The sequence below is a fragment of the Fodinicola feengrottensis genome (genome assembly GCF_039530045.1).
Classification (GTDB): Bacteria; Actinomycetota; Actinomycetes; order Mycobacteriales; family HKI-0501; genus Fodinicola; species Fodinicola feengrottensis.
The window spans coordinates 1-57,671 of sequence record NZ_BAAANY010000047.1 but is presented as its reverse complement, the minus strand read 5'-3'; the positions used below and the strand labels follow the sequence as shown (position 1 = coordinate 57,671).

Here is a 57,671-nt window from a genome sequence, read left to right as displayed (position 1 = left end):
GGTGATCAGCGGTGCCACCAGCGGCAGCAGAGCGGCGAGATCGGTGGACAGGTCCACGTCCATGTACGCCAGCACGGCCGCGTCCGACTGGGTCCAGGCCGCCTTCAGTGCCCGGCCGCGGCCCTTCTCCACCAGCCGCAGGAAGGCCACCTCGGCGTACTGGTCGTCCAGCGCCGCCGCGACCGTCGGGGTCCGGTCGGTGCTCGCGTTATCCACGATGGTGATCCGGTACGGGTAGGGGAAGTTCGCCGCCAGGTAGCCATGCAGCCGGTGCACCGACGGCCCCAGGTCGACCTGCTCGTTATAGACCGGGATGACCACGTCCAGGACGGGTCCCGCCGGGTCCAGCGCCAGTATTCTGGCGCCGGCCGGCTGGGATGAGGATGTCGTCGTCATGCCTTTGACGATCTGGTTCGCGGCTATGGCCCCCATATGGTGCGGCTGTGAATCACCTATGAGTGCCTTCATCCGTTTCATCCCGGTTACCAAAACGCTACCTTTGGCGCTCCTGGCGAGGCTTTCCTTGCCATTACTTGGTAAATTCATGACAGGTCGTAGAGCGTCACGCCGCCAACGGTCTGCGCCTTGTAGTGCGCCGCCACCCAAGTGGCGATCTGCTGCGCCGCGTCGCTGCCGCCGCCGGACGCGGCCCTGCCACCAAAACCACCGCTACCAAAACCACCGCCCGAACCAATGAAGTAGTGGATCTTGTGCGCGGCCACCTCGGCCTGGAACTGGGCGAGCGTCGGCGCCGGATCGGTGCCGTTGAAACCGCCCACCGCCATCACCGGCAGGCCGCTGGCCAGCTGATAGCCGGCCGCGCTGTTCGACATGACCACCGCGGCCGCCCACGTGTACGAGCCGCTGTTCTGCTTCAGCAGCGCCGTGACGGCCGCCGGCGGGGTACCAGCGTCGAGCAGCCCGCCACCCGCACCGCCGCCACCGAGACCACCCCGTCTACCGCCAGCGCCGCCACCGAACCCACCCGGGCCGCCAGCGACGGCCCCGGACGGCCGATTGCCCAAGGTGGGCGCCCCCGGCTGGCCAGCGCTCCCAGCAGGCGGGTTATTGCTCGTACCTCCCGGAGCACCCCGGAACCTGCCGCCGCCGGCACTGGCCGGGCCGGCGGACGGGATCGCTCCACTGTGGACAGTCGCGGCGGTTTGTACGGCATAGCCGGCGGAGCCGCCGACCATCGCGACCACCGCCACCGCGGCCCCGGCGGCGACCAGCCAGCGCACCGCGCGATTGCTGGTCGCCAGCGCGATCATCGCCACCACCCCAGCCACCACCACCGCATACCGCAACCACGGCTGCCAGTCGCTGGCCTCGGACAGCAACGAAAACGACCAGATCGCGGTCACCCCGACCACCGCGGCCAACACCAGCCGCGCGTCGAGTTGTTCGCGCTGACGCCAGAAAATCACCGCGCCGATGCCGATCAGCGCGGCGATCGCGGGCGCCAGGGCCACCGTGTAATACGGGTGGATGATGCCCTGGGAGAAGCTGAAAACCAGGCCGGTGACCAACAACCAGCCACCCCACAACAAAACGGCCGCACGAGTACGGTCGGTCCGCGGCGCTTTTCCGCTCACCCACAGCAAAGCAACCAGCAGCAACAACGCGGCCGGCAGCAGCCACGAGATCTGGCCACCCATTTCCGAGCCGAACAGCCGAAACAGCCCGGCGTCCTGGTTCAGGTTGCCCAACCCGCCGGTTTCGTCACCGGTCAGCCGACCGAAACCGTTGTAGCCCAAGGCAAGTTCCAGGATGCTGTTGGTCTGCGAGCCACCGATGTACGGCCGGTCCGCGGCCGGCCACAGCTGGACGATCGCGAGCCACCAACCGGCGGACCCGACCATCGCCAGGCCGGCCAGCAACAACTGCCAGATCCGTTTACGCAACGGTGTCGGCGCCGCCACGAGATAGACCAGACCAAAGGCGGGTACCACCAGCAGCGCCTGCAACATCTTTGCCAGGAAGCCAAAACCAACGCACGATCCGGCCAGCAGCAGCCATTTGGTGTGCCCGCTCTCGACCGCCCGGGTGCACGCGTACGCGCCAGCCACCAGCAAAAGCACCAGCAGCGCGTCTGGATTGTTGAAGCGGAACATCAAAACCGCGACCGGGGTCACCGCCAGCGCCGCTCCGGCGAGCAGCCCGGCCGCTGGGCCGAACCACCGGCGTACGGTCGCATAAAGCAAACCAACGCAGGCAATCCCTTCCAGCGCCTGCGGAACCAAAATGCTCCAGGAACTGACCCCGAAGATCCGGGCCGCGATCACCATCGGCCACAGTGCCAGCGGCGACTTGTCCACCGTGATCGCGTTGGCCGCGTCCGACGAGCCGAAGAAGAACGCCTCCCAGCTCTGCGTACCGGCCTGCACGGCGGCCGAATAGAAGGAGTTCGCCCAGCCGGATGCACCGAGGCCCCACAGATAGAGGAAAGCCGTGCCTACCAACAAGACCAGCAGCGATGGTCGTACCCACCACGCGTCACTGCGGGCCTGGGTGGTCGGCGCGGGCTGGACGATATCGGCCGGGAACACATCGGTCGTCATGCCTACCTAGCGTCCAGACGGCGGCTGTGCCGGCTATGTGGACGCCCTGTGTCCGACCTGTGCGGATTTAACGCTTGTCTCCAAGCACGCCCTAACGCAGGCCGCCGTCGACTCGCAGGTTGGTGCCGTTGACATAGCCGGCCAGCGGACTGGCCAGGAACGCGACCGCGGCGGCGATGTCGTCGCCGGTGCCGAGCCGGCCAGCCGGATTCGGCGCGTACGCGGCGGCCAGCTTCTCCCAGTCGTCGCCGCCGGCCCGCTCCTGGAACATTCGCCGAAGGCCCGGCGTGAGAATGACCCCGGGGCTGACCGTGTTGGCGGTGATGCCGGTGCCGCTCAGGTGCCGCGCGAGGCTCCCGGTCGCGTTCACCAGCGCGGCTTTGGCCGCCGAGTAGTCGACCATGTTCTCCAACGGGCTCACCGCGGCCCGGCTGCCGATGGTGATCACCCGGCCCCAGCCGCGCTGGCGCATGCTTGGCAGCACAGCCTGGACCACCCGCACGGTCGAGACCAGGTTGCCCTCGAAGCTGCTCGCCCAGTCGGCCGGCGTCGTGCTTTCCCAGTCCCGTTCAACAAAAGGTCCGGCATTGGCGACCAGAATGTCCGGGCGCCAAGCCGTCGCATACGTGCAGACATCCGTCGCCGAAACCGGGTTGCTCAGATCCCCGAGAATGGCCTGCGCACCACCGCCCAGCTCGCGCGCCAGCTTCCCCGCGCGGGCCGCGTCACGGCCGTGCAGCAGCACCGCGCAGCCTTCCGCGGCCAGCCGGCCGGCGATCGCCGCGCCGATGCCACCCGTGCTCGCGGTGACGAAAGCCCGTTTCCCAGCCAATCCAAGGTCCACCCGGGAAAACCTAGTGGGTGACCCCGACAGTCAGCACGTCGTCAAGCACCAGCGCGATGCTGCCGTCCGGGACCGCGAAGCTGGCCAGGTAGACGGCCTGCTGGGAAGCCACCTCCGGATCCGGGTCCAGCGCCCACCAAGCGGCGCCATAAGCGCAGGCCAGGCGGTAGAGCGTCTCGTCGTGACGGGCGTTCGCTCGTACGTCCCGGCGGGCTTGGTCGATCGCCGAGCGCAGCGGACCGTCGCCGTACTGCCCGGCTTCGAGCGCGGCGAGCAGGTCCAGCCGGTGGTGGGCGGAAGTCGCTTCGCCGGCCCGGACAACCACCGCGTGGGCCGCCTTTCGCTGCATCCGAGCACCACTGGCGCTCAGTCGGCGGGAACGACTGGCGTCGAGCGCGTGCAACCGGCTGGTCATCGGACTTCCTCCACATCAATACCCAGATTTTCCAGCGTTGGAAGGCAATGTGGGCAGAGCCCGGAACCAGCCGCCATCGCCTCGACCCGCAGTCCCAGCTCCGGTCGGACCGCGGCTTCGCGCTCGACGTGCGCCACGATCCGCAGCGCCGCGTGCATCACGCCGGGTGCGACCGCGTGAATGTCGGCCGCGGTCAACGACCCGTCGATGCCCTCCGGCAGCTCGCCGCGGCCGTCCGCGCCGAGCACCTGGTATCGCCGGTCCTGGCCGTCGACCACCACCGCGAACACGATCCCCCAGGCGGCCAGGTGGCGGGCTCGGTCGGTGATGCCGGCCTTCCACTCGTCCCGTAGGGCCAGCTCCTCGCGGATGTTGACCGGCAGCGAGTCGGCGGACCTCACGTCGTACGCGCTCAAATAGTCCTCGTCCATCGGCCGCCGCCGATCTGGCCGTTGGACCAGCCAGACACCGCTCGGTGGCAGGTGCATCAGGACCATCGCCGCGATGGCGAACAGGCTGCCGCAGCCGCTGACCAGGAACGGTGCGCCGACGAAGGTCAGGGCGACTCGGGTCCAGGGGATTCCCCGCAGCAACCCCCATCCCAGACACCCAACGGTGAGGGACAGCAGGAAAAGACCGATGAAAAACGGCAGCCAGTCCGGGTCTCCACCCGTACGCAACCACTGCCCAACAAACCACAGGGCCAGCACCACGCCCACCGCGCCGAGCGCCATCCACAGCCCGGCCGCCACCGTCAGGATGACCGGCCGAGCCAGTACCGAAGGCACGTACGCGAGCCCGTGCGAATTCCAAGGCGGCGCGGTCGCTTCATCGGTCGGCGGGCTCACCGGGAAAGGATTTCACAGCTTCGCCGGGAGGGGTCCCGTTTCGGTGTTAGGTCAGTCCTCGCTGGGTATGTGGACCGCGAACTCGGTGTGGCCCGGCCGGCTGGTCACCGTGACGTTGCCGCGGTGGGCGGTCACCACGGCGGCCACGATCGACAGGCCCAGCCCGGTGCTGCCGGCGGCTCGCGAGCGGGAGCTGTCGCCGCGGGCGAACCGCTCGAACACCTCCGGCAACAGGCTCGGCGGGATGCCGGGGCCGTCGTCGGTGACCGAGATCCGCACTTCGCCGGTGTCCAGCTGGGCGATCGCGACTTCCACCGTCGTCCCGGTCGGCGTGTGCGTACGCGCGTTCGCCAGCAGGTTCGCGAGCACCTGCCGCAACCGCGGCTCGTCGCCGGGGACGATCACCGGTATGTCCGGAACGGTGATCCGCCACTTGTGGTCCGGCCCGGCCACATGCGCGTCGCTGACCGAGTCGACGGCCAGCTGGGTCAGGTCGACCGGCTGCCGGCGCAGCGGCCGGCCGGCGTCCAATCTGGCCAGCAGCAACAAATCCTCGACCAGCGCGGTCATCCGGATCGACTCGGACTCGACTCGGTCCATCGCCCGGGCGATGTCCGGCGGCACCTTGTCGCCGGACCGGCGGGTCAGCTCGGCGTAACCGCGAATGGCGGCCAACGGCGTACGCAACTCGTGGCTCGCGTCCGCCACGAACTTGCGGACCCGCATCTCACTGGCATGTCGTACGGCCAGCGCATTGGCTATATGGCCCAACATCCGGTTGAGCGCGGAGCCGACCTGGCCTACTTCGGTACGGGGATTGGTGTCCCGGTCCGCCACTCGTACGGACAACGCGACTTCGCCGCGTTCCAACGGCAACTCGGCCACCCGGCTCGCGGTCGCCGCTACTCTTCGCAGCGGGGTCAACGTATAGCGAATGATCAGCTCACCGGCCAAAGCAGTCAGCAGCACCGCGATCAACGCCACCCCGAGCATGATCAACCCGGTGGACAGCAAAGTGCTGTTGATGTCGACGACCGAGAGTCCGACAATCAGGACTCTGCCGGGTGTCCTGTCGGAAGCAACGGCAATGACTTGGTGAGCGCCGAGCGACCCGCCGAGATCCACCGTACTCGGACGCTTGCCGACCTGCACGGTCTCCATCGCGGCCAGCGCATCAGGCGGCAGCTTGACCGGTTTTCCATAGTTCTGCTGGTTGATCGTGTACGCGTCCGTCACAGTCCCGTTGTCGATCACGACGATCGCGGTTCCCGCCCCACCACCCAAAAACCGAAGCCGTCCCGAAGTCGGCGGCCCGAGCGGCAGCTGCCCTTGGTCCCCTCCAATCGGCGAGTCCACGCGTTGGATCGAGCCAGCGAGCTGACCGTTGAGCTTGTCGAGCAGGAACGTCCGCAGGCCGACCTCGGTGACGACCCCCATCACGACGCACGCCACCGCCACCAATGCGACCAACTGGCCCAACAACCGGCCGCGCAGCGACCAACCACCCGGGTGCAACGCGCGCCGAAGCTGACCGGACACCGTCTGGTCGGCTTCGGGTTTGGCCGCGCTGGTCACGATCCTTGGTCCGCTCCCGGCTTGAGCACGTAGCCCGCGCCGCGCATGGTGTGGATCATCGGCGGCCGCCCAGCGTCGATTTTCTTGCGCAGGTAAGAGATATAGAGTTCCACGATATTCGCCTGGCCGCCGAAGTCGTAATTCCACACCCGGTCCAGGATCTGCATCTTGCTCAGCACCCGCTTCGGGTTGCGCATCAGGAACCGCAGCAGCTCGAACTCGGTCGCGGTCAGGCTGACCAGTTGGCCGGCCCGGCGTACTTCCCGGCTGTCCTCGTTCAGGGTCAGGTCGCCGACGACGATCTGGGCGCTGTCAGTTTCCTCGGTGATGTGTGCCCGGCGCAGCAGCCCGCGCAACCGGAGCACGACTTCCTCCAGACTGAACGGCTTGGTCACGTAATCGTCGCCACCGGCGGTCAGGCCGGCGATCCGGTCCTCGACGGCATCTTTCGCGGTCAGGAACAGCACCGGAATCCGGGGAGTGTCGGCGCGCATCCGGCGCAGCACCTCCAGGCCGTCGATGTCCGGCAGCATCACGTCGAGTACGACGACGTCCGGCCGGAACTCGCGGGCCACCCGGATGGCCGCGCCACCGTCGCCGGCACTGCGTACTTCCCAGTCCTCGTACCTCAACGCCATCGAGATCAGCTCAGCCAGCGTCTGCTCGTCGTCGACCACGAGAACCCGGATCGGTTCCCCGTCGGACCGCCGCAGTCGCGAGGGTTGCGTCACGGCGACCGGCTCGCCGTTGGTGACAGGTTGGCCTGGCGCGGCATTAACCATCGACATGCCCCCATTTTGGCCGCGCCCGATGTGTCGGGCCTGTGGGCTTCCTGTGCCCGAGCTGTGCGTACGCCCAGCCTCCCAGATCTGGCCGGCCCCGCCCAATTGGGTGGTTATGGTGTGTCGAGGTCTGCCCGTACGGTGACGACATGACTGGCAGTGCGGCCAGGACCGCGAGCTTTGACCAGGTCAGCCAGCTGGCTGGCGTCCTGCTGCGGCGGGTGGACGAACTCGCGGACCAGCTGCTTTCCGATCTTCCCCATGACAGTCACACGGCCAACAACTCCGCCGGGCTCCCCCGGCAGGAGGTGCGCCGGTGCTGTGAGGACAACCTCGCGTCGCTGCTGCGCATCCTCGGCAGTGGCGAGCCGGTGGGCGGCCACCTCTTCGACACCGCCCGGCAGACCGGCCGGCTGCGCGCCGAGCAGCAGGTGCCGCTGGACACCGTCCTTTCCACGTACCGTCTCGGCGGTCGGGTGCTTTGGGAAGCGCTGGTCGACCTGGCCAAACGCGACGACGGCATCGACCGCGACTCGTTGTTGGACCTAGCCAGCACGGTCTGGGCGATGATTGACTCGGTTTCCGCCGAGGTGGCCGGCGCGTATCGGCGGGCCGAGCTGGAGCTGCTGCGGACGGACGAGCAGCGGCGGTACGCGCTGCTCGACGACCTGCTGGCGAACCGCGGCGAGGACACTGTCGTGGCCCGGGCCGCCGCGGACGCGCTGGATCTGCCGGTCGACGCCACCTACGTGGTGGTGACCGCGGCGGCCAGCGAGGACGGGCGGCCGAGCCTGCGTACGCCCGGGGACATGCTGGCGATCCGCGGCATCCGGTCGCTGTGGCAGCAGCGGTCGGAAACCCTGACCGGCTTGGTGGTGGTGCCGCAGCCGGCGCTGACCGGCCTGATCATGCTGTTGGAGCGGATCGCCCGCGGCCCGGTCGGACTGTCGCCGCGGGTGCACGGCCTGGTCGAGGTGGCGACCGGCTATCGGCTCGCGCTGCTGGCGCTGCGGACCGTACGCCGTGGCACCACCCAGGTCGCGAGCCTGGACGACCGCCTACAGGAGGCCCTGCTGGTCGAGTCGCCAGAGCTGGCCGCTCGGCTGGTCACCTGCGCGCTCGGCCCACTGTTCGCGCTGCCGCAGCGGGAGAGCGACATGCTCATCGACACCCTGCGGGCCTGGCTGGACGCGAACTGCTCGGCCAGCAACACCGCCGAACGCCTCTACTGCCACCGCAACACCGTGCTGAACCGGCTGCACCGGCTCGAAGATCTGCTGGTGGTGCCGATGTACGACCCACGCGGACAGGTTCAGCTCCGACTCGCATTAGCGGCACTTGAGCTGCGATAACACCGCATCTGCGGAGCTGCTCCCGCGTCCGCTTGGGCGATCTGCCCAACAAACCGACACCAAGACTGGGCGTCCGGTTTAGGGGATTAGCCGATTTTGAGTGATATGCATCTCAGGTCCGACGCAAGCCCCGCGCCGGTCCGCCGGACCCGCCTGCCCCGGCGGCCCGGTTTGCCCGCGTACGCGTGGCTCGTACGCACCGGAAGAGAGGGTTCAATGACGACCCACAGAAAGCAGCTGACGCGCCGGGCCTTCCTGGCTCGCGCCGGCGTGCTCGGAGCCGCGGTGGCCGCCGGGGCCATCGTGCCCACGGTGACCGGCCTGCCGTTCGCCTCCGGCGAGACCAAGCAGGCCGGCATCGACCCGGTCATCGCGTTGCTCCGGCCGGCACTGCAGGAGTTGGCCCGCGACACGATCAACGGCCTCACCACCTTCGTGGTGCCCGGCTCCGACCCGTACTCCAAAGCGCAGGGCGTGTCGACCGCCGGCGCCGGCGCCATCCAGGCAAAGACGCCTGACTTCCTGATGGGCGCGCTGGACAACTTCGTACCGCTGCCGAACGAGTACGTACGTCCGGTGGCCGCGGCGCTCGCGACCGCCGTCGCGGACGACAAGATCCCGCTGCCCGGCGACCTGACCAGGCTGCTCCCGCTGCAGCTGAACACCGTCGACGAGGCGCTCAAGCGGATCCTGACCACCGACGAGACGGTGCCGTTGTCGCTGATCATCGCGATGACGCTGAACCTGCTCGCCACCCAGGTCAACCCGGCCTCGCTGCACGGCTTGTTCGTGTCTCCGTTCAGCCGGCTGAGCTGGGCCGACAAGGCCAAGACCATGAGCCTGCTGGAGGGCACCGACTCCGATCTGGTGCAGGCCCTGGACGTGAACCTGCCCGAGCCGCTGCACCAGTCGCTGTCCGGCGTACTGAAATTCGTCGGCGGCGCGCTGATCGAGTTCTCCGGCTACGGCTCGTTCACCGAATATGCCGTCTACAACAAGCAAACCAGGACTCTCACCGGCAAGCCGGTCGGCTGGACGATCACCGGCTACGACGGGATCGCCGAGGGCTGGGACGAGTTCAAGGGCTATTACCAGGGCCGTAAGAAGGTGGAGGGCTGATGCGCGACGTCATCGTGATTGGTGCCGGCGGGGGCGGCCCGGTGGTGGCCAAGGAGCTGGCCGCGAAGGGGCTGGACGTCCTGCTGTTGGAGGCCGGCCCGCGTTATGCCCATCCGCGCAAGGAATGGACGCATTACGAGAACGACGCGAACAACCCGCTGACCGGGTTCCTCCGGTTCGGCCCGGGTGATCGCAGCAAGCCGGCGTGGTTCCGGGAAACCAGCCAGAACTCGTTCCTCTGGCAGCTTTCCGGCGTCGGCGGCACGACCCAGCACTATTACGGGAACTACCCGCGGGCGTATCCAGGAGTTTTCCAGGGATACGGCGGCGCCGACAAGGCCGCGTACGACACCGAGCACGTCTTCCCGTTCTCGTACAACGAAATGATCCCCTACTTCGAGTGGGTCGAGGCGACCGCGCCGGTGCAGACCGCGGCGATGGGGACCAAGGAAGAGGTCTATTTCCGGGGCTGCGAAACCCTCGGTGTGCCCGTACAGAAGACCAAGGACGCGCACGGCTTCGGCTACCGTCCGCAGGAGAACGCGATCCTGCAGCCGGGCGGCAATGCCGGCAAGACCAACAAAACCGACCTGCTGGTCTATCCCAAGGCGACCGGTTGCACGTTCTGCGGTTTCTGTTTCCAGGGCTGCATGCAGCCGGTGAACGCGCCGCGGAACCAGATCGCCAAGCGCTCCACTGACAACAGCTATGTGCCGATGGCGCTGACCGCGGACGTGTGGGCCAAGGGCGGCAAGCCGGTCACCCTGATGACCGACGCGTTCGTGAATCAGGTGCATTACGAGGAAAAGAACGGCGTCACCACCGCGACTGGCGTGACCTGGCGGGACAACGCCACCGGCGACCTGCACCGCGAGGACGCCAAGGTGGTGGTGATGTCCGGTGGTTGTACGGAAAACCCGCGACTGTGGCTGAACAGCAACCTGCCGAACCCGAACGACTGGGTAGGCCGCGGCTACACCGACCACTTCTTCGACTGGGTGGTCGGCCTGATGGACGACTACACCGGCAACAGCAAGGGCGTCGGCTCGTCGGCCCGGTGCGACTTCCCCGGTCACGGTGGCCTGGAGAACGTCGGGTTGCCGCCGGCGCTGGAAGCGTTCACGTTGATGCTGTCCGACTCCGGTGTCCGCGGCGGGTACGACAACGGTCGCGGCAAGACCGGCTCGTGGGACGGCCCCACCGGCCGCCCGGTCGGCAAGGAGCTCATGGAGATCATGAGCCACGGCATCGACCGGCTGTTGAACGTACTGGTCATCACCGACGACGACGTGGAAGCGCAGAACCGAGTGGTTCGCTCGGCGCTGCCGGCGGACGCCAACGGGCCCATCGCGAAGGTCGAGTTCCACGGCCGCCAGCGGACCGCCCGGACACTCGCGAACCGCGAGTTCATGGCCAACAAGGCCGTACAACTGTTGCGCGGAGCAGGTGCGAAGAAGGTCATCCGGATCGACTGGGCGCCGCTGATCCTGCACGTCCAGTCGTCGATGCGGATGGGTACGTCGGACACCAACTCGGTGCTGGACGCGAACGGTGAGGCGCGTTTCGTGAAGCGGCTCTTCATCGCGGACAACTCGGCGCTGTCCAACGGCCTCGGCGGGCCGAACCCGACACTGTCCAACCAGGCGCTGTCGACCCGTACGGCGGAGAAGATCTTCAAGACGTATTTCGGCGGCGACCCCTGGGTCAGCAAGGAAGCACCGGTGGTCTCCACCGACAACCGGATCAGCATCCGGCTGCAACAGCTCGGGCTTTGACGCTGTCCTTGGCGTGCGCCAGCTGGCCCATCCAGGCCTGGATGGGCTAGCTGGCGCGGGCTAGGACGATGTCGAAAGTGACCAAATAATAGGGAACATCCATGGTTTTCCCGTCGGGGGCGACGCCTGGGTTCTGCATGGTGAATGGCGTGATCAGCGACCGCTTCACGCCGAACACCGCGTCGGAGTCCAGGTATTTGCTGTCTGCCGCGAAAACGTGGGTGATCAGAGTGTCGAAGCCGGCGGCGTCCACCTTGAAATGAATGTGTGCCGGCCGCATCGGATGGCGGCCGGCCGCGGTCAACAACTCGCCGACCGGGCCGTCGGTGGGGATCGGATACGCCTCCGGATGGACGGTCCAGAACCAGAAACGGCCGTCGTCGGCCGCGCTCAGCCGGCCACGACCCTGGGCCGTGTCCAGGCCGGGATACTGTACGTCGTAAAAGCCGTCCTCGTCGGCCTGCCAGACCTCCATGAACGCATTCGGGACGAGATTCCCGTCCTCGTCACGTACCACACCGCTCACGTAACAGGGCTGACCGGCGGCACCCTGGGAAATATCGTCGCCGTTCACGAAATCCGGTGAGTCGGAAACGAAAAACGGCCCGAGCACGGTGGATTCGGTGACTTTTCCGCCGGCTGGGTGGTTGACCTTGATGGTGGCCATGGAGGCGCCCAGGACATCGGACAGCAAGATGAACTCCTGCCGTTTGTCATCGGTGATGTGGCCGGTACGGGTGAGAAAGTCGATCGCGTAGGCCCACTCGGCCTCGGTCAGATCAACTTCGGCGATAAAGGAATGCAAGTGCCTGACCAGGCTCTGAGTTACCGTCCGCAACCTGTCCCCAGCGGTGTCGAAGCTGCGTACGACCTCCTCGGTCAGGTCGCTCAGATCTGCCATCACACCACCCGTTCGAATACGGCGGCCAGCCCCTGACCGCCACCGATGCACATCGTTTCCAAGCCATAGCGCGCTTCCCGGCGATCCATCTCCCGCAGCAGGGTGGCCAGGATCCGGCAGCCGGTGGCGCCGACCGGGTGACCGAGGGAGATCCCGGAGCCGTTCACGTTCGTACGCTCGAAATCCTTCTCAGTGAATTTCCATTCGCGAGTCACCGCGAGCACCTGGGCAGCGAAAGCCTCGTTGAGCTCGATGAGGTCGATATCCGACAGCTTCAGCCCGGCGCGGCCGAGGGCGCGCTCGGTCGCTGGTACGGGACCGATGCCCATCGTCTCCGGCGGCACCCCGGCGCTGGCCCAGCTGACCAGCCGAGCGAGCGGGCGCAGACCGAGTTCGGCGGCCTTTTCTGGGGTAGTCACCAGACAAACCGCGGCACCATCGTTTTGCCCACTGGCGTTTCCGGCCGTCACGGTCGATTCGGCGTCCTGCTTGACCATCACCGGCCGTAGTTTCGCGAGCGACTCCAGGCTGGCGTCCTCCCGCGGATGCTCGTCGCGGTCGAGCACCTGGTCAGGTTTTCCGCGTTTTCCAGGGATGGTGATCGGTACGATCTCGTCAGCGAACCGGCCGGCGGCAATGGCGGCGACCGCCCGCTGGTGCGACCCGAGGGCCAGCTCGTCCTGCTCTTCGCGGCCAATGCCGTATTCGCGGCGCAGGTTTTCGGCGGTCTCCAGCATTCCGCCCGGCACCGGGTGGAATTTTCCGCCCGCGGTCACCCGTCCGCGGGCCAGCCGGTCGACCAGCTCCACACCGCCGCCTTTCACCCCCCACCGGATGCGGTCGGTGTAGAACTCGGCCTGGCTCATACTTTCCGCTCCACCGGCCAAAACAACGTCACAGGCGCCGGTTTGTACGCGCATTGCCGCATCGATGACGGCCTGCAAACCCGAGCCGCATCGCCGGTCGAGCTGTAAACCCGGCACGGTCACCGGCAGGCCAGCGTCCAGCCCGGCGACCCGACCGATCGCCGGCGCCTCGCCGTTGGGATAGCACTGCCCGAAAATCACGTCGTCGATGGCGGCCGGAGCGATGCCCGTACGCCGGACCAGCTCGGCAATCACGGTGGCGGCCAGCTCCAGCGCCGGCACGTCCCGGAACATTCCGCCAAAACGCCCGACCGGGGTCCGAACGGGCTCGCAGATCACCGCATCACGCATAGAAGGCTGCCTCTCATCGTCATCGGCCGGCTTCGTTGTCATCGGCTGGCAGGGCGCCCAGCCGCTTGCTGATCTCGGCGGCGGCCGCGACGACCGCCGGCAGGAAGTCGGCGTGAATGTCCGCCACCCTGACCGTACGCGCCGGCACGCTCATGCCAAGGGTGGCGATCACCCGGTCGTTGGCGTCCCGGATCGACCGTCCGGGCCGATCACGTCCGGCGCCGGCGAGGATCGCCTCGCACGGAGACCTCCTGCGTACAAACCTTGCCGCAATCTGGCGGACGTCAAGCGTGACCTCGTACGGACGCGATGTCGAGGGGCTGCTAGCGAGGTTTACGAGCGTCGACGAACTGGAGCATCGCGTACGTCCGCGTCTTGATGTTGGTGAAACCCCGATCAGCCAGCAAAGTCGGCATCTCCTCCGGCTCGAACATGTGCGCGCCAGCGAAGTTGCCGACATACGGCGCTATTTGCCGCGACAATCCGTAACCGGCCGCCGTCGCGGCCAGCGCGACCCGGCCGCCGGGCCGCAACACCCGGTCGATGTGGTCGAACACCGCGTCCAGGTCTTCCACCAACTGCAGGACGACCGAGCAGCAGAGCGCGTCGACCGTCTCGGCCCGCAGCGGCAGCCGCTCGGCGTCGGCTCGCACATATCCAACGTTCGACTCGCTCGTTCGCGCTATCGCCCGCGCCAGCATCTTCTCCGACACGTCCAGCCCGATCACCAAACCGCGTTCGCCGACCGCGCGGGCCAGCCCGACAGTGATGTTCGCCGGGCCGCAGCCAAGGTCGAGCACCGTGGCACCCCACTCCAGGTCGAGCCGCTCCGGCACCCTGCGGGTGTCCGGCGCGATCGCCCGGGCGATCGGGTGCAGGAGATCGTACGCGGCCGCGCCGGTTTGATTGAGCCACAGCGACTGGGCCCGACCGGTGGAGGTCACTGGCACGTCAACAAGAAGGTCGAAATACCCTTGTCGGATCTGCAACTCGTCTGATCGAACATCCAACAGCGGCGCGATCCGGCGGAGTGCGCCGGTCATCTGATCGATCTCGACAGCCATTCGAAATGCCTCTTTCCGGCTTCGATTCTCTCCTGATATCCAGCCTACGTCCGCGCCCTCATCGCCGCTGTCTCCATGACTTCGACCGCGGCGGTTTTGCTCATAAAATTCCTGCTGGTGATGACAATCGGAGATCAATGAGGGTTTGTACTTTGTGGACCGACGCGCCCGCAAGAACTATCTTACAACGCCCTTCACCAGCAATAACGCCGAAGATTGCACAATGCGAGCGGGTCGGGGAGGGGAATTGGTCAACCGTACTATCGAGCAATGACTTGGAGAATCCGACAAGTGCCGTAACCTGGACCAGTGAACAGCTCAGAAGCAGTGAACACCGACGCCGCGCGGCCACGCGCGTACGGCGGTCGCCGGGCCTCCGATCGCAAGGCCGAGCGACGCGAGCGACTGATGCAGGCCGGCCTGGAGCTTTTCGGCACCGCCGGATATCCGTCCAGCTCGATCGAGAAGCTGTGTGCACGAGCCGGAGTCTCCACCCGCAACTTCTACGAGGAGTTCACCGGCCGGGAGGCGTTGTTGATCGCGCTTTACGGCCGCATCCTGGAAGAAGCTGCGGTCGCCATCGGAGTCGCACTGACCGACACCGCGCAGGAGTCGATGCGGCCCCGGGTGGAGCGGGCGATCCGGGCGTACGTACGGACCATGGCCGAGGACCCGCGCTGGGCCCGGCTGGCATATGTCGAGGTCATCGGGGTCAGTCAGGCCGTTGAGCAGTTCCGGATGGGCTGGCGGAACAACTACGTCGACCTGCTGGTCGGCGAGGCCGAGCGGGCCGCCGCACGCGGCGAGGCACCGCCCCGCGATTACCGGCTCAGCTCGCTGGGGCTGATCGGCGCGATCAACGAAATGGTGCACCAGTGGACGATCGCCGACGGCGGCATCGACCAGGAGGAATTGGTGGCCGAAATCGTACGCGTCGCGATGGCCGTGCTGAGTAACTAAAACTCACCCTCTGTCCACAGTGGACTATCGCGCGGGTGAGAGCCGCTGCCTGGCCCGCTCGATGACTTTGTCGGCCTCAGTGGAGATCGTCCGCGTCTCCTGCAAATAGGCCCAGTAATCCGGATGGACGCCGGCGAGCATCGACGGCGCGGCCTCCAGCCGAGCGACCAGTGCGTCCAACTGGCGCACTTCTTCGGGCCGCGCGCCACCCGGCGCGGCCAGCACGAACTTCTGCGCGTCCCGTACCTGGAACCAGGCCCGGTCGGCACCCTGCTTCGGATGCGCCACCACGTCCGCCAACTCGCGGGCCCTGGTGTCCACCGCCCGCAGCCCCGCCTCCGCCGCGTCGAGCCGGCGGCGAGCGTTCAGCAACGCGGTCGCCGCGTCCTCCCAGGCGCCCCGCTTGGCGGAGCGCTCGGCGGTGACCAGCGCCGACTTAGCCACATCCAAACCCTCGCGCGCGTCGTCCGGCACGTACTCAAGATCGGCCGAGCAGCCGCGGGCGAACCGCCGTCGCAGGTCCGACAGCGACTGGACCGCGAGCGGGATCCGCTGCCCGACCGCGTCCATCCGGGTAGCGGTGGAGAGCAGCCGCTTGCGGGTGTCGTCCACCATCGCGAAGTACGCCGCCGCGGCCGACTGCACGCCGGCGGCCGCGGTCGCGGTGTCCTTGGCCGCCTGGACGGCCGCTGCCAGCCCGTCGCGCCCGGGTCCTGGCCCGGCGCTGACCTCCCGCCAGCGCCGCTCCACGTCGTCGAGCTTGGCCGCCACCGCCGCCGAGGTGTAGCCGGCGGCGGTGAGACCTGTCACGGCCATCCGCGCCTTCTCCAGCCCGGTCCGGGCCAGCGCCCGCGACCCGGCGAGGTCCTGCAACGCCGCGTCCAACCGGGACAGGTCCGGCGCGATCCGCGACTCGAAAGCCTGCAGGTTCGCGTCCGCCGCGGCCAGCTGATCCCGTACGCCGGAGAACACCCCGATGGCCTGCCGCAACGCCGGCGCCTTCGTGTCCGGCTCGATCGGACACCGCTCGACCGCCGTCAGGTAAGCCGTCGATGCCTGCTCCGCGGCAGCCAGCAACGGACCCAGGTCAACCCGCATCCGCTGGCCGGAGACACCCCCGTCCAGCTGCGCGTACGACTGCACCTGCGCCTCGACGTGGTCCTGGGTGGTGTCCATGGAAATGAAGGCCTGCGCGGCCGCCGACTTCGCGTCGAAGGCCGCGTCGGCGGCCTGCCGCCGCGCCTCACTGTTCCCGAACACACTGCCATCATGCCGCCTACGCGCTCGCCGAGTGACGGACCTCGGCGTACCGGTTTCGGCGGCCCGTACGCGATCACGTATGCTGGCGTGGCTTCCGACGGAGTTGGTTGGGCGGGTGAGATTCGGTCGAGGCCGATGTGCGATCATGGCTGAGGTCCCGCTCCCATCGTCCAGAGGCCTAGGACGCCGCCCTTTCAAGGCGGTAACACGGGTTCGAATCCCGTTGGGAGTACTCGACCGTGAGGTCGTAGGATAGGCAGGCACCACCAGTTAGGCCCCGTAGCGCAGTTGGTTAGCGCGCCGCCCTGTCACGGCGGAGGTCGCCGGTTCGAGCCCGGTCGGGGTCGCTCAGTCGGTCAGGTCATGCATCTGGACCGGCACCGCGGCCAGGTAGCTCAGTTGGTACGAGCGTCCGACTGAAAATCGGAAGGTCGGCGGTTCGACCCCGCCCCTGGCCACTCTCACCACCTTCCATGTCAAACGTTCCACCGCAGGTCCGCCCGGGGCTTTCGCATGTCCGGGCCGAGCTGGCCCCGAACGGCCTGCGTAGACCCTGTTTGGCCTGGGCTAATCGCACGCTAATTGCACGACGGCCGTACCGGGTTTTCACCACCCTCTCGCGGTCCTGGTTGGTCTTCCCGTCGGCGGTCGCAGACCTACCGGGCCGGACTGCCAGGGTCAGCCGTGGGGGTGTCGGTAGATCCTGGCAGTCCGGTCTGGTCGCCTTTGGCGTCGAAGGGAAGGCCAACCAGTGCCACGTACCCGCTGTACGTCGAGGGCTTCTCGGAGGCGCCAGGGGGTTTCGGGGGCCAGCGAGGACCCCCGAGCACAGACAGCTCGACTGCATGGTCGGCAGCTCAGCCTGGTGCTGATCGTGGTGAATGCATCTGTGCGGAGCGGCGTGACTCCGGCCGACCGGTGCGGCCGCCGTCCGAGGACGGCGCCCAGCGTCGCCCGCAGCGGCGGTGTGGCGGGCCGGGCGACCGGAGCGCGCCCTTGATCCAATACAGAGCAATTCAGCAGCGAGACGCGAACGGGCGTGTGCACGTACCGGACTTGGCGCGAGGTATCGCACATCGGCTGGACCAAGGTTGGTGTCCCGGTAGCGTGACTGGCATGGCTGATCGAGCTGAGTTCACGGAAGCAAGTACGCGGGCAACGCTGGAAAGTGCGGCCGCTACGGTCGGCATCGATGCCAACGGCGCGGAGCTGCTGCGGCTCGGCTCACACGCGGTCTACCGCCTTCGTGACGCCATCGTCGCGCGCGTCGCACGTACGGCTGCCGATGTCGCCAGCTACCGGCGAGAGATCGGCGTTGCTGACTGGCTGGAGTCCGTCAGCTATCCGGCCGCCCGCGCAGTCCATGTTGATCAGCCAGTCGTCGTTGACAATCGTGTCGTGGTCTTCTGGCAGTCCATTTCAGACCGGCAGGACTACGGAACCCCTGCCGATGTCGCGCACCTGGTAAAGCAGCTTCACGCACTGGACGCTCCGGCGAGTCTCGATCTCCCCCAGCTTGAGCCGTTCACCAGGGTGATGCCGCGCCTCGATGCTGCCATCGGACTTGACGAGGCAGATCGGGCGTACCTGGTCGAGCGACTGCCAGAGCTGCAGAAGGCGTACGCCGGCCTTGATTTCGTTCTACCCGCTGGAGTAATCCACGGTGACGCCAGCGTCGGCAACGTCATTCTCGACCAATCCCGCCAACCGATCTTGCTCGACCTGGACGGCTTCGCCATCGGCCCCCGCGAATGGGATCTGGTCGTGACTGCCATGTACTACGACAGCTTTGGCTGGCACACCAAAGCCGAGTACGACGAGTTCACCAAGATCTACGGCTTCGACATCATGGCCTGGCCCGGCTATGAAACCCTGCGCTCAATCCGCGAGTACCTAATGGTCAGCTGGCTGAGCCAGAAGGCTGGCGAGAGCGAGAAATTCGCCAATGAGGTCCGGATGAGGATCTCGTCCCTCCGTAACGGTGAGAGTCGGAAGGGTTGGAATCCGTATTAGGCCGTTTCGTTGGGGTGGCCGAGTCGCGACGGCCGTAGAACTGCTTGGGTCTTCAGAGTCGCAATGAGCGTTTCTGGGACGTCCCGGATTAGTACATCCTCTGAGCGCCAGTCATGCACGCCCTGGGAAACGCTTCCCAGTGTCGTGGCTACAGCATTCGTATTCCGTAGAACGCGGGCACGGTCGAATGGATGGCTACTCCTCGGCAGATACGGGAGGCAGGCGTCAGTTACCCGGAGAACGAAGGACTGCAGATCATTATCCCGAATCGCGGGCAGAACACGACGACGGATCTTTGTGAATTCGTTCCATGCGTGGTTCATTTCCGTGACCCACTCTTTGGTCTTCTGCCGATCCTCGACGTTTAGCCTCTCGACGAGGTCAAACAGGGCGTCATCGAGATCTTCTCCCGCCTTGATAGCAGCCTGCGCTGTCGCGAGCTGCCGTGAGTTCTCGATAGACATCGTTGTGAGTGTGAAGTTGCTCTTTCGAGTCTTGTAGAGCACTACGAGCGCGACCAGAGTAGAGATCACGCCATTGAGAAATGCACCCACGACCGGTGGGATTACCGCAGTCCAGTCCATGACGACGGAGCCTAAAGCTGTGCGCTCTGACTGAGTAGTGGCTGCTTGTACGAGTTGTACGGCCAAACGACGCCGAAGCTAGGGCCAACAGTCACTAACGACACAGAGCAACGCGGGACTCCAGTGACGGCTCGGCTGGCTCTACTGCATACGTTCGGGCAGCAGCATCACGCGGCTTGACTGCTTATGCGGGAGCTGCGAGGCGCCATAAAGTATGTAGTTCGGCTGCGGAAATAAAGCTCCGATCCATCACACTCGGGCCGGCCAGGGCGAGGCGAGCCCTGAATTCGCGGAGGTACTCGACGGTTCGCGCGGACTTCAAGTGTTCACCTACATCGATGGCTTTGAGTGCTATGGATTGAGCTTGTTCGCGGTCACCTGCGGCTAGGTGCGCGTCAGCCAGCACCATGGTGGCGAAATAGTTGCTGCGTAGGTATTCGTCGCTGGTTCCGCATACCGATTGCAGGAGGTAGCCGGCGGCGTCCTGGTGGCGGCCGAGGTCGCGGAAGCAATGGCCAATTTCTGCGGCCAGCTCGGCTTCGTCGACGTACCGAATCCACTCGGGGTCGTCGTCGGGCTTGCGCTTGTCAAAGAGAGTGACGGCTTTCGAGATGGCCCGGTCAGTGCCGGTGGCGTCGCCCTGCCGGGCGAGTGCGCGGGCTTCCATGAGGGAGAAGTGGGCGGTCAGGGTGGCGGTGGCGCGGCCTCGGGTTCCAGCTTGCGCGGCCTGTGCGAGTTGTGCAGCTTGGGTGTACTTACCGACGAATGTTGCCTGGTGGCTCATTGCGTCCATGATGCTGGCGGAGAGTACGCGGTCTCCGGCTGAGTCGGCGATTTTTGTTGCCTGGATGAAATATCGCTGCGCAAGTCCGTGGTTGCCTGCGTCGTACGACATCCACGCGACCAGCATGACCGCCTCGGCGGTGGCGCGGTACAGGTCGCGGCGGACCGGGCCGGGTTGGTGCTCGTCCAGCAGTGGCAAGACATCGCTGCGCAGGTATTGGACGAGGGCCTGGCGGGCGTGGCCTCCGCCGAATTGGTTGTCTAGCCGCGCGAAAAGCTCGGTCGTACGGCGAATCCCTTCAACGCCAGCGATTCGGCCGAGATCGGCCGGTGCGGCCTGGTCGGTGTCAGCCAGCATCCACTGCATGGACGTGTTCTTCCAAGCGTCGAGATCGACAGCGGCGGCAACGATGCCCGGATTGCCGTCGAGGTCGACTCGGAGCAGATCGGCGATGCTGACGCGGTCCGGTTCGTCGCCGGTCGGATAGGTCAGACCGACGGTCAGATCGGGTGCAGTGTCGCCCGCGCTCGACGGAGTGAGCGAGGGTTGATGCTGCGTGCCTATCAAGTCCTGCAAAAGGTCGTAGCGCGCGCTCTGTGGCATGTCGAGGCCGTTGGCGATGTCGATAAGAACGCCGAGCGTCTTTTCCTTGGTCTTGTTGATCATGCGGCTGATCTGGCCCTGATCCTTTCCCAGAGCCACACCGATCCGGGTCTGCGAGATCTTGGGCGAAAGGCTGCCCATGATCTTGAACAGTTGGCCGATATCGCGCGCACGCAGAGCCTGACGGACCGCCGGATCCGTCCAGAAGTCCGGCGGGAGTCGGATCGGGTCGTATCCCGGCACGCGGTCGCTGACCTCCCGTAGCTGCGCAAACGCTATCCACAGTGATTGTAGGCGTGCGCCGGGTGACGGTGGCCGTTTGGCTATGACTACATGCCATATGCCAGCGAGCCATGGGATAGCAGGCTGCCAGTCAACAGGCTTGTCACATGGACAAGCCAGCGGATGGGCAGGTGGACACCTTGCCAGGTGAAGAGGTTTGCCGGTCATGTGAGGGCCGTGGCTGGAAGCTGGTCTTTCGGTTGCGGGTATTGCCGATGTCTGAGTCGTCGTTTCGGCAGCCGCGTACGACGTGTATGGACTGCTGGGGAACCGGGCATGTCGGCGCGGCCTGAGTCGTTGCCGCCTGGAGACTTGGACGTGTTCCGGTCGGTGTTGGTGCAACATCGCCCACACGGAGTCCAGGTGGGTACGCGTACCTGCTCGTGTTGTGGTGGCGTCTGGGATTCGGTGCAGCTGGGCGACGGTCCGAGCTTCATCCACCGCTGTATTGAGCGGTTGGACGCGCAACTGGCCCTGGCCGAGGTCGGGCAGCTGCCTGATTCGCTCTTGGCGCCGGCGCCAGTGGTCCAGCCGAGACTGGGGTTTCTAACTTCCTACAGGTAAAAGCTGGCCGGACGGGTCCGGTTGAGCTTCTCGCCGTGACATGTGGCACGAGGGGTGCGGCGGGGGTGATGCTCCCGGATCCGTCTGGCCGTTCACTGGGCTCCAGCTCAGTCGCTATGGGTTTGCTCCGATCCCCATCGTGCATCCATAGCGCTGAGCTGGAGTCCGTCCTCTTTCATGGGAGGCATCGGGGCATGGTCGTTCTGGTACGCGCCGATTCGGTGCTGACGTTGACCGCGCGGGATCTGTCGAGTGCACATCAGCCGCGAGTACGACGCGATCGTGTGTCGTGCCGGGCGTGTGATGACCTGTGGCCGTGTGACGTGCGCGCGGTGGCCGAAGCGGTGCTGGTGGCTGCGGGGATGAATCCGCGGGCGTATGACGATTCCCCGCCGATGCCGCGTAGGCGTCCGGCTCCGCATCGGGCCGTGCGGTGAGCATGCTCGGGCAGGTCTTGTCACTGCGCCGGCAGGTCGCGCAAGCTAAGACAGATGCCGCGCAGATGCTGCAGGATGCTCGCGCGAAAAGGGACCAGCGGCGGGTAGACCACTACTCCGGCAAGACCCTAGCGTTGATCACGATCCTTGACATGATCGACAAAGAATTTGGTCTGGACAAAGAAGAATCCGACTAGCCAGATCGGCGCGGCCCCGCGTGGCAGGTCTCTGTGCAGGTCGTAGAGTTGTGCACGGATCACAAGAGTTTGCAATCACCTCAGCACCTGTTGCCGGAACCGCAAAACCGATGACGCGGCGGATGCGCGTTCTCGACCGGGCCGGTGTGCCACCACCGACCGGTTTCACGTACGGCTGGTCTGCCAGCTGGCAGACCAGCCGCTCTAGGACGGTGGTGACGTATCCGCGTGGTAGGTATGCGTGCCACGGCGCGGGTCATGTCCTAGATCCGGCGAGAGCTCGTCCGCGGCGACCATCCGCGCGATCGCCGCAGGTCAGAGTCTTTCCTGCCATACCTGTTCGTTGCCTTGTGCACAGTCCTGGACAACGAGATGTGCCGGGTCCGTGCCGTCTAGGCATCGGCCACTCGGATTCCAAGTGATCGGAATATTTCTGCCGTTTGTGTCATAGGTCCAGGCGAGGAGAGGGTCGTTGTTATTGCTGTCGCCACACGCACTCGTCGACACCGGCCCGGCGCCTGAGGTGACGACGGTGGAGAGGCAGCGGCCGCTGGCGAAATTGACGAAGGTCGCGCCATAGGTGGCGGTGTACCAAAGTTGGGAGCTGTTGCTGGTGCAGCTCGACAGAAATGCCGATCCGCTGACGTCGGTGTCAAGACACAGTGAGTTTCCCGCGTTCATGAAGCGAGAAACATCCCCGATGAACACTTGAGTCCATCTCTGGGTCGCGTCACCGTTCCGGCAGAATTCGGCGGCCACCGCACCGGACGGATCTGCTTCCAGACAACGGCCGGTGTCGCGGTTGACCCAGGTGCCAGGGTCGTTGCCACTGCTGCTGTCGACATTCATCGTCCAGGTCTGAGCCGCGTCGTTCCTGCAGGCGTCCGTGTGTACGGATTCTTGAAAGTTGTCAATACACAGGCCCAGGATGTTTTGAACAGGGGTGTCATAACCAAAGACGTCGGTCAAGTACCATTTCTGGCCGTAGTTGGCCCGACCGAAATCGCAGGGAGAGGTGGACACTTTCCCCGCGCCGTCGGCAAAGAGGCACTGGCCGGTCGCCGCGTTCGCGTACACTCGGAAGGTGCCTCCTTGGACATTTTGCGACTCCAGGGAACGCGGAGTCACCGAGTGCGTTGAGGCGCCTGCTGAAGACGCTGGGGTGAGTGCCAAGAGCACCGCGACTACAGCAGCACTGATTCTGACGTATCGTGGGAGGATTTTCACTAGAGGACTCCGTTTGTGTAAGCACGGTACAATGCACGTGAATTGTCGCGAGATCTTGGTGCGTATGTATCCGTGCTACCACTGATAAACCCGCCTAGTGATTTCCCTATGGGGCAAGTGTGAAGATAGCCTTGACGTACGCGTCCGCCAACGACCCGTCCGGTAAGAACAACTTCGACATGTCATCCCACCTCAGGTCAGTAGAGGTGCGTCTGAGCCGGGAAGTGGTATAGGGGACGCGGCGGGTTTTCAAATCCATTCCAATAAATCCACAAATGATCGCCAGCGATCAAAGCTTATTGGGTGGCCGAGCCTCCACCCCGTGGCCACCGCGTGGAGTCAAACTCAACAGTAATTTTCGGGGCACTCATAACGTCCAGCCTGAAGAGTTCATGATCGCGACGCCAGGATTTCGAGCATCCAGGAAGCGGGGATCGCGACCGTGGATGACAGTGCCGAAACCGCCGGGTGGAACCTCGACAAGAACCGTCCGGTGGGAGGAGACCTGCCGGCCGTACGGTCGGGCCTGGTCGTCGTACGTCTCGATCACGACCGGTCCACCGTCCGGCATGGTGACCGTGCATGTATGCGAGACCTGATCTCCGTTGCGCAGTAAGGCGAGCGCCGCGTCCGGTCCTGCCATGACCAGCGTCGCGACGACCGGCTCGACGAGCAACGCATCGATCCGGACCGGCCCGGTCGAACAGACCGCGGTGAGCGTGGCGCCGGCCGGGACCGATTGAGCCAGCGAGACTGGCAACAGCGTGCCCGGCACCGGCGAGATGCCCTGAGCGCCACCGGTGCCGTGGTCGATGGCGCCGACCCCGGCGCTGCCGGCCCGCCATGACGTACGGCCCGGATGGTCGGTCAGCTCCACGATCGGGCGGATGAGCAGCGGCCGATTGCCGGCCGGCAGTGTCCAGGACACGCTTGCGGCCGTCGGCAGCGTCGCGTACGAGCCGCCGCTCCACTGATATTCGCCGGTATAGGCCGGATCCGCCGTGACGATCGCCGCGCCGCCGGCCATCCGTCCTGCCTCTGCTTCCAGGACCTCGAGCCCGTCGTGGCTGACCACCCTGGTCAGCCGAGCGAGCCCGGCCCGGTCCAGGGCCAGCATCGAGAGTTGTCCGTGAATCGTTGACTCAGCGCCAGAATTTCGGTTGATCGACCCATCCGGCGCGAGCCCGTCGAAAGTGACACCGGTGGCCGGGTCGTACATCGGTTGGCCGGCTCGGTTGGCGCCGAAATACCAACCGGCGGTGATTGTGGCCAGCAGCCGCAAACCGTCGCGACCGGTGGCGTCCGCGATCGTCAACAGTGCGCGAAGGCGCGCGTCCACGCCGTACGCGATCTGGCTGCGGTCGATCGGCGCTGGCAGCCAACCGTTGTCGCAACCACCCGCGGTCAGCAACGCCGGAGTGAAACCGGCGGCATCGCGCAGTGCCGCCGCCAACAAAGCCGTTGTCAACAATGCCGTTGCCGGCTGGGCTGGCCGGCCGAGTGCGGTGGCCGCGACAGCCAACGCGGTCGGCATCTGCGCGGCCCAGGCATGCCAACTGGACCGACTGTTGGCGGCCGGCATGACCGCTCCGTACGGCCAGGTTTTCGCGTCCCCGGCTGACAAAGCGGCGATGCCTTCGGCGAGCTGGGCCAATGCCGTACGCGCGGCTGGCCCGCCGCCAGCGTGGACGTACGCGGCGAGTCCGAGCACAGCCTCGGAACTGGCGTCGGCGGCGCCGTTGATCAGCCAGCCGGGAACCCGCCTTCCGTCGCTGACCTCCCAGTCGCCGTACTTGACCAGCACCTGACGCCGCAGCGCGGACACCGCCAGGTCCAGTCGGTTCCGCAGGAAGGTGGCGAATTTTCGGTCACTGGAACGGAAAGCCGCATATCCCTCGCCGAGTGCCCAGATCGACCTCGCCAGCCAGTACGACGGCCCGGAGTCGGACGGATCGGGACTGTCCGGCGGTGTCGCGCTCGGCGTCAGGGCGCCGTCGGACTGCATCCACAGCAGCGGATTTCCCGCGTTCGGGCCAGAAATCGTCTGCAGATAGGTGAGGCCGCGAAGCAGTTGGTACGCCTTTCGTCCACTGGCGGCAGTATGGTTCTGTTGCCAGTCACGGAGATAGACCACGCAGGCCCGGGCAATGTCATCGGTGTTGAAGGCACCCTGTCCATAGTGGCCAGTCACCGGATCGTACGCACCGCCGCCGACCCGCCGGAAGGAACCGTCGCTCTGGTGCTCGGCGTAGGTCCACAAAACCCCGATCGCCGGCTCACTGTCGAGCTGGTACGTGTCGTGGCCAGTTTGTTGTGCGGGCTGTACTCCGGCACAGAGGAAGTCGAGGTGCCCGAGATTGGTCAATTTTGGCTCTGCTGTGGAGATCTTGGGGACAGTGACCAAAGGTATGGCCATTCCAGCGGCGAGCAGAGTTCTGCGACGTACGGACATCGGAACCTCCAGCTAGGAAACTCGGTCCAGCCGTGCGACGCCGATCTTGGCGTCGGCCATCCCGTAGAACACGTAATGCTGGCCTTGGATCCGCTCGATCGCGGTCGGAAAGACCACATTGGACACCGCGCCGGCGCGCTCGTCCGCGAGTTCGGGCACCATCAGCGGCTCGGCCGACCGCGCCAGCACGCTGCTCACGTCGTCCGGATCCAGAATCATCGCTCCCGCGCCATAACTGACCTGCTGGGTCTGGGGGTCCCAGCCGTCCGGAATCGTGCCGGTCACTCCGTGATGCAGGAGCAGCCAGCCTTCCTCGACCCGGATCGGCGGCGGGCCGGCCCCGATTTTCAGCTGTTCGTAGGGATATTCCGGCAGCGCCAGCTGTTTATGGCCGCGCAGCTCGACAAGGGCCTCGATGTCCCGCTCGACCTCGGTCGCCGGCACGTACGAGATCCAGATGCCCGGCCGGTCGTCGGTCACTCCGGCCGGCAGGTGCACGCCTTCACCCGGACGGAACCAGCCCAGGTCCCACATCGGCCGGTGCAGCATCGCGTACGCTGGCTCGCCGTCCGGGCCGGCCACCGGTTCGGGAAAGAAAACCGCGTCCTTGTTGGGAAACAGGTTCAGGTCGGTGTCCAGGCCCGGCTGGTAGCGGAAATGTACCGGGCCTAGCCGGCACCAGTGCACTACATCCTCCGAGACCGCCAGTGCCAGCCGCGGACCGAGTGGCCCGTACGCGACGTACGTCATCACATGCAAGCCCAGATGCGGAAAGTAGGTGGTTCGCGGATCCTCTACTCCGGCGTTGCCAATGCCGCGTTCCCAACCCTCTTCCGGAGCAAGCGCCACGCCACGCCGCTGGACACCGGTCGGAACGCCTGCTGTCAGCACGATTTCGGCCAGCCCGACCCGGGATACGTTGCCAGCGGCCACCATCCGGGGCAGCAGGTAAAGCGTCCCGTCCGGCGCTTTGCCGCTGGCGGGGTTGAGCACTCCCTCCACCTCGAACTCAGTGCCGGGCTCGGGTGACATCAGCACCCCGAGCCTGGTCAGCTTGTACGGCACGGAGCTTGCGACAACAGTTGTCTCAACAGTCGCTGACACGCTTCAACCCTTCACCCCTGACCCAACGTCCGTGGACACGAAATAGCGCTGGAAAATCACGAAAAGCGCCACCGCGGGAGCTGCCAGCACACAGGCTCCCGCGAGGATCGCCCCGAACGGGTTGGTGGCCCGGGCGGCGACCGTGCTGATGTAGTTGGCCAGCGACACGGCCAACGGCTGCATGCCGACCTGCTTGGTCACCAGGAACGGCCAGAGAAACTCGTTCCAAGGCCCGATAAAGGTCATCAGGACGGCCGTCAGCAGGGCCGGACGTACCAGCGGAACGGCCACCCGCCACAGGATCGACAGCTCGCCGGCACCGTCGATGCGGGCCGCTTCGAACATCTCTTTCGGCAGCTGAAGGAAATATTGCCGGAAGATGAACACCGCCGCGGAGTTGATCGCGAACGGCAGGATCATGCCCAGGTAGTTGTCACCCAAACCGTAGTTTCGCACGATCAACACGTAAAGCGGCACCAGCAGCAACTGGAACGGCACGACCTGGACGAGCAGGACCAGGTTGAACATCACCACCCTGCCTCGAAACTGCAACTGCGCCAACGCGTACCCTGCCAGCAGCCCGAAAACTACCGTGCAGAGGATCACCCCACCGGTGAAGATGCCGGAGTTCACCAACGATCGGCCGAGACTGATGGCCGCGTTGATCTGCGCGTAGTTGTCCAGCGTCAGATTGTCCAGTCGCGGGAAGGCGCCGGCCACCGAGCTGTCCGGCGCGGTCTGCAGGCTGCCGACCAGCATGTAGTAGAACGGAAACAGAAAGACCAGCGCTCCCAGCAGCAGAACCGCGAGGCGCAGCAGCGACGACTTCGACCGCCCACGGCGGCCGGTGACCTTCCTGTCCGCTGTTTTGTCCACTGTGGACTTCACCGCGACCGTACGAGCTGATTGGGCGACCATGTCACTGCCCCCTCTCCAGCACCCGGCGGCTGGCGAGCGAGACGATCAGGACGCCGATGACAAGCAGCACACCGATCGCCGATGCGACATCGGGTTGTCCCTGCTCAATACCCTTTTGATACATCAAAAACACCGGCGAGGTGGACGCACCGTCCGGACCACCGCCACCGGTCAGCAGGTAGGGCTCGGTGAAGAGGTTGGCGCCGGTGATCATGGCCAGGATGAAGACGAGCGTGGTCGCCGGTCGCACGCCTGGCACCGTTACCGACCAGAACTTGCGGGTACGGCCGGCGCCGTCCACATCCGCCGCCTCGTACAGTTCGTTCGGTACGTTCTGCAGGGCCGCCAGGTAGAGCAGGATGAAATATCCGAGCTGTTTCCAGGTCACGAAGATCGCGATAGTCGGCATCGCCAGCGACGAGTTGATCAGCCAGGACGGCGACGGCGCCAGCGGACCCAGCAGCTGGTTGACCAGTCCGCCGGAGTTGAACAGGAACATCCACACGCCGACCACCGCGACGCTGGCGGTGATGTACGGGACGTAATAGCTGACCCGAAGAAATGTCCGGAACCGGATGGCGGCGTTGAGGGCACTGGCGAGTACGAGCGACAACCCGACTGTCAGCGGCACGTTGATCACCAGGAACACCGCGATATTGCCGAACGATCGGGCCACCGCGGGGTCTGTGAGCACCGTCCAGTAGTTGGCCAGGCCGACGAATGGCCGGTCCACGATCGCGCCGGGTGCCGTGAAGAAATACCGGTGGAAGGACATGTAGACGGCGAACACGAGTGGATAAGCGAACACCACCGCCAGGAAAATGGCATACGGCGCGACAAAGGCCGCACCGATGGGCTGCTGGCCGAGCAGCCGCAACCGCCGACCCGCGATCGCCGTGGTCATCAGGCGCTCGTGGCCAGCGAGTCGACCTTCTGAGCCGCACCGTCCAAAGTGGACTTCACCGCGGCCGTACCGAAGATCACCGACTTTGAGTACGCGTCCCGGAACGTCTGCCAGATGGTCACCGAATTCGCGACATTGGGGACCTCGACGGTCCTGCTGGCGGCGTCCGCGAATCCGGTGTAAAGCGGGTTCGCGACGAAATACTGCGGATAGAGCCGCGCGAGATCGGGCCGCAACGGCATCTGACCGGTCTGCGACAACCACTTGCCGTCCTGGTCTTTGCTCGTCGCGAACTTCAATACGTCCCAAGCGGTTGCCCGGTTCTTGCAGGACGCGTACATCGCCACGTTTTTGGCGTCGGAAAAGGTGTGGATCGCGTTGACCGGCATACCGGTCGGGGTCGGTACTGGTACGACACCCCAGTCGACCTTGTTCTGGTAGACCTTGATCGCCCACGGCCCGACGATCGCCATCCCGGCCTTGCCATCCGCGAAGGCGTCACCCTGATAGGTCTCCTTACCGGCGAGGTTCTGCGCGTACAGGCTCCGCCAGAACTCGGCCACCTTCAGCCCGGTTTCCGAGCTGAACTGGGCCTTTCCGTTCTCGACCAACTGCTGGCCGCCGCTGGCTGCCGCGAACAGCGGATAAAAATCGAACCAGGACTGGTAGAACTCACTGCTGGGTGCCGGCAGGATCGCGTACTTGGCGGCGCCGCTGCTGACGATCTTCTGTGCCGCCGCGAGGAAATCGGCGTACGTGGCCAGCTTCGGGCTGGTCGCGCTCAAGCCTGCCTTGGCGAAGACCTTCTTGTTGTAGAAGATCTGCACCGGGTTCGATTTCCACGGCAGCTGGTAGAACTTTCCGTCCGGGGACTTGTACTGGGTAGCCAACGATCCGCTGCGCTGCTGGATGTAGGCGGTGGCGCCAGGGAAGTCGTCGAGTGGCACCAGCCCAGCCTGCTTCTGGAACTGCGGCACCGCGGCCGGTGACGTGTTGAAGATCAGGCAGGGTTCGGTCCCGGCGGTGATCGCGGCGCCAATCACCTCTTCGGAACTCTTGCCCGCCGGAACCTCCTGCGCGGTGACCTTCTCGGCGGGATGCGCGGTGTTCCACGCCGCCACCATTTGCTTGCCCCACGCGATTTCGTCCGCATTGTTGGAATACCAGATCGTGATCGGGCCATGCGCCTTGGCCGCGTCGGCAGCCGATAGTCCTGCGCCACCACAGCCGGCAACCCCGATCGCGGCGACAGCGGCCAGAATTCCGGCGAGTTTCCAGCTTTTCATGATTTCTCCGGGTTTGCTCGTCGGCCGCGGAACGCCGCGACCAGGTCGTGCTCAGGTGTGCGGACGGGAGCCGGGAGCCGCCGTCGACCGGCGCACCACCAGCCGGGCCGGCTCGAGCTGCACGTCCGCGGGCCGCCCGCCCTCGACCAGGTCGAGCAGCGTACGGGCAGCGATCTCGCCCCAGCGGAACGGATCGGCCCGCACTGTGGTCAGCGCGGGATGGACGAACTCGGCCAACTCGGTGTCGTCGTACCCGGTGACCGACAGTTGGTGCGGGACACGGACGCCGAGTTCGGCGGCCGCCGAAATGCCGGCGATAGCCATGACATCGTTGGCGTAGACGATCGCGGTCGGCGGCTCCGGATCGGCCAACAGCCGACGAGTCGCCGCCACGCCGCCGGCCGCGGTGAAGTCCGCGACCACCACCGGCCCGGGCGGGATGCCGAGTCTTTCCAGTGTTTCCAGAAAGGCTTCGCGGCGGGCTTGCGCGTGCATGAAATCGATCGGCCCGGCCACGTGCGCGATGCGGGTATGCCCCAACTGAGCCAAATGTTCGACCGACGCCGCGATTCCCGGCCGATCGTCCAGGCACACCGCCGGAAAGCCGGACTCCTGGACCGGCCGGTTGAGCGTGACGGCCAGCTGCCCCAACTCCTTGAGCAGCGGGATCCGCGGGTCGTCACGGCGAAGGTCGGACAGCAGAAAACCGTCCACCCGGGAGTCGCGTACGAGCCTTCGATAGCCTGCGACCTCGTCCTGAGCGGTGCCGACGACCTGCAGAACCAGCACCTGACCCTGCTGCGCCAGCACGGACTCGACGCCCGCGATGAACGCCGGGAAGAACGGGTCCGACCGCAGCAGCGCCGGATCCCGGGCAACCACAAAACCGAGCGAGAACGCACGCGAGTACGACAGTGCCCTGGCACGCTGGCTCGGTTGCCAGCCGAGCTCGTCCACCGCCGCCAGGATCCGCGCGCGGGTCTGCTCAGTGAGCCCCGGCCGGTCGTTCACGACCAGCGACACCGCACCCTTCGAGACGCGCGCACGCTCGGCGACATCCGCGATGGTGGGCCGCCGGTTCACCATGTCGAACTCCCTATTAAACCGGTTCAATAGACGATTGAACCGGTTTAACAGCTCACCACTGTGTTGTCAACCACACCCAGTTGACGTCTCGGGATTGAGGTGAAAGTTCGGGAAGTCCGCTCATCGATACAAAGTCTTTTCGGCCCATCGATCAGCGAGCTGCCGCCCATCCGCTGAGTGTGGGGGTTTTGTCCCACTCTCGATGATTCGAGGCACCACAGAAGCGCCAGGAGGTCGAGCCACCACACTGGTACGAGTCGGCCTGGCTGCAAGTCGCGATCGTGGGCGTGGTCGCGATGCTCATCGGATTTCTGTGCTATCCGGTCACCGCCGCGATACCCCGGTTGGGTGGCCGGCGTACCCGGCCGCCCATGCGCTGCGCCGCGAGACTTCTGGTCGCCGCGGGCGTTCTGACGATCGCCAGAATGGCCTACTTCCTGCCGTCCATTGTGCAGGCCGGTGCCACCCAGATCGGGCCGACGATCCTCGACCGGCCGCCGGCCGGGCTGTTGCGCCAACTGGCGGCGGTCAGTGCGATCGTCGCGGCCGCCCCGATACTGGCACGGTACTTGCGAAAACGACTGTCGGCCGGCCCGCTAGTGACACCTCTTGCCAGCGCCGCGTTGTTCCTGGGGCGGGCCAGCTATTGGGACCTGTTCACGGTGGTCGAGCAGTCGCACGAACGGTGGTCGCGACCTGCGGTTGACCGGTGGCAACAGTCGACACGAATCCTGCGCCATACCGTAATGGACAGGCGTGCCGTTCCTGAAATCGACCGGTCGGATTGAGGAAGCTCAGGCGAAATCGCTGCGCAGTATTTTGGTCGCTACACGGCCAGCTGGTGGCCAAATGGCGAGGGATTTGCGCCAGCTCCTCAGATCGGTGAAGATCGACTCATCGTCCCAGCCCGAGGCCGACCGACCGCGTGCCAGTACTTCGGCCTATTCTGATATGCATCGCGAAACCACATCATTTACTGGCTTTCCTCGCGATTCCGTTGGCAGCGACACCACTGCCTGCCGACCAGGCGGCTGCGGAACTCTACCGGGCAGCTCTCCAAGCCGGACTGTTGATCGAGTCGACTGACGAGGCCGTGCTCGTCGACATCGGCGCGACTGTTGCTGGAGATCCAACCGGTCCGCCAAGTTTGGGTCGTTAATTGTTCAAGGATCGACCAGGCGCTGTTGACTTATGCCACCGAAGTTAGCTGACCATCGATCGGCCGCATCTGGACAAAGAAATAGCTGCTATCTAATTGACCACGTTGTGCTGTGACCTCGATCTCGATCGGACGTCTCTGATAACAGATGAGAACGTCAATTGAGGGGAGCATCACAGGAATGTCATTAGCCTGGTCGGAACATGAGGGACGTGACTCCACGTCGGGTCCGACGCTCCTAAGAACTGCGCGAGATTACATAGGATACTCACAGGAACGACTGGCGGCAGAAAGTGGGTTGTCAGTACGGACAATTCGGGGACTCGAGGCAAGAGTAGTCGCGATGCCACGCCGGGACACAATTGACCGGATTGTGGTCGCGCTGGGCCTGACCGGCGACCAACGCGGCACGTTTCTGGCCGCCTGGGGTCAGCACGGCGAACGCCGCACGGTACCTTTCGGTGAGCTTCTTCAGAGTCCGGAGAACTATCAATCCCTGTTGGGGAATCTGGATGGTCGAATTGACCGGGTGGCAACTACTTTTGCGAAGAAGACTACTTTCGTCGACCCTTTCCGTCGCATTGTCCTGGACCGATCGGAACGAGTCGTCATTGCCAGTCAATCGGCGGTCGCTGGTACGCCGCTTGTGGTCGCGGCCGACTCGCCTGACGACCTAGATGCGATCCGGCTGTACGCGGTCCGCGGATGCCAGGTAAGCCAGCAGGCATCGTTCCGGGACGGCCCGATCGGTGTCTTCGAGATTGGCTTCGACCGGATTGTCCGGTCCGGCGAAGCCTATCTCTACGGTTTTGAGCACCGGTACGATTTCACTTCCCGGCACCATGTCCATGGCAATCGGAGCTCCGCGGCTCCTTTTGCCGGCAGGAACACAATGACCGGATTCCATCGGGCGGCGCGCCTGGGAATAACCAGAGTCATCTTCCCGCCCGGTGATCGGCCGCGTCGCTGTGTTCATCTGTTCGAGCGTCGCCTCGGCGGTGGATACGAGGAGATCGATGATCTCCATGTCTCGGACAGCGGCGAGACGCAGATCGTCGTTGTCGATCCGGTAGCCGGATGGCACGGCATCGGTTGGGAATGGTAAAGGAATGTCAGCAGCAACCACCCAATGGGACTATGGCAAATTTTCTTACGTTCATGGTGAAGGAGTTCACAAGAAGGATGTCGCCGGCCGGACTGGTAGCAGCGACCGCCCGGTCGGCGGTCAGTTCGGCAACCAACGCCAGCAGATAATTTGGGTAGCCGTCAAGGGCGATATCCACACGCGGCTCCGGCAGGACGGCCCGTCGCGGTGACTCACGGTCGTGTTGCCTTTGCCTCGCGCTAAAACAGTCCGCGCACCAGGGCGTTCCCGGCTGGTCGAGAGGGCCGATCCTGATGTCCGGGTGTTCCTGAACCACCAGCAGCGACGCGGTCCCAGCCGCCCGACAGGAGACGGTCAGCTCATCAATCTCCGGGTCGTCGCAGTCTGTGGCCACTATGACCAGACCACCGTCTCCAGGCTGACCGGCCACTATTTCGGCGGCCCCCTCCACCAGCGGTAGCTGCCGGCGCCGCAGGGCAGCCTTGGCCAACGGCGCCAAAGCCGCACCGAATTTGCCGCGTACCACCAGCCGCACAGCGCTCGGCGCGACGGAAGAAATGCCACAGTCGATGGTCATTCTCGCCCTTCCCCTCGTTCGGGGTCCGACTTTGTCAGCCATCCGCCTGCGGAGGCGAGGCAACTGGCCGGCAGTCGTTGAATTGCCGGGGCATTGCCTGTTGGCCGCGGCTCGATGACCTTTATGTTCAGCCGGAAGGGACCGCCGTCCGCCGAGGTATCGAAGGGGATGCGCATGACCCAGATTTCACCCGTGATTCGTTTCGTGGCGGGATTTGGCGCACGGGCCACTGTCGCAGGTGTGGATATTTTTGGTGGTCCAGACACCATTCGGCTGGCGGGCCCGCAACGTCGCGCGTTGATTCTTGACCTGCTTGCCGGGCTACGGCGAGGAGCGAGTCAGACCGAGCTGGCCAGCGAACTGGAAGTCCCTCTTGATGCCGTCGCGGCCGCAGTCGGACTTCTTGCCGGAAAGGGCGTGCTCACCGAGCATCCACCACATGGGTCGGCGGCCTCGGAGCAGATAGCTCGGCAGTTGGACCGCCTGATCGGGGTACGGCAGGCCGAGCGGGCTCTGCGCGCGCTCCAGGACGCACAAGTGTGGCTCGACGTCGACGGTTGGGCGGCAACAGTGCTTACCGAACATCTTGAGAAATCGGGGGTTCGGCGAATCCGGTCCTTCCGAGAGCGCCGCACCGCGGCGCCAAATGAGCTTGTCCTCACCGTGCTTTCTGACCGCGAGCGGCCTCATCGCACCGAAGGGCTGCCAGAGTTGCTCGTGGAGTTGGGCACGACTGAACCGGTCGTCGGGCCATTGCTGCACGTGCGCGGAGGAGGTTGTTCCCGTTGCGTCGGTCGGAAAACCGGCCGGGTGTCCACCGATCAAGCCTGCCAGCGAGTCGCGCTCGCAGTGGCCGCGGCCGAAGTTGTCAGATTTCTCAGCCAAGCGGGGGTCTGCCGAACAACCGGCGCGGTCGTCCGCATCGCGGACGGGGGCGTAGTCCAAACGCGAGAACCAGTGACGAGGGACCCGGCCTGTCAGTGCTGCGGTAGGTCTGGTCTGACCTTGGACGAGTCGGCTCTTGCTGCGTACCACACCCTTCTCTCCTCCGATGTTGTCCTGCGTACAAGCCGCGACGACGTCCATCTGCCGGAATCAATGTCCAAACTGGACGCGGCGATTACCTTCCTGCCGATGCCGGCCACCGAGATCGGGGTCGTACCAGACTGGATCTCGTCCGCGCGAGAGGTACTGGTAGAGGTGGTTGGCGGACATCGTCGTGCGCCCACCGTCGGCGGTACGCGGCTGCTGAACGTCTTCACCCGCATACAGGTGCCGCCGGGCGCGCAGACGCATTATGTCGATCCCGCTGGTTCAGGACTGGTCGAGCTTCCCGATGACGGGCTACCACGGTTTCCTGGTGGAGCGGAGGGAATGGTTGTTGTCACGTCCTACCCGATAGCCAGCGCGAAAGCGGTGGCCGGCGACCGGATGGGGATCGTCGCCTGGCAGGACACCGCGGTGTTGCTGAGCCGGCTGGAGGCCGCTCTTCATGAGCAAGGTCTCACACTGAAGCAGCGTACCTACGAAGTCCCCGACCGAGCGTTGTTCGACGAACTGTCACTGGATAGCGGCCGGGACGAGATCACCTGCGTTGCCGATATCGTGTCGACGAAGGAGGCAGTGTCGAGTCCGCCATTTCGGCGAGAGAAGGATCTAGATTTCCTGGCAGAGCTCCACGATGTAGCGGACACAACCGGTGTGTACGTTCGAGCCTATCCCGGCGCCGATATTCCCGCTGGCGTGTATCGAGTCGACGCCAGTGGCCTCGTTGCCACGGCCCTGGACCCAACCGGGCTTGATGACGCACTTGAGCTCAGAGACATTCGATGCAGGTATCTGATTGTCTTCACCTCCGACCTGCTTGAGGTGCTGGCTGCCGAAGGCGAACGTGGACTGCCTGAGACGATCATGCGTCAGACGGCCGCGGCAGACGCGGCTTGTCAGCGATACCAGGGACACGCTGAGCTCTGCCTGTGTCTGCCAACGACTCTCCTTGCCCCTGACGAGCGTGGCTGGGCCACCGCCTTCCGGAGTTTCGCAGCGCTGTGCCTGGAAGGCCCGCAAATCTCCGTCGCCACGGTGGTGCGTTGGTGATGGACGGGGCACACCGGATCCTTTTCACTCCGCGCTTGACGGCGCCGATCGATCAGCTCGCACCGGCGACATTGCGCATCGGGACTCAGGTGTCGACATTGACTCTTCGACAGCTTCCGCACGGTGCCCTGAAGGCATTGTTGCGCCTCAGCGACGGGCCTGTGACCATGGCCGAACTGCTGGCCCTGGCCGGCCTCGACGGCAAGCCGAGCTCGGATCGCTTTTGGCTTGAAGTAGAACACCTTTTTTCCAGGTTCGCGATCAAAATCGCTATCGTGGACGACGACGGAACGGTCGCCGAACTGACCCCGAACAGTCAGCTTGCCGCTCCCGTCTGGGATCATCGCGGTATCACTGGTGAGTCCTACCGCGCTTCGCAGTACACGCTTTTGCGCCACGCCAACGGTGTCCTGCTTTTCGAGCAGCTTGTACGCCATGTCCAAATACACACGTCACGGCCCCTGCTGGCCACGATCTTCGCCGCGCTTGCTGATGCTCAGGATTTGTCAGACGTCTCCCTCCTTCTACCCGGGACGGCAGAAGGGGTACTTCCCGCAGCCATGTGGCTGCTCGCCCTGTCTGGAGCAATTGAACGGACTGATACGACGGAAGCCGACGATCCCGCGTTGACGGTCCGGCAGCCGCACGATTTGTTTCTTCACAACAACAGCAGGCGTGGTTTGTCTCCCGGGCGAGTTAGCGCGAGCTATCGCTTTGCCGGCCAGAAGGCGCCGTTGCCGGCCCTACGGGAGCCGTGGCCCGGCGAGTCGGTGGTGTTGCCGCGGCCGGATCTTGACGTTCTGCGCAAATGTGATCCCCCTCTCGCGGACGTGATGGAACGTCGACGATCCGTCCGTACGTTCCAGGACACCCCGCTGACGCTGCCGCAGATCGGTGAATTCCTCTACCGGATCTTCCGCGTCAAGTCGGTGGTCCCGGCTTCAATGGACAATGACCACGGGTACGAATCCACCCGTCGGGCGATTCCCAGCGCCGGCGGAATGCACGATCTTGAAGTGTATGTGGCCGTCGGTGCGGTGGCGGATTTGGAGCGATTGCTTTATCACTACCATCCGGCGAACCACACCCTGACACCGGTTTGCACTGCCGCACACGTCGCGCCCGCATTTGTCCAGGGTGCGCGACAGGCCACCGGGTGCGATCGCGAGCCGGCAATCGTCGTGGTACTCGCCTCACGTTTCGGACGCCTCGCGTGGAAGTACGAAGGGCTGCCGTACAGCCTCACCCTCCGGAACGTGGGCGTCGCCTACGACGCGATGTACCTCGTCGCGACCGCGATGGGGCTTGCGGGCTGCGGGCTAGGCACCGCCGACTCGGCGTTGTTCGGTGCGGCCACAGGAATACCAGCACACGTCGAGTCGTCCGTAGGCGAATTCATGCTGGGCACGCCGAGAGCGGCGGGGTAACAGGAAACCGAGTCTCAAAGGGAGAGGCGTCATGTGGAGTTATGAAGAGCTGGAGGCGGTTGCCCAGCGGCTTCGCGACCATGCCGAGGTCCGGGAAGTGGCGGCAGTGCGAAACAGCGACGGGCTTCGGTACATTCTGATCGAACCAGACGGTTTCTCTTTTGGTCCGGCGCTGCGTGATCTGGTGCTCGACCAGGTCGAGCCGCACAACGGAACGAACGTGGTCGCGATCGTGGGCTCGATTCCCACCGATCCGGACGGGACTATCAACCGGGAGAACTGCGTCGCCATCGCTGAAGCACTCGAACGTACTCCCATCGGGCTGTTCCGTTACGAGCCGCCGGCCGACCAGACCGAGGTCGCGCTGGTAGAACTTCTGTTGGAAATGCTGCCTTACCAGCGGATCAGCATGACAGACAACTTGCCGATGCTTGGCGCGGACTCGCTGGTGATCGTCGAGTTGAGTGCTGTCCTGTCGGAGCGTTTCGGCGTGCAGGTTGGCGCGATTGAACTCTTCGAGGTCCGCGACCTGCGCGGACTAGCGGCTCGTCTCGCTGCCTCAATGGCCCTCCAGGGATGATCCCCACCGAGGCCCGCACGCTGCCGATTTCGCGCTGCGGGGTGTCCGAAATCATCGACGTGCTGCACACTTTCGTCGAAGAGACAGGGATTCCCGGTGCGTCCGCAGCCGTTTTCTCCGCGGATGGGACAATCTCAAGCGCAGCAGTCGGCGTCCGCGCCGTTGACGCCCCACAAGAGCCGATGACGACGGACACTGCCGGACCGCTTTACAGCCTGTCAAAACTGCTGACCATGACAGGCATCGCGATCCTGGTTGACCAGGGTGAGCTCTCGTTCGACGAACCGATCACTCGATATCTGCCCGACACGGAGCAGACCGAACGATTCTCCACCACGACCTTGCGCCACCTGCTCAGCCACACCAGCGGACTGTTGCCAGTCGCGCCCTCACCGACGCATCCTGCCCAGTCGTACGACGCGCTCGAGCGCTGGGCTCTGGGTGCGGGTCTGACCACCGGTCGACTTTCTCTTCCGGAGCAAGGTGTCTTCGGGTACAGCAACGTGGGCGTCGCACTAGCCGGCTATGTCGCCCAGAGGGTCGCCCAGGAGCCGTTCGCGTATGCGATGCGGGATCTTCTGTTCGGCCCGGCCAGGATGCGGCGGGCCACATTCGACCCGCTGGTCGCGATGACCGGGCCGATCACCCAGCAGCACATGCAGGACAAGGGGCGACTGTGGGTACGGCGCCGGTTCGATCTGCCCGCGGAGTTCATGCCGTGCACAGGTGCTTTCGGGTCGGTGACGGACCTGGCCAGGCTGGGCATGGTGCTGCTCGGTATGGACAGCGTGCGTCCCTTGCTGTCCGAGCGTCTTCGGCGGGATATTCTCCACCCCACAGTGGACGTCGGACTCGACATCGAGCGAATACACGGGCTCGCGGTGGCGCAATGGCCGCGATATGGCGGCATGGCGTGCATCGGGCACGACGGTCACTGGTCGGGTTGTTGGCTCAGACTGGCGATTATTCCGGAGCTGCGAATTGGTGCGGCCTGGCTGGACAACCGAGACTTCGACCGCGGCCTGCGAGGCATCCGTACGTCCAGCATCGACCAGCTCTTGCATCTCGCGGGGGCGGGCAGCCGTGACGCGGCCCGAGCGTACGTCCCCAATGACCTTCCGTCTGTCGCGGTGGCGTCTGGGACCTACGCACGTCCGGCCGGACGGCCGATCGAGATCACGGCTGAAAATGACGCACTGGTGGCCACCGATGGCCCGCGGACGGCCCGCTATTCACACCTGAGCGGCCGAGTTTTCGTTGCCGACGAGAGCAAGGATCTGATGGGGTACGTACCCTGGGAACCGGAGATCCACACTGATCGTTCCGCGCTCTGTCTCGTCGGACCGCCGAAGTCGCCGACGCACCTGCTGCTCAACGGCGTTCCATACCGGCGGGTTCGATGACCTCCGCGGACCATGAGTTGCTGAGGATCCTGCAGATCTCGTTTGCCTATCCTCCGACCGTAGGTGGGGTGGAAAGCCATGTCTGGGATGTCAGCCACCGGCTGCAACAGGAGGGCCATGCGGTCCGTGTTGTCGCGGGTGCTGGACCGGCAAATACACCAGGCACCGTGGAGGTCCGGCGCTTTGACGAACTCACCGTGGCGCGCCTGCTGGATATTCGCGCTCCGCTGCATCCAGACGCACCACCTGATCCAGTAGCGGTAGGCCGGCTGTCGTCGTTGCTGTCAGCCGAAGTCGACGACTTCGGACCTGACGTCGTGCACATCCACAATCCGCACAGGTTCGGACCCGAGCTGGCACATGCACTTTTCGAAGCCTCGGCTGTGCCAGCGGTGGCGACGATTCACGACCGGGTTCGCCCGTCCCTGTATCCGCAGGTTCTCAACCTGCCGTGGGAGGTCGTACTTTACGTCAGTCATCACATTTCAGAGGAGCTACCCAGCGCCCGGTCGACCGCCGTACGCTGGCTCGGCATCGACCTGGACGCTTTTGGTCCCGACGGGCCGGCGGACGCGCGGCTGCAGGCCATGCCCCGGCCGGTGATCTTCCACCCGGCGCGGTTGAAAAGGTGGAAAGGCATCGAATGTGGTATCCGGGCTTTCGCCGAGGTTCATCGGAAGCTCGGGGGCACGTTGGTGCTCTGTGAATCGGGCGATGTGGTGGGCTCGCCGAAGCGGGCCGATCAGTTTCGGGCCGAACTGACAGCCCTCGCGAACCGTCTCGGAATCGCCGCCTCGGTACGTTTCGCGAGCTTCACGTACGCCGAGATCCCGGCGGCTTACCGTGCCGCAGACCTGGTCTGGTATCCCACCATTGACGAGGAGGCGCTTGGCCTCGTACCGCTGGAGGCAATGGCCGTCGGAGTCCCCGTCGTCGTGTCCCGATCGGGCGGGATGCGAGAGACGGTACGAGACAATGAAAATGGTCTCACGGTGGAAAAAGACAACTCGGCCGCGCTCGCGGCAGCCGCGACGCGACTGCTCACCGACCAGCGGTTGCGCGACAGAATCGTGGCAAACGGGAGACGACACTCGGCCGACTTCGACGTCGGATCGTACGCTCAATGGCTGGTCTGGCAATACTGTTCGGCAGTCAATGTGCGACGGCCCCTTATGGTTACCCAGGAAAGAGCGCCCGCGATGACGCGACTGACAGACATTTCATGAACGGCCGCGATCAGCCGACGGTCTGGATCTTCACCGACCTCTACTGGCCCACTCACGCCGGCGTAGCGGTAACGGTCGACTTCACTATCGAAACACTGCGAGCAGCGGGATATCGGGTCGGCCTCGTCGCGGTAGGGAACGCGGTTGGCTCGGCAGCTGACGACGTGATCGCCGTGCCGGCCGTCAATGACCTGAACTACCAGGGGGACCAAACCGCGGTGTTCAGCGCGCTCGCGCTGACCAGGAAGCTCCGACGGTCGACTTCGCCAGCGGATGTCTTCATCCTGGCCACTCCTGGACGCCTCGGTTTGAGCGGGATCGGGATCGGCCGGCTGCTCAACATCCGGACGATCCTGCTGCACCTGACGGATTTTGTGGCATACACCCGATATTATTCGCCGGCCAGGCTCGTCCTCACCAACGCGGCCAAAATTTCCTTTGCCTTGATGGCTTCGGCGGTCGCGCGACGGAGACCGCTAACCCGCGAACGGTCCCTCGTCCCGCATCGCGGGACGGTCAGGGGTAGGGCGTTTTTCGCGACGGCGGCGCTGACCATGATCTGCAGACGTGCGGACACGGTCCTCGCCCTTTCCGAATGGCATGCCGCGTCGTTGCGCCGTTCCGGTATTCCGGCGCGGGTGTGGCCGTCCGGAATCACCCTGCCAGCGAACTGGCCTGCTCGCCGCCGTACCAAGTCGGCTGCGCCGGTCCGCTTCCTATACGTCGGGCGGGTGGTGCCGGAAAAGAATGTCCTGTTGCTGCTACGAGCGTTCTCTTTGTTGGTGGCGACCGGCATCGAGGTCGAACTGGTGATCGCCGGGACCGGCCGGGCGCTCGACGAGGCGAAGACATTCGCCCGGTCAGCGGGAATCGGCCGCGCGGTCCGGTTTCTTGGAGGAGTCCCGCGCGATGACCTTGGGGCGGTCTATGCGGAATCGGATGTCTTTGTGTTTCCATCGGTGACCGACACCCAGGGACTCGTGCTGTCCGAGGCCGCGCTTTACCGCCTCCCGCTGATCACCTTGGACCCGCGGCTGCCGCTCGGCACCACCGACGCGACAGCTATGGGCGATCCAGCAGCTCTTGCCAGCCGAATGGGCGCGTTGGCGCGCGATCCCCTTGTTCGCCGGCGGGCCGGCGAACAAGCGTGGCTGTCGGTGTACCGTATGCAAGAGCGGTCACGCGAGAGTTTGCTATCGGTGGTCGGCGCGTACGCGCGAAAGTCAGTGGTCCGCGACGCCCAGGCCCAGGTCGGCGCGGACCGCGGTGCCCACCGCGGAGACGAACGCATTGGTACGTAGGCTCAAACTGCTGAGTCGGTAGGCCACAACTGTACGGCTGCCCGGCTCGCAGATCACCCCGGTGCCGTACCGACTGCCGATCGTGCCACCGTGCCCGAACGCGGCCGAATCCCAATCGTCCGCGAAGTTGATTCCGGTGCCACCGCGGAAAAACCCGGTGGCGAACGGGACACTGGGCTGTCCGGTGGTGACGCTGATAGGCATCGACGGCTGGATCAGGGCAGCTACGGTGGCGGGCTCGATCGGCACTACTGCCCCTTCCATTGTCGCCTGGCCTTCTAGGCAGTCGAGGATACGGACGTACAACCTGACCAGGTCGCTCACGGAGGCGCACCCGCCCCAAGCTGGATTTGGCCGGTCGTACAAGCGGTATTTTCCCTGGTCGACGTACGGTTCCCAGTTCTCGGTCCCGTGACGCAACAGGAATGGGTGATTTTCTTCGGCATGTCCTAACAGGCGCGAATCCTCTGCGCCAGGCCACATTATGCGCGTAGTCAGCGCGATAATGGGTTCGCCGAGGACCTGCTCGGCCACCCACCCGAGCAGGTGCCACCCGGCCGTGAGGCTGTAGAACCCGATCGGGCGCCACGTCCACGACGCGATCCGGAGCGCGAGAAGTCGGTCAACGTATTCGTGGAAGTCCACCGAATAGACTCTCGTGCTTCGGAGCTCAGGGATTCCGGCCCGATGAGTGAGCAACTCGCGCAACGTACAGTTGGCAATGACTGCGTTCGTCCCGGCCGGCACCCAGCGCGAAAGGTGATCGTCCAAACTCAACAGGCCGTGCTGTGCGGCCGCCGCCAGAACCAGCGCGGTGAGTGGCTTTACCGCGCAGCGCATCTCGCCAACTGAGTCGACGCGAGCCGGTACGCCTGCCGATTCGGCGCCGAATGCCGCGTTCGCCACGAGTTCGCCATCGTGGAAGACGGTCAGGTGGATACCAAGCATCACGCCCGCCGCCAACGCGCTTTCACACAGCTGCAGGGTTTGTGTCAGCCTCGCCAGCCCCATCGATCCGTCGTTCATCGAGCCTCATTTCCAGATAGTCGTTTCATGCCCCTGTGAAATGAATACTCGTTCTCTCCGGAAGAAAAAGGGCGTGACATCTATTGCCGGTTTATTGCCGCCTCGTCCGGCGGTCATAGACGCCGCGAAATGAATATTCTTTCGGCAAGGCTGACGGAAAGGCAACGCGATGATGAGCGACCCGCTGTATGCCCGACTGTGGCAGCAACGCCGGCTGCTGTGCTGGGTCCTGCTCGCACAGATCGGGTCCACCGCGGCCGCGCTCGCGCTGCCCAGGCTCAATGCCGATCTGATCGACCGCGGCATCCTGGCCGGCGATTTCGGGTTCATTGTCACAGTCGGAATGCGATTGCTGGCGGTGACCGCGGCGCAGGTGATGGTGGCGGTCATAGCGATGTTGTGTGGCCGCCGCGCTGCCTTGCGGTTCGCCCGGGACATACGCCGAGCGGTCTACCAGAAAGTCGTGCGAATGTCCGGGACGGATCGGCTTGTCTTTGGTACCGCCTCGCTTGTTACTCGGATGACGGCTGACGTACAGCAGGTGTTCCTGCTGGTGCAGATCCTCAGCGCGACGGTCGTAGCTGTCCCGATTACTGCCGTCGGTGCCGTCATCCTCGCCATTGAGGCCGATCCCGTGTTGGCTCTGGTCCTACTGACAGCGGTTGCTGGACCTGGTCTCGTCGTCCTTGTCGCGCTTCGCAAAATGGCCGTCCCCGCCGGAGACATGCAATACCACCTCGACCACATGAACGGCGTATTCCGCGAGCAGGCCGCCGGACAACAGGTGATCAGAGCCTTCGGCCAGGAAGCCGCCGAGCACCGACGCCTGTCGCTGGTGACCGAGAACCTCGCCAGATCAGCGCTGCGGATGGGCCGCATATACGCACTCACGCCGAGTGCAATCGCACTGGCGCTTGCGGTTGGCAGTTGCGCCATGATCTGGGTAGGCGCCATACGGGTCGACCAAGGGCGCCTCCAGGTCGGTGAGGTGTCAGCGTGCCTGGGCTATCTAACCCAGGTGGTAAGCGCGATAGCGGTCGCCTCGTACGCCGCTGTCGCCATTCCACGCGCCCGAGCATGCGCCCACCGGCTGCGAGCGGTCCTGCTGGCCCCCACTTCGGTGAGGCGACCTCACAGTCCCGCGCCGATGCCGAAAGGTCCGCTGTCTATTACTCTTCGACACGCGAATTATCAGCATCCAGGCGCCGATCAGCCAGTTTTGCAAGACCTCGATTTCACCGTGGCGGCCGGTACCACCACGGCAGTGGTGGGCAGCACCGGATCCGGGAAATCAACGCTGCTTCTCCTCCTGATGCGAATCCTGGAATGCGAGCCTGGCCAGATTTTCGTCGGTGATACGGACAACCGCACCGTGGATCCGGAAGTTCTGCGTGCGCGGATCGGATACGTCGCCCAGCACTCGTCTGTGCTGGGCGGCACCATCGCAGACTGCCTGCGATACGGCGCGCCGTCGGCGACGGACGAGCAAATATGGAGCGCGTTGAAAGTCGCCCAACTGGCGGACTTCGTCGCTTCGCTACCTGACGGTCTCCGGGCACGAGTCGACGCGAAGGGCGGAAACCTTTCCGGCGGCCAACGACAGCGGTTGGCCATCGCCCGAGCGGTCCTCCGGCGGCCCGACATCTATCTTTTCGATGACGCCTTTTCCGCGCTGGACAGCCTGACCGAGACCAACGTACGTTCGGCTCTGCGGCCCATTCTGCGTCACGCGACCGCGGTCGTGGTCACCCAACGATTGGCAACGGCGATCGAGGCGGACGAGATCGTCGTACTCGACCAGGGGCGGGTGGTGGGCCGCGGTAGGCACCCCACGCTCATTCGCGATTGCGTTGCCTACCAACGGATCGCGCGAAGCCAGGCCGACCTGACGGCGGCACGATGAAGGCACCGGGCCGTACCGACCGCTCGCTGCTCCCGACCTTGTGGCGGTTGATCCGCTTTCTGGCGCCAGAACGGTGGCAGGTCGCGACTGTGGTGCTGTGTGTCGTCGGGTCGACCTGCGCCGCAGCGGTCGGTCCACGCATTCTCGGCGCTGCCACCGATGTGGTGTTCGCTGGTGCCCTGGGGCGCACACTCCCGCTCGGCCAGACCCTCGCACAGGCAGCGGACGCGGCGCGCTCACGCGGCGATACCCGGCTCGCCGACATCCTGGTACGAGCACACGTCGTGCCTGGCGTCGGGATGGACATCCCGACGCTCGACCGGCTCCTTGCCCTCGCACTCGCGATCTACCTCATGAGCGCGGCGCTCGGCTGGCTGCGACAGCAGGCAGTGAACCATCTGGTCCAGCGGTCGATCATGCGGCTGCGGCTCAAAATCGGCGCCAAACTACACAGCCTGCCGCTGTCCCAGGGCCGCCGAGTCGGCGACCTCCTGAGCATCGCCACCAACGACACCGACAGCGTCGCCACCTGGATTGGTCAAGCGGCCGGCGTCCTTTTCACAGCGTTGACCACCATCTGCACGGTAGAGGCGATGCTGTTCTCGGTGTCGCCATCCTTGGCGCTGATCGGATCGGTCAGCGTGCCAGCATCGGCACTGTTGGTATCGATCATCGCCAAACGATCACGCCGGCATTTTCGCGGCCAGTGGTCGGCCCTGAGCGAGGTCAGCGCACACGTCGAAGAGACGGTGTCGGCGATGGACCTGGTGACCGCGTTCGGTCGCGCCGACGCCGCCCTCGCCGATTTTGACCGGCACAACAACACCTGGTACCGGGCGGCCGCTCGCGCGCAAGGGGTCTCCGGGATGGTCGTGCCAGGCACGACACTCGTCGTCAACCTGAATTTCGTGCTGATCGCCACCCTCGGTGGCTTGGGGGTCGCGACCGGTACGCTCAGTCTCGGAGACGTACAGGCCTGCGCTCAGTACGCCCGGCAGCTTCTGCAGCCAATGCTGCAGGCATCATCAACAACCAACTTACTGCAGTCCGGGTTGGTGTCGGCAGAACGAATCTTCGATCTCCTGGATAAGTCGGATGAGCCACCGGATCCAGCCGAGCCGACTCCGCTCCCACCGCGCAACACCCGCGAGCTGCGGATCGAGCGAGCCACTTTCTCCTATCCAAAGAACAGTCCGGTTGTCGTGGACGCGACGCTGTACGCACCACCCGGATCGATGGTCGCCATTGTCGGTGCCACCGGTTCCGGCAAGACCACGCTCGCCTCGCTCGCCGCCCGATTCCACTTTCCCTGCACTGGGCGTGTTCTGCTCGACGGAGTCGACATTCGCACGGCGAGACGTGTGGATGTACGCCGCGGGTTGGCGATCGTACCGCAGGAATCGTGGCTCCTTTCCGCCACCATTCGCGAGAACATCGTCTTCGGCCGTCCGCACGCCAACCCCCGCGAGTTTCGCGCCGCTGTCGAGGCGGCCCAGGTCGACACATTCGTCCATGGCCTGCCGGACGGCTACGACACGGTCGTCGGTGAGGCAGCGGGCCGACTGTCCGCGGGACAGCGGCAACTCATCGCCATCGCCCGGGCCTTCATCACCGAGCCGGCGCTGCTAATCCTCGACGAAGCCACCAATGCGCTGGACAGCGGCACCGAACTCGCCGTGGTACGGGCGATGGCCGTGCTGCGATGGCGTTGCACAAGTCTCGTCATCGCGCATCGCCTCTCCACCGCGCGCATAGCCGACATTGTCGTCGTGATGTCCCAAGGCCGAATCGTCGAGCAAGGCACCCACGACGACCTGCTTGCGCGCGGCGGGCTCTACACCAAACTCTACGACGCGCATAAAGCGGTTCGAGCATAGGAACCTGTACCCAAGGAGGTGTCTTTTCTTGCCCGCATTGAAGACAGTCGCCGATGCCGAGGCGTTGGCAGTCGAGCAAGAACAGTCTGCGGAGAGCTTGGTCGGCCGGTATGGGATCGTGGACAATATCGTCCGCATCGACACCCGCGGATGGTTGCCGCCAGGAACTGCGGTGTGCGCCTCGTCCTGCGGTTATCCGGCCCGATTGCCGCCGTTCAACGGGCGCGGTGCGAAATCCGTTCTCGGCGCTGGTCGAGCGGTCGACGACGCGCAAAAGGCCCGTACGATCGCGATCTGGGAAGCGATTGAACGCTACAGCGCGATCCGTTACAGCGGTAATTCCATCACCGCCACCGGGCAGGAACTGGGCGACAGTGCATTGTCTTTGGCTGACCTGCCGAGGATATCCGCCGCCGAGGCCCGGCGACCAGGATGTCCTATCCACCTGCCGGACCCGGGCGCCCCTATCCGGTGGGCACCGGCGTACGAGACGACCTCGGGTACCGTCCGTCTCGTGCCAACCGTTGTGGTGGAGCATCTTCCTGTCAAGAACCCGGCTGAGAAGTTCTGGCTGCCAATCTCGACTGGGTGCGCGATCCACCAAACCACTTCAAAAGCCATTCTTGGTGGGCTTATGGAAGTCGTCGAGCGGGATGCGCTGGCGACCGCGTGGCTCCGCAAACTGCCTTTACCCCTTCTTGATCCCGAGATCCTCGACGAGCCTGCCCGACGCTTTCGCGAATGGTATCGCCGTCGCGGCGCGACACTGCATCTCTTCGACGCCACGACAGACCTGGGCATTCCGGTGGTGCTCTGTGTTCTGGACATCCCGCATCATCCGCGGATTTCCCAGCTGGTCGCCTCGGCCTGCGGCTTTGACGTCGCGGAAACGGCCACGAAGGCAATGCTGGAAGCCGGCGGGATCTACCGGCTGTTGTTGGACCGACCCAGACAACGCCGTTATGCCGATCACCACGCCGTGAGTGACAACGCCGTGGTGATGGGAGCGCCGTCGCGCCGACGGGCGTTCCGTTTCCTGCTCGACGGCCTCGATCGCCGCCCTACTAGCAAAATCCACTCCCGAGCCTTCGCGGACGACGCATCGGCTCTTGACGACGTCACGGCCACCTTGGCCGCGCATGCCATGCAAATCTATATGGTTGACCTCACGCCACCTGAGCTCGCTCCACTGGGATGTGCGGCGGTACGTGTCTTTATTCCTGCGCTGCAACCAATGTCCCTCAATCCCTTCGTCCAGTATCGGGGGCACAGCCGGCTGCGCGATCCGCATCCGGCGGCGTCGAGCCGCACCCGTATGCGTGACCTCAATCGGTGGCCTCAGCCAATGGCGTAGCACGTTTCTTTGTTCGAAGAAGAGGAAATTGCAGGATACTTGCCTGGTCTAGCCAGGCCGCGGGATTGACACTGACATCGGCAATACACCCAACGAAAGGGGAAACCCATGACCATGGCGCTAACGCGGCCGTCAACGCTCATCGACGAGATCGAGATCGTCACTGCGAAACCGGACTTCACCGAGGAGTTCACCCACGGAACCGGCGTCTCCTCGGAGAGCCTCGGTGGCTGCGGTGGCTGCGGCGAGGCATGCTGCGAGGTCTCCGGCACCTGCGACGACTGATTGGTTCACTACGCGACCGCTCCGGCGCCATGCCGGAGCGGTTGGGGTGGCGGCGGACACAGACCGGAGAAACGGACGACACATGAATCTCGACACGGCGATCGAGACGTACGCACGAGAACGCGGTGATGATCCCGCGCTGGTCCTTTACGCCCAGCGCGGTACGCAGACCGTACGGGACACCGTGACATGGGCCGAGCTCCAGCGCGAAACATCCCTGCTGGCAGGAAAGTTCTCCGAAGGCAAGCATTGTGTCGTGGTGGTCATGACTCGGCACGACCGGACCGACCTCGCGAATCTGCTGGCCGCGCTCAGAACCGAGCAGTCGGTGCTGGTGGTGAGTGGCGGATCGGCCACTGCGGCGCATCAGGCGCTCGTCGACGAACTCCGCTCTACGGTCGGCTCTGTTGTGGTCGCACAGGGAAAAGTGGTTGAGACCGACCCGACCGTGCCGTTGGGGCCGCCACTGTGGGGTCCATCGGTGACCATGCTTGCCTCCGGCGGTACGACTAGCCGGCCGAAAATCGTCCTGGATCACTCGATCCGGCTAGCCGGCACTCGACCGCGAGAGGTGCGTCTTTATCCGCGTACTGGCTGGCGTGAGGGCCAACGCCAGGTCATTTGCAGCCCGCTTTATCACGCGGCGGGACTGACACCATTCATCGAAGGCATCGTCGACGGCAACGTCAACTATGTCCTGGAGCAGTTCGATCCCGCGCTGCTCATCGACATGCTGGCCACCGGCGAGATCGAATGGATACAGGCGACTCCGTTTCACCTGGGCGCGTTGTTGGCGCGGCCGAATGGGCTCGACTCGGTCCGGCCCGGCCCGGTTGTCGTCCATGGCGCGGAACATTGCCCGAGTCGCGTCAAGGCCGCTGTTCATGCGCATTTCGGTGCCTCCCGAGTCTACGAGATTTACGCGGCCAGCGAGGGAATCGGTGTCACCATCGCCCGCGGCGATGAATGGGAGATGCGTCCTGGCACGGTGGGGCGAGGTTTCTTCACCAGCGTAAGAATCGCCGACGAGAACGGGTTTCCGATGCCGGCCGGCATCGTCGGGACGGTCTACCTGCGGACCGGCGGGCGTCGCGCCGCGACCTATCTGCAGACGACCGGTCGGCTGCGGGCGACCCCGGACGGGTACGTCACCCTCGGCGATATCGGCCACGTCGACGAGGACGGGTATCTGTATCTGGCGCCCCGGCAGATCGGCACCATGACCGTGGGGGGCGTCACCGTCGTCGCGACCGAGGTGGAGTCCGCGCTGCTGGAGCACCCGGACGTGATCGACGTGGGAGTCTTCGGGCAGTACAGCGCGGTGTTTGGCGAGCGCGTGGTGGCAGCCGTTGTCGCACGGACCGAACACCTGTCGGACCGCGCTCTTCGTCAGTGGGCCCGGCCGCGACTGTCCGCCGCGCAGCTCCCAGTCGGGTGTTTCTTCGTCCCCTCACTGCCCCGACAACCCGGCGGCGGGATTGACCGGATTGCCCTGGCCGCGCTGGGAGACAGCTCGTGAAGTCGACCACTCGCGGCCAGGAACTACACCACGAACTGCTGTCCCGCGGCCGGCCCGCCGCGGACGCGATAGTTGTCGACGGAGTTCGGGTCACTTACCGCGAACTGCGTTCGCTGGTTACTCGAGCTGCCAGCGACCTTTCCAGACCTTTCCATCTTCTCCCCAAAACCAACGGAATTCCCGGCATCGCGCAGTATCTCGCCTGCCAGCGGGACGGAGTCACGGCGGTGGCCTATCCGACCGGAGTCGACGACGCGACGCTGCGGCGCACGGTCGTACGGCTGGCGCAGTCCGCCGCCGACGAACCGTTACCCGACGGCACCGCGTTGCTCATGCCAACGTCCGGCTCGACCGGCGCCCCTGGTTGGGTCGCGACGACGTACGACAACCTGCTCGCCAACTGCCGGGCCGTCGTCTCCCGGCTCAAGTTGCACTCAGGCCTACGCGTCTACAGTCACTTGCCGTTGAGCTACTGCTTCGCATTGTCGGTGCTCAACACACATTTGCAGGCCGGAGCCACCTTCGTCACCTCGTCGGCGCCTTTCGGCGCACCCGCTGCCTACGATGCAGTGGTGAATCTCGGCTGCAACGGGTTCGCCGGTGTGCCCTCAATGTACGAAGCGTTACAAGTGCAGGGATTTTTCACCGCGTACGGAAAGAAATTGGTGCATTTACAGCACACCGGTGGTGCCCTGCGGAACCGGACCGTACGGCAGCTCGCGGACGCGGTCCCGGCCGGCGCCAAGTTCTACGCGATGTACGGCCAAACTGAGGCCACCGCGCGCATCGCCGCTTTCGACGTGCTGACCGACCTGTCCCGCGCCGGGTCTGTCGGTCCCGTACTGGACGGATTCGAAGCGACCCTACGCCCGGCGCAACCGGGAGAGGACCACGGCGAACTTGTTCTCACCGGACCGTCCGTGACACCGTTGACGATCGACCCGACCGGCGACCGGCTGGTGCGGTCGTCACTGGCCACCGGTGACATAGTCCGGATGGATGCCGACCGCCACCTGTCCATCGTCGGCAGGACCAGCACTGTCATCAAGGTTGCCGGGATGCGCGTACACGCCGAAACCATCGAGCAGGCGCTGGCCGACCGCGGTGTCAGCGGTTACCTCGTGGCATTCGCCGTTCCCGACCCGGCGTATGGAGAACGGGTCGGTGTGGCGGTCTGTGGCTCGGCGGCGGACCGCGATAAGGTCGCTCGCGCCGCCGCGCTGGCGCTTCCGCCGGCGCTCAACCCGGCACACGTCTGGACCCTACCCACCATCCCGATGACGGACTCGGGAAAGGTGCGACGCGCAGAGGTCCGCGCCCAGTGCCTGAGAGGCGCCGCCGCTGGTCTTTGAGAGACTTCGCTGCGGTCAGCCGCCGAGACGGGGCATGGCCCGGGCAGGATCGACGCCCTTGAAGGCCAGCCCGATGACGAAACCGGCGACCTCCTCCAGCTGACGGGACCGGGACAGCGGGCCGAGTACGGCCGGCTCGCCGCCCACGTCCCGGATCAGCTGGCTCGTACGCTCCAACGCCGTCTCGTCGTCACCGCAGATCGCGACGACCGGTGACTCACCTTCGCGCGGCGCGGTCCACTGAGTGGAGGCGAACAGGTGGAACGCCTTCACCACACGAGATCCCTTGGCGATGTCGGTGACCTGTTCCGCGACCGATGTTCCCGGCTCGGTCAGCAGTACGCCAACGCCGTGCCCGATCGCGTTCGTGGCGTCGATCACCGGCGTACCGGCGAGGCTGCCCTCTTCGGCACCTGCACTACGCAACATTTCCCCGACGCCTTCGTAGCTGACGGCGAGCAGCACCACGTCCTGATCGGCCACCGCCTCCTTGGGACTGGTCGCGCGTACGCCGCCGCCCAACCGCTCCGCCAGTGCGTTCGCCTTTCCCTGCGACCGGGCGCCGATGGTCACCTCGTGGCCCGCCTTCAGCCAGACGGTGGCCAGTCCTGCGGCCAGTACGCCCGCGCCCAGAATGCCGATTCTCATGGTTCTTGCCCTGTTCTTCGAGTGATTTTCGGATAGCGGTCACGATAGTTTTCCCGATACGCACCAATCGGTAGGTGACAGCGCGCGATAATCGGGGTGATGACGACGCACTGCAACCCGTACGACCAGCTGGTCGCCGACTGCCAGCTGCGCGCGGCCACCGATCTGTTCAGCCACCGCTGGGATCCGGTCGTCCTGGTGGCGCTGCAACTCGGGCCGCTCCGGCGCGGTGATGTATTGACCACCATCGGCGGGATCAGCGACAAAATGCTCACCGAAACGCTCCGGCGGCTGACCGGCAACGGGCTGGTCGAACGTCAGACGTACGCGCAGGCGCCGCCCCGGGCGGAGTATTCGCTCACTCCGCTGGGCCGCAGCCTGGTCGAGGGCCCCATGCGGGCGCTCGGCAAGTGGATCCTCGAACACGGCGAGGAAATGTTGGACGCCCAGGAACGCGTCCTATAACCCGCTGGGCCAATTTCTCAGGAACGCATCCAGAGCAAGATCAATCCTGCCTCAGTTGATCTTGACACAGAGGGATCACCCGATTCGGAGCTCCTTGTTCCGCTTCTTTACAGCCCCAGCACCAAATGTGCGATCGCCTGCAATGGCGGCAGTTGCTTGTACTGGTTGTCGATCGGCTCTCGGATCAACTGCTCGTATGAAGCTGTGGTGACCGGAGAAACCCTCTCACGGACGACCGCACGAAGCAGCGGACCCGTCCGGGAAAAGGTCTCAGCGAGCGCGCCGGCGCCCGAACCGCCGGACCAGTAAGACGCACCCGCAGGCGAGCAGGACGAGGACCACCGACATCGTCAGTGCCCAACCGGGCCACGGCCCACGGTCCGGATCACCGGCGGGGACGATGGTCATCTTGGGCACCAGGTTGCTGGCGAGCTGGAGAGCTCCGACGCCGTGTGCGCCACCGTCCAGAATGGACAGTGTTCGATATTTTCCGGTACGCAGCGAGACTTCGGCCAGCGCATCGTCCGGATAGCGGGTGTCACGCCCGGACGGACCGCGTACCAGGAAACTGTCGGCCGAGCGCCAGCCCAGGATCGGCGAATACGGATTGCTTGCCTGGGAGACTGCCTTGGGAACCGTTCGCCCGAGTCCACTCGGGTCCACCACGAGAAACGTCTGCGTCGGGTTCAGGCCCGTCGGCGGCTCGCTCAGCGGGCCGGTGACCAGCATCGACCCGTCCGGCGACCAGGCGTTCGCGTCGCTCAGTTCATGGTCGCGCGCGATCGGCAGGGTCCGCAGCTGGGACCCGTCCGCTGCCAGGATCCGAAGCGTCGCGCCGTCCTGCACGGCGATCTCCCGACCGTCCGGCCGAAACGCCACGGCACGTACCTGGGTGTACGCGGGAAACTGCCGGGTAGATCCGGTGGTGACGTCGAGCAGGCCCAGAATTCCCTTACCGGTCTGGACGATGTTCGGATAGGTGCCGGTGAGGGGTTCGTGCTCGTTCGGGGTGATGAGGTACGCGAGATAGCGTCCACTCGCCGACCACGCCATCGCCCGTACGGCGCGGCCCTTCAGAAGCGGGAAACTCCGCGACTGGCCAGTGGACAAGTCGACCATCTCGATGTCGCCGTGCGCCGCACAGCTGTCGCCGATTGCCACCCGCCTACCGTCAGGAGACAGCAGCGCCTTCGCGGGGCCGGCCAGGAGGGGCAGCCCATCGTCCACCCCGCGGCAGCCACGGTCGTCGGCCTGGGTGAGACGGCGATATCTGTCGCCGTACGCCGACAGGATCATCGGCTGTTCGTAACCGAGGTCAGCCTCTGGCACGGCCGTGTAGTAGGCGATGGCCGCTCCGGGCGGACTGGCCGCAACAGATCCGGCGAGCAAGGACAGCCCGGCGATCGGGTTGGGTAGCGCCGGCGTTCCGGCCGGCGCGACCGCGGGCCGGGGCGGGCTAGGCAGCAGCCGCGGCATGATCACCGCGCCGAGCACCAGTACGACCACCGCGGCGGCGACCAGGTACGGAAGGAGGCGACCGGCGCGGCGGTCCGGCCGCCCGGAGTTTGCCCGCCGGAGAACATCCGCGATGTCGGCATCGGAAATCCTGGCCTCCGCGCAGTGGTGGTCCAACGCGGTCCGGATTCGGTCGTTCAAATCAGTGCTCATCGAAGTACTCCCGGAGAGTGCGCAGGCTTCGGTGCAGGAGCGATTTGACGGTGCCGGGCCGACAGCCCAGGCAGTCCGCGATCGCGCTCTCGGACAGATCCAGGTAATAGCGCAGAAAGATTGCCGCCCGATGCCGTGGTGAGAGCCGCGCCAACGCCGCTCGTACGGCCACCGCGTCCGGTCCGACCACGTCTGGTCGGCTAGCTGCCGTGGCCGGCCCGGGTTCGGCCGTGGCATGCCGGCGTTCGACGATCCGACGGCGCACCCACCCGGTGGCTCGGCTCGCCACGATCCTGCGCAGGTACGCCACTGGATCGACTAGCTGGTCGAAGCGCCGGTAGAGCTCAGCGAAGGAGTCCTGAGCAAGGTCCTCAGCCGCCGCGACATTACCGGTGGTGACGTAGGCCAGCCGCACCATCGGCGAATATTCGCGCAGGTAGAGCGCATGGAAGCTGCATTCCCGCGCTTCGGCGTGGACGTCGCCACCAGCGTTCGCCCTTGCCATCCAGTCCACTTTCATACCCTGTCAGGTGCGCGAGCGCAGGATTTGGTTGCACCTGGACGTCAGGCCGGAAACCCACTGAGCCCTCGATCGGCACGTCGGCGGCCTGCTGGGCGAAGCCCCACTGCTGGTCCTCCAGGTCCTCGACCAGGTAGTTGCGGTCCGCATACGGCTTGGTTTACGGCTCGGCGATGGCGGTCGCGCCAGCAGCCTTGGCCCCGGCGAAATGCCCGCCCACATCGTCGACGTACAGATGCGCGAGGTGGTGTACGTGCCCGGTGTCCTCACCGTCCAGCTCCGGCAGGTCAATCCGACGAATTGACACGGAGCTGCGACCGCCAGGGCTCCAGCGTGACGCCCGGCGCCGTTGCGTCCCAATAGCGCCCCGAAGTCGAGCCGGCCAGCGGTCGACAGCCGGACAATCTCACCCTCCATCACGGTCCGCGCCGGCACGTGCTCGGCAATCACGGCCGCAACCTCCGGAAATGACCAGGTCAGCGAATTTTTGTCGGCGAGAGACCGGCTCGACGACGCCACGGCCGGTTTTCCGTGCCAGTACGCGGAATCCGTCCCACTCGAGGTCGAATCGCAGTGCCGAGGCCGAGGCAATAAAGGCCGCCGGAATGCTACCAGCGTTCACCGGACTGGCCTGCCACGACGCCTGGGTGCCGTACGACACCCCACACCAGCGCTTCGCATTCATTGTGTAACGCCCACGCGCTTGCGTGAATTGCAAGCTGTTATCGAAACAAACCGACTCTGCTCAATGGTGTTGGGCCAGCCAGGTCGCGCAGGCATTGCGAGACATGAAAACCCTTGTTGACGATCAACTACTAAGCCGGCAGTTATCTAAGAGACTTTTGTGATGTATCGAAGGCGCGGGTCGCCGAAGAATGCCTGACCAGGCGTGGCAGTTTCTGGAGGCGGGCCAGGGCGTTGGTGGGGAGTTGACGTATTCGGTAGTCACACCGGCGGTATGAGCTTTGTGTCGGTCCAGGATCAGAAATACCGGTCGACGGGAATCGCGGACGAGCTTCTTGAGGAAGTCGATAAACACCCCGGAATTGACGTTCCCGGTGAACGTACCGAACTTCAACGACCCGCCGGCGGTAATCGCCGAGATCATGCCGATCGACTTGCGGTTCCCGGTCTTCTCCAGCACCGGGGTCTGGCCGATCGGCGCCCAGGTGGTGCCGCTGTGAAAGTCCGACCGAAGACGCCTCGTCGCCGAAGTACACCACAGCATCCGCCTTCTTCGCGGCCTTGACGATCGCCGGATACTCCACCTCCTTCCCCTGCTCGCTGGCGGTGGTGAGCCCGGGATCGCAGGGCGCCTTTCCGCCGCTAGAACGGTGGTGGTGGGTATTCGTCGTTGGGGGTGACGTCGTACGTGCGTCCGGTGGGGCTGGTCCACAGGAAACGTCCGGGTGTGGGTTGGGTGACGGTCCAGCCGTGTTCTTTGATGTCGTTATGGAACTTGCAGGCCGGTCCGGCACTGTCGTACGCGGTCTTCCCTTGCGGGTCACGGAAGGGGGTGGTGTGGTCGAACTCGCAGGTCGCCGCGGGCCTGTTGCAGGCGGGTCCGCAGCATCGCTGGTCTCGGGCGTTGACCAAGTCGCGTAGCGCTTTGGTGGGGCGGTAGCGTGTACGGCCGTGGTCGATCACCACTCCGCTGACGGGGTCGGTGAGGATTCGGTACCATTCGCTGTTTTCGTCGCCGGCGAGTTCGCGGGCGCGTTGCGCGGTCATCGGCCCGTATCCACTCAGGATCGCGGGGTTGTTGTCCAGGCCCATCAACGTGGTGGCGTCGACGCGGAGTTCGATTTTGGTGCGTACGTTGCTGGGCACGCCCAGGCACAGATCGGTCAACGCATCCGCTCGCAAAGCGTCCATCGTCCGAGTCTCGTCTTTGGTTTTGAGGCTGCGAGCGATGGTGTCGATGATGCGGTAGATCGCTTCCGCTGATTCGGCGGGCAGGAACGCGCCCAGCAGCGCCATCCCGTCTTCGCAGGGCTGCTTTTCCACCCGTCGTTCGGAGACCAGTTTCTTGCGGCGGGCTTCGGCAGCGGCTGGGTCGATCTTGATGACCTCCCGGCGAGCCCTGTCCCGGATCGATCGAGGCGTTTTCGAGTCGGCACCGGGCAGCACCTTCTCCTCGACTTTCCGAGCGTCTTCAGGTGAGAGGTGGCCGACCTGGTCCGCGAACGTGAACGCCTTACGCAAGTCAAGGTGACCGTGAGACATCCCGGCCATGGTGCCCGGCAGTTCGTGGACGAGTTGGTACGCCAAGTTCAGTCGTTTCTGGGCCGCTGACAGGCTCCAGGTCAGCATTGCGGCGATTTCGCCGGCCGCGTATTTGGAGAATGGTGCACCTACGGCGGGTCGGGCGTTGGTGAAGCGGTCCATGAACCGCATCTGCATCGCCTGCGTATATGAAATCACCTTGTCCAGCGCCTCGACCGCGGCCAGCGCGGTGTCAGCGTCCGCTCGGCCGTACCGGTCGAGTTCCTCCAGCATCTGCAGGGGAACCCCGCTGGGTGGCATGGTCCGCCATGGTTGCTTGTTGGGGTCCGTGAATTCCGGTCGCCTTCGTTTTCTGCTCATGACCCGATTTTACTGGCTGCCACCGACAGTCGGGCTGCCAGTTTTCGTTTCTGTGGATAAGAAACGGACCACCTAATGCCCCTGTGGAGAACTTCTATTTCAGAGCGCGCGCTCTGGACCGATACTCAACTGCTTGTTTTCTACGAAGCGGTAATGAGGCCCATTCGTCTCCACGTGGTGCCCACTGTGAAAATCGGACCTGATCCAATGCCTCGTCGGGGCGAAGTACACCACCGGACCGGTCTTCTTCGCGGCCGCGACAAAGGCGGAACATTCGTCGCTCTTCCAGCTCTGCCCGCCACAGACGGTCGCCGCGGCGATAGGCCCATCTTGCCCAGCAACCGTCCGACTACCACTGACCAGCCCCACCACAAGCCCATCAGCCAAGCCCGAGAAAGTCCACTACAACACACCCGCCTTAGGGGCTGGAATCATATAAGATTTCAAACAGTTGATTTGATTGTGTAGTTCCACTCGCC

General features: G+C 65.0%; 49 protein-coding genes, 3 tRNA genes and 1 pseudogene (1 of these 53 running past the window's edge). 24 read left to right on the top strand and 29 right to left on the bottom strand.

The window, feature by feature from the left end; translation table 11 throughout:
• From ABD301_RS40950 to ABD301_RS40920, 7 genes are all read right to left on the bottom strand, one after another.
• On the bottom strand, positions 1-396 hold the 5' portion of the coding sequence (locus ABD301_RS40950) for a bifunctional glycosyltransferase family 2/GtrA family protein (RefSeq protein WP_344315408.1). The gene continues 858 nt to the left of window position 1, outside the view; 396 of the gene's 1,254 nt are visible here — the first part of the coding sequence; its start codon is at positions 394-396; its stop codon lies beyond the left edge, outside the window.
• A gap of 146 nt (positions 397-542) precedes the next feature.
• Positions 543-2,561, bottom strand: coding sequence for an ArnT family glycosyltransferase (locus tag ABD301_RS40945; protein ID WP_344315407.1), 2,019 nt, complete (start codon positions 2,559-2,561; stop codon positions 543-545).
• Between the two features lie 91 nt (positions 2,562-2,652).
• Positions 2,653-3,405: an SDR family NAD(P)-dependent oxidoreductase gene (locus tag ABD301_RS40940; protein WP_163573859.1), complete on the bottom strand. Its 753-nt coding sequence runs from the start codon at positions 3,403-3,405 to the stop codon at positions 2,653-2,655.
• 10 nt (positions 3,406-3,415) lie between these two features.
• Positions 3,416-3,820, bottom strand: a complete 405-nt coding sequence (locus tag ABD301_RS40935; protein ID WP_163573858.1) for a hypothetical protein — start codon at positions 3,818-3,820, stop codon at positions 3,416-3,418.
• Entirely contained in the window at positions 3,817-4,668 is an 852-nt protein-coding gene (locus tag ABD301_RS40930) for a hypothetical protein (RefSeq protein WP_344315406.1), read from the bottom strand. Before ABD301_RS40930 ends, ABD301_RS40935 begins: the two co-directional genes overlap by 4 nt.
• A 51-nt stretch (positions 4,669-4,719) precedes the next feature.
• Positions 4,720-6,243, bottom strand: coding sequence for a sensor histidine kinase (locus ABD301_RS40925; protein WP_425552029.1), 1,524 nt, complete (start codon positions 6,241-6,243; stop codon positions 4,720-4,722).
• Positions 6,240-6,956 (bottom strand): response regulator transcription factor, encoded by a 717-nt coding sequence (locus ABD301_RS40920; RefSeq protein WP_344315411.1) that lies wholly within the window; start codon positions 6,954-6,956, stop codon positions 6,240-6,242. Before ABD301_RS40920 ends, ABD301_RS40925 begins: the two co-directional genes overlap by 4 nt.
• 218 nt (positions 6,957-7,174) lie before the next feature.
• Here ABD301_RS40920 and ABD301_RS40915 point away from each other — a divergent pair, with 218 nt between their 5' ends.
• From ABD301_RS40915 to ABD301_RS40905, 3 genes are all read left to right on the top strand, one after another.
• Complete coding sequence (locus tag ABD301_RS40915; protein ID WP_344315405.1) at positions 7,175-8,377, top strand: PucR family transcriptional regulator; 1,203 nt, start codon at positions 7,175-7,177, stop codon at positions 8,375-8,377.
• 216 nt (positions 8,378-8,593) lie between these two features.
• On the top strand, positions 8,594-9,496 hold the full coding sequence (locus ABD301_RS40910) for a twin-arginine translocation signal domain-containing protein (RefSeq protein WP_163569417.1): 903 nt from the start codon (positions 8,594-8,596) through the stop codon (positions 9,494-9,496).
• Positions 9,496-11,271, top strand: coding sequence for a GMC family oxidoreductase N-terminal domain-containing protein (locus ABD301_RS40905; protein WP_344315404.1), 1,776 nt, complete (start codon positions 9,496-9,498; stop codon positions 11,269-11,271). Before ABD301_RS40910 ends, ABD301_RS40905 begins: the two co-directional genes overlap by 1 nt.
• A gap of 46 nt (positions 11,272-11,317) precedes the next feature.
• Here ABD301_RS40905 and ABD301_RS40900 read toward each other — a convergent pair whose 3' ends face one another.
• The 4 genes from ABD301_RS40900 to ABD301_RS40885 form a co-directional block, all read right to left on the bottom strand.
• Positions 11,318-12,172 carry a dioxygenase family protein gene (locus ABD301_RS40900; RefSeq protein WP_344315403.1) on the bottom strand — a complete coding sequence of 285 codons (855 nt, stop codon included), beginning with the start codon at positions 12,170-12,172 and terminating at the stop codon, positions 11,318-11,320.
• The gene (locus ABD301_RS40895) at positions 12,172-13,389 is read right to left on the bottom strand and encodes an acetyl-CoA C-acetyltransferase (RefSeq protein WP_344315402.1); all 1,218 of its coding nucleotides are present in this window, start codon (positions 13,387-13,389) and stop codon (positions 12,172-12,174) included. Before ABD301_RS40895 ends, ABD301_RS40900 begins: the two co-directional genes overlap by 1 nt.
• Before the next feature lie 19 nt (positions 13,390-13,408).
• Positions 13,409-13,561, bottom strand: a complete 153-nt coding sequence (locus ABD301_RS40890) for a hypothetical protein (protein WP_163569418.1) — start codon at positions 13,559-13,561, stop codon at positions 13,409-13,411.
• 151 nt (positions 13,562-13,712) lie between these two features.
• Positions 13,713-14,453 carry a methyltransferase domain-containing protein gene (locus ABD301_RS40885; protein WP_344315401.1) on the bottom strand — a complete coding sequence of 247 codons (741 nt, stop codon included), beginning with the start codon at positions 14,451-14,453 and terminating at the stop codon, positions 13,713-13,715.
• Between the two features lie 309 nt (positions 14,454-14,762).
• Here ABD301_RS40885 and ABD301_RS40880 point away from each other — a divergent pair, with 309 nt between their 5' ends.
• The gene (locus ABD301_RS40880) at positions 14,763-15,413 is read left to right on the top strand and encodes a TetR/AcrR family transcriptional regulator (RefSeq protein ID WP_279581055.1); all 651 of its coding nucleotides are present in this window, start codon (positions 14,763-14,765) and stop codon (positions 15,411-15,413) included.
• A gap of 24 nt (positions 15,414-15,437) precedes the next feature.
• Here the strand turns inward: ABD301_RS40880 and ABD301_RS40875 are convergent, their stop codons facing one another.
• Positions 15,438-16,673 (bottom strand): hypothetical protein, encoded by a 1,236-nt coding sequence (locus tag ABD301_RS40875; RefSeq protein ID WP_344315400.1) that lies wholly within the window; start codon positions 16,671-16,673, stop codon positions 15,438-15,440.
• 159 nt (positions 16,674-16,832) lie between these two features.
• Here ABD301_RS40875 and ABD301_RS40870 point away from each other — a divergent pair.
• The 4 genes from ABD301_RS40870 (at position 16,833) to ABD301_RS40855 (ending at position 18,686) form a co-directional block, all read left to right on the top strand.
• Positions 16,833-16,905: transfer RNA gene (locus ABD301_RS40870), tRNA-Glu, on the top strand.
• 41 nt (positions 16,906-16,946) lie between these two features.
• Positions 16,947-17,020, top strand: a tRNA-Asp gene (locus tag ABD301_RS40865).
• A gap of 37 nt (positions 17,021-17,057) precedes the next feature.
• Positions 17,058-17,131, top strand: a tRNA-Phe gene (locus tag ABD301_RS40860).
• A 658-nt stretch (positions 17,132-17,789) separates the two neighbouring features.
• Positions 17,790-18,686, top strand: coding sequence for a phosphotransferase (locus tag ABD301_RS40855; protein ID WP_344315399.1), 897 nt, complete (start codon positions 17,790-17,792; stop codon positions 18,684-18,686).
• Here the strand turns inward: ABD301_RS40855 and ABD301_RS40850 are convergent.
• Complete coding sequence (locus tag ABD301_RS40850; protein WP_163569422.1) at positions 18,683-19,270, bottom strand: hypothetical protein; 588 nt, start codon at positions 19,268-19,270, stop codon at positions 18,683-18,685. The genes ABD301_RS40855 and ABD301_RS40850 overlap by 4 nt on opposite strands.
• A gap of 184 nt (positions 19,271-19,454) precedes the next feature.
• Entirely contained in the window at positions 19,455-20,900 is a 1,446-nt protein-coding gene (locus ABD301_RS40845; RefSeq protein WP_344315398.1) for an NsdA family TPR-like regulatory protein, read from the bottom strand.
• 1,036 nt (positions 20,901-21,936) lie between these two features.
• On the opposite strand from ABD301_RS40845, the gene ABD301_RS40840 reads away from it, so the two are divergent.
• A complete protein-coding gene (locus ABD301_RS40840; protein WP_344315396.1) occupies positions 21,937-22,137 on the top strand; it encodes a hypothetical protein in 201 nt (66 codons plus the stop codon).
• Between the two features lie 315 nt (positions 22,138-22,452).
• On the opposite strand, the gene ABD301_RS40835 is transcribed toward ABD301_RS40840, so the two are convergent.
• From ABD301_RS40835 to ABD301_RS40805, 7 genes are all read right to left on the bottom strand, one after another.
• Positions 22,453-23,214 carry an RICIN domain-containing protein gene (locus ABD301_RS40835; RefSeq protein WP_344315395.1) on the bottom strand — a complete coding sequence of 254 codons (762 nt, stop codon included), beginning with the start codon at positions 23,212-23,214 and terminating at the stop codon, positions 22,453-22,455.
• Positions 23,215-23,731: 517 nt separating this feature from the next.
• Positions 23,732-25,816, bottom strand: coding sequence for a hypothetical protein (locus tag ABD301_RS40830; RefSeq protein WP_344315394.1), 2,085 nt, complete (start codon positions 25,814-25,816; stop codon positions 23,732-23,734).
• A gap of 12 nt (positions 25,817-25,828) precedes the next feature.
• The gene (locus tag ABD301_RS40825; protein ID WP_344315392.1) at positions 25,829-26,920 is read right to left on the bottom strand and encodes a glycoside hydrolase family 130 protein; all 1,092 of its coding nucleotides are present in this window, start codon (positions 26,918-26,920) and stop codon (positions 25,829-25,831) included.
• A 3-nt stretch (positions 26,921-26,923) separates the two neighbouring features.
• Positions 26,924-27,838 carry a carbohydrate ABC transporter permease gene (locus ABD301_RS40820; protein WP_344315390.1) on the bottom strand — a complete coding sequence of 305 codons (915 nt, stop codon included), beginning with the start codon at positions 27,836-27,838 and terminating at the stop codon, positions 26,924-26,926.
• A 1-nt stretch (position 27,839) separates the two neighbouring features.
• The gene (locus ABD301_RS40815; protein WP_163569429.1) at positions 27,840-28,742 is read right to left on the bottom strand and encodes a carbohydrate ABC transporter permease; all 903 of its coding nucleotides are present in this window, start codon (positions 28,740-28,742) and stop codon (positions 27,840-27,842) included.
• A complete protein-coding gene (locus tag ABD301_RS40810) occupies positions 28,742-30,028 on the bottom strand; it encodes an extracellular solute-binding protein (protein ID WP_163569430.1) in 1,287 nt (428 codons plus the stop codon). Before ABD301_RS40810 ends, ABD301_RS40815 begins: the two co-directional genes overlap by 1 nt.
• A 51-nt stretch (positions 30,029-30,079) precedes the next feature.
• The gene (locus ABD301_RS40805) at positions 30,080-31,114 is read right to left on the bottom strand and encodes a LacI family DNA-binding transcriptional regulator (RefSeq protein ID WP_344315389.1); all 1,035 of its coding nucleotides are present in this window, start codon (positions 31,112-31,114) and stop codon (positions 30,080-30,082) included.
• 425 nt (positions 31,115-31,539) lie between these two features.
• Here ABD301_RS40805 and ABD301_RS40800 point away from each other — a divergent pair, with 425 nt between their 5' ends.
• A complete protein-coding gene (locus ABD301_RS40800) occupies positions 31,540-31,902 on the top strand; it encodes a hypothetical protein (RefSeq protein WP_344315387.1) in 363 nt (120 codons plus the stop codon).
• A gap of 519 nt (positions 31,903-32,421) precedes the next feature.
• The gene (locus tag ABD301_RS40795) at positions 32,422-33,378 is read left to right on the top strand and encodes a helix-turn-helix domain-containing protein (protein ID WP_344315386.1); all 957 of its coding nucleotides are present in this window, start codon (positions 32,422-32,424) and stop codon (positions 33,376-33,378) included.
• Between the two features lie 7 nt (positions 33,379-33,385).
• Here the strand turns inward: ABD301_RS40795 and ABD301_RS40790 are convergent, their stop codons facing one another.
• The gene (locus ABD301_RS40790) at positions 33,386-33,955 is read right to left on the bottom strand and encodes a TOMM precursor leader peptide-binding protein (protein ID WP_279581062.1); all 570 of its coding nucleotides are present in this window, start codon (positions 33,953-33,955) and stop codon (positions 33,386-33,388) included.
• A gap of 114 nt (positions 33,956-34,069) precedes the next feature.
• Here ABD301_RS40790 and ABD301_RS40785 point away from each other — a divergent pair, with 114 nt between their 5' ends.
• The 6 genes from ABD301_RS40785 (at position 34,070) to ABD301_RS40760 (ending at position 41,989) form a co-directional block, all read left to right on the top strand.
• Complete coding sequence (locus tag ABD301_RS40785) at positions 34,070-36,052, top strand: hypothetical protein (protein WP_344315385.1); 1,983 nt, start codon at positions 34,070-34,072, stop codon at positions 36,050-36,052.
• A gap of 35 nt (positions 36,053-36,087) precedes the next feature.
• Positions 36,088-37,479: a SagB family peptide dehydrogenase gene (locus ABD301_RS40780; protein ID WP_344315383.1), complete on the top strand. Its 1,392-nt coding sequence runs from the start codon at positions 36,088-36,090 to the stop codon at positions 37,477-37,479.
• A 31-nt stretch (positions 37,480-37,510) separates the two neighbouring features.
• Positions 37,511-38,059 carry a phosphopantetheine-binding protein gene (locus ABD301_RS40775; protein ID WP_344315381.1) on the top strand — a complete coding sequence of 183 codons (549 nt, stop codon included), beginning with the start codon at positions 37,511-37,513 and terminating at the stop codon, positions 38,057-38,059.
• Positions 38,056-39,462 (top strand): serine hydrolase domain-containing protein, encoded by a 1,407-nt coding sequence (locus ABD301_RS40770; protein ID WP_344315380.1) that lies wholly within the window; start codon positions 38,056-38,058, stop codon positions 39,460-39,462. The genes ABD301_RS40775 and ABD301_RS40770 overlap by 4 nt, the downstream gene beginning before the upstream one ends.
• Before the next feature lie 68 nt (positions 39,463-39,530).
• A complete protein-coding gene (locus ABD301_RS40765) occupies positions 39,531-40,688 on the top strand; it encodes a glycosyltransferase family 4 protein (protein WP_344315378.1) in 1,158 nt (385 codons plus the stop codon).
• Entirely contained in the window at positions 40,685-41,989 is a 1,305-nt protein-coding gene (locus tag ABD301_RS40760) for a glycosyltransferase (RefSeq protein ID WP_344315377.1), read from the top strand. Before ABD301_RS40765 ends, ABD301_RS40760 begins: the two co-directional genes overlap by 4 nt.
• On the opposite strand, the gene ABD301_RS40755 is transcribed toward ABD301_RS40760, so the two are convergent.
• Positions 41,912-43,015 (bottom strand): serine hydrolase domain-containing protein, encoded by a 1,104-nt coding sequence (locus tag ABD301_RS40755; RefSeq protein ID WP_344315376.1) that lies wholly within the window; start codon positions 43,013-43,015, stop codon positions 41,912-41,914. The two genes, ABD301_RS40760 and ABD301_RS40755, sit on opposite strands and share 78 nt — an antisense overlap.
• A 172-nt stretch (positions 43,016-43,187) precedes the next feature.
• Here ABD301_RS40755 and ABD301_RS40750 point away from each other — a divergent pair, with 172 nt between their 5' ends.
• From ABD301_RS40750 to ABD301_RS40725, 6 genes are all read left to right on the top strand, one after another.
• Positions 43,188-44,918: an ABC transporter ATP-binding protein gene (locus ABD301_RS40750; RefSeq protein ID WP_344315375.1), complete on the top strand. Its 1,731-nt coding sequence runs from the start codon at positions 43,188-43,190 to the stop codon at positions 44,916-44,918.
• Positions 44,915-46,795, top strand: a complete 1,881-nt coding sequence (locus ABD301_RS40745; RefSeq protein WP_344315374.1) for an ABC transporter ATP-binding protein — start codon at positions 44,915-44,917, stop codon at positions 46,793-46,795. Before ABD301_RS40750 ends, ABD301_RS40745 begins: the two co-directional genes overlap by 4 nt.
• Before the next feature lie 28 nt (positions 46,796-46,823).
• Positions 46,824-48,149 (top strand): YcaO-like family protein, encoded by a 1,326-nt coding sequence (locus tag ABD301_RS40740; RefSeq protein WP_344315373.1) that lies wholly within the window; start codon positions 46,824-46,826, stop codon positions 48,147-48,149.
• 108 nt (positions 48,150-48,257) lie between these two features.
• A complete protein-coding gene (locus tag ABD301_RS40735; protein WP_163569451.1) occupies positions 48,258-48,434 on the top strand; it encodes a hypothetical protein in 177 nt (58 codons plus the stop codon).
• Positions 48,435-48,516: 82 nt separating this feature from the next.
• A complete protein-coding gene (locus ABD301_RS40730; RefSeq protein ID WP_163569452.1) occupies positions 48,517-49,953 on the top strand; it encodes an AMP-binding protein in 1,437 nt (478 codons plus the stop codon).
• Entirely contained in the window at positions 49,950-51,305 is a 1,356-nt protein-coding gene (locus ABD301_RS40725; RefSeq protein WP_163569453.1) for an AMP-binding protein, read from the top strand. Before ABD301_RS40730 ends, ABD301_RS40725 begins: the two co-directional genes overlap by 4 nt.
• 15 nt (positions 51,306-51,320) lie before the next feature.
• Here ABD301_RS40725 and ABD301_RS40720 read toward each other — a convergent pair.
• Positions 51,321-51,962, bottom strand: a pseudogene (locus tag ABD301_RS40720) (NADPH-dependent F420 reductase); the annotation flags it as partial.
• Between the two features lie 90 nt (positions 51,963-52,052).
• Between ABD301_RS40720 and ABD301_RS40715 the strand changes: the two are divergent.
• Positions 52,053-52,418 carry a winged helix-turn-helix transcriptional regulator gene (locus ABD301_RS40715; protein ID WP_344315372.1) on the top strand — a complete coding sequence of 122 codons (366 nt, stop codon included), beginning with the start codon at positions 52,053-52,055 and terminating at the stop codon, positions 52,416-52,418.
• A gap of 270 nt (positions 52,419-52,688) precedes the next feature.
• Here ABD301_RS40715 and ABD301_RS40710 read toward each other — a convergent pair whose 3' ends face one another.
• From ABD301_RS40710 to ABD301_RS40690, 5 genes are all read right to left on the bottom strand, one after another.
• Complete coding sequence (locus tag ABD301_RS40710) at positions 52,689-54,086, bottom strand: WD40 repeat domain-containing protein (RefSeq protein ID WP_344315370.1); 1,398 nt, start codon at positions 54,084-54,086, stop codon at positions 52,689-52,691.
• Positions 54,076-54,591: a sigma-70 family RNA polymerase sigma factor gene (locus tag ABD301_RS40705; protein ID WP_163569458.1), complete on the bottom strand. Its 516-nt coding sequence runs from the start codon at positions 54,589-54,591 to the stop codon at positions 54,076-54,078. The genes ABD301_RS40710 and ABD301_RS40705 overlap by 11 nt, the downstream gene beginning before the upstream one ends.
• A gap of 175 nt (positions 54,592-54,766) precedes the next feature.
• Positions 54,767-54,913, bottom strand: coding sequence for a hypothetical protein (locus ABD301_RS40700; RefSeq protein ID WP_163569459.1), 147 nt, complete (start codon positions 54,911-54,913; stop codon positions 54,767-54,769).
• A 501-nt stretch (positions 54,914-55,414) separates the two neighbouring features.
• Positions 55,415-55,834 (bottom strand): transposase, encoded by a 420-nt coding sequence (locus tag ABD301_RS42690; protein WP_390624101.1) that lies wholly within the window; start codon positions 55,832-55,834, stop codon positions 55,415-55,417.
• A 98-nt stretch (positions 55,835-55,932) separates the two neighbouring features.
• Complete coding sequence (locus tag ABD301_RS40690) at positions 55,933-57,192, bottom strand: DUF222 domain-containing protein (RefSeq protein WP_344315369.1); 1,260 nt, start codon at positions 57,190-57,192, stop codon at positions 55,933-55,935.
• Between the last annotated feature and the right edge of the window lie 479 nt (positions 57,193-57,671).

Excerpts from the sequence above, each read along its gene's own strand:
- ABD301_RS40745 (WP_344315374.1), top strand. The coding sequence starts at position 44,915 with ATGAAGGCACCGGGCCGTACCGACCGCTCGCTGCTCCCGACCTTGTGG.
- ABD301_RS40945 (WP_344315407.1), bottom strand. The coding sequence starts at position 2,561 with ATGACGACCGATGTGTTCCCGGCCGATATCGTCCAGCCCGCGCCGACC.
- ABD301_RS40705 (WP_163569458.1), bottom strand. The coding sequence starts at position 54,591 with ATGGCAAGGGCGAACGCTGGTGGCGACGTCCACGCCGAAGCGCGGGAA.
- ABD301_RS40730 (WP_163569452.1), top strand. The coding sequence starts at position 48,517 with ATGAATCTCGACACGGCGATCGAGACGTACGCACGAGAACGCGGTGAT.
- ABD301_RS40760 (WP_344315377.1), top strand. The coding sequence starts at position 40,685 with ATGAACGGCCGCGATCAGCCGACGGTCTGGATCTTCACCGACCTCTAC.
- ABD301_RS40785 (WP_344315385.1), top strand. The coding sequence starts at position 34,070 with ATGACCTTTATGTTCAGCCGGAAGGGACCGCCGTCCGCCGAGGTATCG.
- ABD301_RS40710 (WP_344315370.1), bottom strand. The coding sequence starts at position 54,086 with ATGAGCACTGATTTGAACGACCGAATCCGGACCGCGTTGGACCACCAC.
- ABD301_RS40750 (WP_344315375.1), top strand. The coding sequence starts at position 43,188 with ATGAGCGACCCGCTGTATGCCCGACTGTGGCAGCAACGCCGGCTGCTG.
- ABD301_RS40755 (WP_344315376.1), bottom strand. The coding sequence starts at position 43,015 with ATGAACGACGGATCGATGGGGCTGGCGAGGCTGACACAAACCCTGCAG.
- ABD301_RS40850 (WP_163569422.1), bottom strand. The coding sequence starts at position 19,270 with ATGGACTGGACTGCGGTAATCCCACCGGTCGTGGGTGCATTTCTCAAT.
- ABD301_RS40820 (WP_344315390.1), bottom strand. The coding sequence starts at position 27,838 with ATGGTCGCCCAATCAGCTCGTACGGTCGCGGTGAAGTCCACAGTGGAC.
- ABD301_RS40905 (WP_344315404.1), top strand. The coding sequence starts at position 9,496 with ATGCGCGACGTCATCGTGATTGGTGCCGGCGGGGGCGGCCCGGTGGTG.
- ABD301_RS40830 (WP_344315394.1), bottom strand. The coding sequence starts at position 25,816 with ATGTCCGTACGTCGCAGAACTCTGCTCGCCGCTGGAATGGCCATACCT.
- ABD301_RS40885 (WP_344315401.1), bottom strand. The coding sequence starts at position 14,453 with ATGGCTGTCGAGATCGATCAGATGACCGGCGCACTCCGCCGGATCGCG.
- ABD301_RS40805 (WP_344315389.1), bottom strand. The coding sequence starts at position 31,114 with ATGGTGAACCGGCGGCCCACCATCGCGGATGTCGCCGAGCGTGCGCGC.
- ABD301_RS40770 (WP_344315380.1), top strand. The coding sequence starts at position 38,056 with ATGATCCCCACCGAGGCCCGCACGCTGCCGATTTCGCGCTGCGGGGTG.
- ABD301_RS40690 (WP_344315369.1), bottom strand. The coding sequence starts at position 57,192 with ATGAGCAGAAAACGAAGGCGACCGGAATTCACGGACCCCAACAAGCAA.
- ABD301_RS40790 (WP_279581062.1), bottom strand. The coding sequence starts at position 33,955 with ATGACCATCGACTGTGGCATTTCTTCCGTCGCGCCGAGCGCTGTGCGG.
- ABD301_RS40800 (WP_344315387.1), top strand. The coding sequence starts at position 31,540 with ATGGCCTACTTCCTGCCGTCCATTGTGCAGGCCGGTGCCACCCAGATC.
- ABD301_RS40855 (WP_344315399.1), top strand. The coding sequence starts at position 17,790 with ATGGCTGATCGAGCTGAGTTCACGGAAGCAAGTACGCGGGCAACGCTG.
- ABD301_RS40795 (WP_344315386.1), top strand. The coding sequence starts at position 32,422 with ATGAGAACGTCAATTGAGGGGAGCATCACAGGAATGTCATTAGCCTGG.
- ABD301_RS40935 (WP_163573858.1), bottom strand. The coding sequence starts at position 3,820 with ATGACCAGCCGGTTGCACGCGCTCGACGCCAGTCGTTCCCGCCGACTG.
- ABD301_RS40815 (WP_163569429.1), bottom strand. The coding sequence starts at position 28,742 with ATGACCACGGCGATCGCGGGTCGGCGGTTGCGGCTGCTCGGCCAGCAG.
- ABD301_RS40910 (WP_163569417.1), top strand. The coding sequence starts at position 8,594 with ATGACGACCCACAGAAAGCAGCTGACGCGCCGGGCCTTCCTGGCTCGC.
- ABD301_RS40900 (WP_344315403.1), bottom strand. The coding sequence starts at position 12,172 with ATGGCAGATCTGAGCGACCTGACCGAGGAGGTCGTACGCAGCTTCGAC.
- ABD301_RS40775 (WP_344315381.1), top strand. The coding sequence starts at position 37,511 with ATGTGGAGTTATGAAGAGCTGGAGGCGGTTGCCCAGCGGCTTCGCGAC.
- ABD301_RS40735 (WP_163569451.1), top strand. The coding sequence starts at position 48,258 with ATGACCATGGCGCTAACGCGGCCGTCAACGCTCATCGACGAGATCGAG.
- ABD301_RS40915 (WP_344315405.1), top strand. The coding sequence starts at position 7,175 with ATGACTGGCAGTGCGGCCAGGACCGCGAGCTTTGACCAGGTCAGCCAG.
- ABD301_RS40715 (WP_344315372.1), top strand. The coding sequence starts at position 52,053 with ATGACGACGCACTGCAACCCGTACGACCAGCTGGTCGCCGACTGCCAG.
- ABD301_RS42690 (WP_390624101.1), bottom strand. The coding sequence starts at position 55,834 with ATGCTGTGGTGTACTTCGGCGACGAGGCGTCTTCGGTCGGACTTTCAC.
- ABD301_RS40810 (WP_163569430.1), bottom strand. The coding sequence starts at position 30,028 with ATGAAAAGCTGGAAACTCGCCGGAATTCTGGCCGCTGTCGCCGCGATC.
- ABD301_RS40895 (WP_344315402.1), bottom strand. The coding sequence starts at position 13,389 with ATGCGTGATGCGGTGATCTGCGAGCCCGTTCGGACCCCGGTCGGGCGT.